Genomic DNA, 56,357 nt, shown 5'->3' on the forward strand with positions numbered 1-56,357 from the left:
GGATAGGTGTGGAGCAGCAGTCTCGCAGCGCATCTCGTTAAGAGTGTGGCGCCCGCCGCGTTCCAAAAAAAATGGCCGGCGAAAGCGCCGGCCAAACGTCCTTGAACCTGGTGACAAGTCAAGGTCGATATGATCTAGCGGCGACACGTCCCCGGACGCGTCGACCTGCCTTATTGGGCCGAATTAGAAGCGGTGTCGCACGCCAACCATCGCGCCAGTCTGGTTCTGACCCGGCAGCGTGTTAGCCGTGCCAGTCACGCCATAAGTTGCGTTTCCCTTGTTGTTCACATAGCCGATCAGCGCGTAGGCATCGGTACGCTTGGACAGCGCGTAGTCCGCGTTCAGCACGAACATCCAGGAGCTGTTGCTGTCGGTACGTGCGTTCGTATAGTAGGCAGCGCCCGTCAGAGTGAACGCAGGGGTAAGTTTGTAGAGCGCGCCGAGCCAGTAAAGATTGTCGTGGCGTGCACTGCCGGTCGTGACTTCATCGCGCAACCAGCGATAACCAGCAAACACCTTGGCATCGCCTACTGCATAAGACGCGCCAATGGCAGCGCGTTTGGCATCGAGTGCTGAGGTAGCAATGGTGCTGCCCTGGTACTGGTCATAGGCGACACCCACCGAAAGCGGACCATTTGCGTAAGCTACGCCTGCGCCATAGTTCTTGCCGACCTTGAAGCTGCCAGGGACTTCACCGCCGAGTCCGGAATTGCTGTCGCGCCCGAAGCTATAGAAACCCGTCGCAGTCAACCCGCCGAACTTACCCGTGTATTTGACAGCATTGTCGGCGCGGCCATTGAATTGGTTGTCCACCGAATTCAGCGAGTAGTTTGGTCCAACGGCCATCGGATCGTAAGCCGCGAACAGGTCGTACAGTGCGTTTTGCTGACGCCCCAGCGTGACGGCGCCGAAATCGCCCTGCAAGCCAACGTAGGCTTGGCGACCAAACAACCGACTACCCTGCGCAGATTTGCCGGTGTCGATGTCAAAGCCGCTTTCCAATACGAAAATGCCCTTCAGGTTATTCCCCAGATCTTCAGCGCCACGGATGCCCCAGCGCGACCCAGATAGTCCACCAGAGGTGAGCGCGGTGACCGAGCCGTTGCCGTTGGCGCCGCCGTTCACGTGGCTTTGATAGCTGACGCCCGCGTCAACAATGCCGTAAAGCGTGACATTCGACGACTGCGCAAATGCGGCGGCAGGGACGGTGCCGGCCGCGATTGTCACTGCGAGGAGAGTTTTTTTCACTGTTAGCCTTAATTGCTGTTTGACCGAAGGAATCTGCGATGGGGCCTGTCGTGACCCGCCTAATGAACGCGACCCCGAACGCTGACGCGAGATAATGCGTCAGTTATGTGACAGCAATAAGTAAACAATCCAGGCAAATAGCTCTTAAATATTTCTTTTTGAGAAACAATTGATCCGAGTATTGCGCCACTCGAAAGACAGGCTGCAGTGCGCTTGCCAGCATCAAGCCCTGTGCTCATCAACTTGATGGCCAGGTCATGCCATCCGCAGATTCCTGCATACCGCGTGGCCTGTTCGTCAGGCGCCCACCGCGCTGTCCCTGAGCTTAAAGACTGCAACCGCGCGGCGCAGTGAATCGGCCTGCTCGGCCATGGCATGCGCTGCAGCCGACGCCTCTTCCACCAATGCCGCATTCTGCTGGGTGACTTCTTCAATCTGGCCCACGGCAACGTTCACTTGATCGATACCGGTGCTTTGCTCGGCCGATGCAGCGGAAATCTCACCAACGATCTGCGTCACGCGATGCACCGAGGTGACGATGTCGTCGATGATGGTGCCGGCTTCGTGCACCAAACGCGCCCCCGCTTCCACACGCTCCGTGGATTGACTGATCAAGCCCTTGATTTCCTTGGCTGCCGAGGCGCTACGCTGCGCGAGCGTGCGCACCTCGCCTGCCACGACGGCAAAGCCCCGACCCTGCTCGCCGGCACGGGCCGCTTCAACCGCAGCGTTGAGGGCCAGGATATTGGTCTGGAAGGCAATGCTGTCGATGACACCAATGATCTCGCCCACCTTCGCAGAGCTTTCTGAGATGCCTTGCATGGTCTGCACAACTTCGTTCATGACCTTGCCGCCGCGTACTGCGGTGTCGGAAGCGTGACCCGCGAGCGACGAGGCCTGCACGGCGCTTTCCGAATTGCGTCGGACGGTTGAGGTCAGCTCCCCAATGTTCGCGGCGGTCTCTTCCAGCGACGCCGCCTGTTCTTCCGTACGCGACGAAAGATTCAAGTTGCCCGCAGCAATCTGTGAACTGGCAGCGGCAACGCCTTCGGCATTCCGACGCACTTCGCTCACCACGTTGGCAAGGTTGGTTTGCATCTGCTTGAGGGCGTGGAGCAATTGACCGATCTCGTCAGAGCCGCGTGAGTCAAACGGCTTGGCTAGATCGCCATGCGAAACCGCGCTGGCCACATCCGCCGCGCGGGCAAGTGGCTTCGTAATGGTGCGGCTGAATATGAAAGCGCCGGCCAGCCCCAGCCCGAATGCCACGAGCATCAGTGCGGAGCTGACGACCAATGCGGTGTGCGCGGCTTCAGCCGTTTTGGCTGATACGGCGATGCTTTCCTTCGCGATCTCTTGAGCTGCTTCATCCAGCAGGCGTGCTGGCTCGCGATCGACTCCGGCTACGACCTTGTCGCCAACGGTAGGGTCGAACGAGGCGGCGACGAACATATCGTGGCCCTTTCGGTAGCCGACGCCCATGGCGACATGCGCTGCGGCAAATTGCTTGATCAGGTCTCGACTCTTGCCAGGTGGAAGCGAATCCTGCAGCGCCTTTGCCTGATCAGAAACAGCCTGCTCACCTTTCAGGAAGGCCGCCCAATATTTGTCCAGCTTGACTGGGTCTTCACCACGCAGAAGCGTGTCCTTCCACTCCTGCACTTGCGTTTTGAAGGTAACGAGCATTTTCGTCACCGCCCGCTCATCGGCGACGCGGGCCTGCACGGTGGTGTTGTATTCAACGATGGAGTGGTTGAGCGAAGCGATTCCGTAGATTGCTCCGGAGAACATCAGCAGCAGCGCAATACCAAAGGCGAGGGGCAGTTTGATCGACAGTTTCATGATGACGGGTAAGACGAGTTCGGCGAGACCTGGTCCTCGCCTGGACGTCTTCTTATCGGCCAATCTGCGTGCCACTTAAGGTGAATTCTTGCAGTGCACTATTGCAGCGAAAATATGTGCGCCCTCTACCACCTCGCCGCGGTTGAAGCGCGACGCGCTAACGCCGAGTCCTCTATATTCACGGTTGATAGGTGTCAAGGCCAATGTCGAAGACTCGTCTACAGTGGCCTGATAGTCTGGTGGCCAACGTCCCCGGCTTGGCTCCTACCTCTCAATGGAGTGATGAGACTGCATGTGTGTGTCAGCAAGCCGCGCATCGATTCAATTGGGAGATTGGGCTGGTCGCTGCGAACGGTGCTCTGATCTCAACGGGCAATTCTGATGGTCAACTCCGCCGCATCATCTCCTTTGCACGCCGAGGCACCGGCCCTGTCGATGCTCTCTCGGCTGGCCACGCCTGAGATCGCAATCGTCGAGCACTGGGCACCAGAGTATCTACGGAGCAACGACCCTGAGATCGGTCATCGGCTCAGAGTCGCCATTCGTAGACTGCGGGCGCTTTTGTCGGCCTATCGGGACCTGCTTCCGAAGGCGCTGGCCGATGACTGGCGATGCAGGCTAGCGGATGTTGCGGCTCAAATTGGGCCGCCGAGGAACTGGGACATCATCGTCAACGTGCTGTTGCGCGCTGCCGTTCCGCCGAGCCAGCCTTCTGCCTTGATCTTGCTGGAGGCGTTGGAAGACATCAGGCAGCGCGCGCGCGCTGAGAGCCGCGTTGCATTCGAGGGCTTCGGGCCTGAGAGGCTGATGGCTGACTTTAGCGAAGCGATCGGCAAGGCAACGCAGGCGCAGCCAGAGACCAGCGAGACGCTCGGAAAGTTTGCGCATGCCAGTATTGCAGCGGCGTCCAGGCGGGTGAATCGAGCGCTTCGTCGCGCGTCGAATGGTGGCTTGCAGGAATTGCATCAGACGCGTATCCAAATCAAGCGACTGCGTTACCTGCTTGAGTTCTTCTCGCCCGTGTTGGGAAAGAAGGACATCAAACGAATTCGCCGACTGGAACAGCTTCAAGACGCTTTAGGAGAGCTGAACGACGTGGTTGTCGGGGCAACCTACATCTCCCAAGTCCCCGTCAGACCGGAGTATGCGACAGCCCACGAACTGTTTGTGCAATGGCTTAGAAAGGAGAAGAAGGCCCGACGTCGTGCTGCTATTGCCGCATTAGGGTGTCTTCCTTGCGAGCGCTGAGGTTCTACTTGGAGCGCCGGTCGGGGAGGTGCAGTCACTTATCCACAGAAGCAGTGGGCAAGATCCGGTCCGAGCTTTGTCAGGAGGTGTCGGGCCTCAGCCTGCTCGGTGTGTTCAAGTTTTTTGCCCGTCGGAAACTATATATACTGTTTCAGTACACATCAGAAAAGGGGACACCAGATGGAACTCGAAATGGCAAAGCAAGCGGCAGTGGCTGAGAACGCATCGTCCAGTGCGACAGCAAAGACTGGCCGAACCAAATCTGAAGCGAGCGCAGGCGCGCGAGCAACCAAACAAAGCTCGGCCAAGCCGGCGGCATTGCCAACCGGGCAAGAGAAGAACCAGAAGAAGACAAAGCGTGCTGCCAGTGTGGCTACCCCAGCGGGAGAGATGGCACCGGAGAAGCCGAAGAAAACCAAGGTTGTGCGGGACAGTTTCACGATGCCGGAAGCAGACTATCGAATGCTCGCCGAGATCAAGGAGAGGTGTCTCGCAGGTGGTAAGAAGGTCAAGAAGAGCGAACTCTTGCGCGCTGGAGTCAACCTATTGGCCGCGATGCCGGCGAATCGTCTGCTCGCCGTCGTAGCGAAACTAGAGTCTGTGAAGACGGGTCGACCAGCAAAGGATTGATGGTGCGGTATTCGCGCTGACGACGATCTGCCAATCAGCGCTTGTATGGACCGGCATACGCGAACTGGCCCCTTGCCCCCTGCAGGCGCGAACCTACAGCAGACCCCTGAACACCGGATCGGCAAAAAAAGCGCAGCCATCTTGGCTGCGCACGAGGAGGAGAAAAGGCCCGACCTATCTTTTTTCAACTAAGTCACATGAAAGCAATGACAAAAATGTCATTCATGTGATGTAAGTCTTCGACAATTGCCTTGCAGCCGTCGCCTGCCGACAATATCAAGACAGCGATGAATACCTTGGGGGCGCTGCAACGCAGCAGTGGGCAATTCAGCAGTTCAGCGGCTGCTCAATACAGGTGCTGGCCGTGCTCGGCTGGGGCTCCGGTTTCAGATACGCATACACATACACAGGGTTTATCTGCGCACCATGGGACGATGCCATGTCCTATCCGCAGATGCAGCGGCTCCATCGTGTGTCCGCCGATGTTGATTCGGCCGTTGCAGCGATCGCCGCAGGCATGCGCGAGGGTCGTGCGATTGCCGAGCGGTGCTTCCCGGCGTTCCTTGAGGGGGGGCAGACGGAGCCGCAGACGCCCCCCATCTGACAGCTTGGCGCATGCCCTCAGCCACCGAGGGCATCTCGCCGCAGCCTTTTTGGCCGGCCCGATGTCGATCGAGACGGCGTCGCGGGAAAGATCAGCGCGCGGCGCTGTACACGTCGCTGCCAAAGCCCTGCAGGCCGTTCATGCCGGCATAGCCAAGATGCGATAACCCGAAAACGTCCTCGATGCTCTTGAGCAGGGCATAGTGGTTGTAGGGCGTATTGCTGACCGTGCCCGGCTTGACGAAGGGGGAGAGCACCACCGCGCCGACGCGGCCACCGCCAGGGCCGGTCAGGCCCGGCGCGACCGAGTTTGGCCCGGTCGGCTCACCGCAGCAGGCCGAGGTGTCATTCGTATCCGCTTCGTCGAACGTGATGATCAGCAGGCCATCGGACTGGAACGCCGGTGAGTTGATGATCTGCGGCACCCAGGCCTGCAGGAACCGGTTGACCGCCGGCAGTCCGCCTGCGCTCTTGCCGTCCGCGCAGGTGGGCTCGTCGTGACCATCGTTGCACAGGTTTGGCACGATGAAGGAGAACGCGGGCGTGGTTGCAACGCTGTTCAGATCGGTGGCCAGCGAATCGAGCCGCACCACATGACTGTCGCAATACGACTGGTTGTCGATCACGGAGTGGAAATACATGAACGGGTTGTGGCGCGTCGCGTATCCGTCCGTCGCGATGGCGGACTGCGTGCCGTCCTTGCCATTGAGGGCGGGGTGGGAGCAGGTCGATCTGCCGTCGCGCGTCAGATCGTTGCCCATGTCTTCCATATAGCCGCGCCAAGCCAACCCTTTGGCATCCAGTTGGCTGGCGATCGTGCCGATGGCGGCAGGGTAGACACAGCCGGTTCCAGTCACCTGCCCGTTGGCATCGGGGCTCATGGTGCCCAACCAGTCGGTGTAGTACTGGCAGTCGGCTTGGGTCTGCGCATTGGGTGCCTGACCGCTGATCATGGTCAGGTAGTTATCGTTGCTGTTGTGGCCGGTACCGTAGTACTGAGTCAGCAACGCGCCTTGGCTCGTCAGCGTGTTTGCGAGGTAAGGCGCCTGGCTGCCAGAGCCGAAAGTCTGGGTATAGCCCTTGTTCTCCAGCACGATGACGAACACATGGCCGATCCGGCTTGCGGTTGGCGTCACCGGGGCCTGCGCGGGTGGCGAGACCGGAGCCGGCGACACTGCTGCCGAAGGCCCACCTGTCGAGTTGGCTGCATCGCTCGCGCCGCCGCAGCCCGTCAGCAGGCAGGCGAGGAAGGTTGCGAGGATGCCGCTGGTCAGCCAGTTCAATTGGGAAAGTCGCATGATGGCCATGGTTCAAGGAAGAGGAAAGCCCAACGAGGTGGCGATCGTGCGAAGGGAACTGATGCCAGGAACGCCGCTGATGCCGGGGACGCTGCCGGTGATGGAGCCGGAGCACACGCCCCCGAACGGACCTTGCGGGACAGAGTAAGCCGGCGCCGACAGGTTTGGCTGAGCGACGAAGTCGAGCGCGTAGGCGATCGAATTGGTGTCCGGCAGCCCGCCACGCGCGCCAAGGGCATTCAGCCCGAAGCGCCAGGTTAGCAACTGATGAATTGAACTCGGGTCGAGCGGCCAATGACTGACGTGCCGACGCTTGACCCGGGGCCCGATCAGCACCATCGGCACACGGAAGCCGAGGTAGCCGTCGTTGCCCAACTGTGTCTCTGCGGCAGACACCGGGCGCTTGAACGGCGGTACGTGGTCGAAGAAGCCGCCCCACTCGTCGTAGGTGATGATCAGCAGCGTTTTTTGCCAACCTGGACCATTACGCACGGCATCATAGATTTGATTGAGAAAGACCTGTCCGTTGCGGATATCCGAGTTCGGGTGATCGTCGGCCGATACGCCTTGCGGGTTCTCCCCGGTAAAGCGCGGATCGACGTATGAGAACGCAGGTAGGGTGCCGGCTGCGGCGTCCGTCAAAAACGTCGTGAACGGTTTGGAGTTCTTGAGATACTTGGCGCCAAACAGCGCCGTGAACGGCACGTCGCTGAAGTAATAGTTGGCCGACACGCCCTTCTCGGCAAAGCGATCGAAGATCGTCGGGAGCGAACAGGTTGCATTGGAGTTGTGCAGCCGGTCGGTCTCGCCACACATCAAGTAAAACCGGTTCGGATATGTCTCCGCCAAAACGCCGCAGTGGTAGCTGTCGCATACTGTCCAATCGCGGGCGGCGGATCCGAAGAAAGACAAATCCTCGGCCTGGTAGTAGCCGATGGGAAACAGATCGCCAGGCGTCTTGTTTGTGTCGGCCGTGAGCAACCATCCGTCCATCTTCCCGCCATTGAGCTGGGTGCGCGCTCCCTCGTAGCTGTGATCCGGATCGGCAAAGCCGCAGCCCTGGAAACCATACTTGGGATCAGTCGCAAGGCGGAACGAATTCTGCGGATTGCCAAAGGCATCGATGAACTGGAGTCCAGCCTGCTTTCCGTTAGCGCCGGGCAGCCAGCCCAGATAGTGGTCGAACGATCGGTTTTCCATCACCACCAGCACGACGTGGTCGATACCCGACTGCGCAGGAGCGGGCAGGACCGGTGGAACCAACTGTGCTGGCACGGGCGCGCTGCCCGTCGACGAGGCGCCACCTGAATCCCCCACGAGGCTGCCGTCGCCGCCCCCGCCACATGCAGACAAGCCGGCACTGGCGAGCGTTGCCGCCGCCGCACCAAGCAATCGGCGGCGCGTCTGGAAACGCACCGTTGAAATCTTCTGAGTCACGCAACATCTCCTGCTTGTTTATCGCCCTGAGGGCATCCCTAGAACGCGCGGACAGTAGCAGTGGTGCTCGGACCATCATGTGACAGGATCGCGAAGTAGAGTCGTGGCTCTTATTCAAACGGTCTGGATGCGGCGTGCGGTGCACACGTCGTCAAGACTGCTTCGAGATTAGTGCGGGTATGCAACGCCTGGCGGACGGGCGCGGGACAAAAATCTGGCAACGGCAGCGGAATCGCATTTGGAGGCGACCGAGTTGTCAGCTCACCCGCCATCACAGAGGAAACGCTAGTCGATGAACACAGTCCGGTTCTTGCCAGAGGTCTTCGCGCGAAACATCGCACTATCTGCGCGACGCATGATGGCGGGGATGTCGAGTGGGGCGTCTCGCGTGTCGGCTGAAAACAGGTAGACGCCGATGCTGGCCGACACAGAAACCGGATGCCCATCAACGGTTTGAATCGCATTCAGTACCGATTGGACTTCATCTGCAATGGCTTGCGCGTCTGTCTTGCTATAAAGGTTGCGCGCCAGAATCACGAACTCGTCGCCTCCCAAGCGGGAGAGCGTATCGCCCCGGCGCATCCGAGCTTGCAAGGCATGGGCAAAGCGTTGCAGCAGCAAGTCTCCTACTCCGTGCCCATATGCATCGTTGACTTGTTTGAACCCGTCCAATTCAATGAGCAACAGAGCCGTTCGGTACGCTTCCCCGTCTTGAGCAGAAAGGACGCGTGCGACGGCCTTCTCAAGGCTCTTGCGATTGCTCAGACCCGTCAAAGGGTCGGTAGAGGCTCGCTTCTCGAGCCTGTTGACCAGCACTGACAATTAGATCGAGGTTGCGGTAACCCCAACCGCCAGAAGTCCGGCCGTTTCGACTCGTTTTACTTCGACACAGATAACTTGGGACGCCATCCGCATTGCACCCGAACTTGCTGTGTCGCTCATGGCTGGTCTCCCGTGATAGCGCTGTTGCGTGGATGATCCTGACGCCCACGGGGGACGGTCAGGTATTTGAGACTGAGGAAAGCATAACAAATCACCGTAGCGGTCAGGCCAAGCAGGATGTAACTTGCTCTGGGCAATAGCAGGGCAAGCCCGGTCAACACAAACACGACCAGGGTGTTGACGACCAATTGGCGCCGCAACTCAGGACGCTCCATGAAATAGGCGTACTGCTTGCCAATGAAAAAGCAGACCGTGCCGATGACCAACAGTATCCGGAAATCGGATACCTGCATGTCGTCCAGGATCGCATGCCGGATCAGGCTCGCCAGGATCGACAGGCCGATGAAAACAAAAAGATGGGAATACGCGACCGAATGACCGGTCGCGAGCTTCTGTCTGGACAACAGGTGAAAACTGTCAAAGTAGACCCACCAGATGCTGGATATCGTCACGAAGCCGGTGGCGGCGGTCATCAGCCTCACCACAGTCCAGTTAATATTGGCCAGTCCCGCCGACAGGCTGATAACGGACTCTCCCAGTAAGATGAGCGTGAGCAGGCCCACACGCTCGATCAGGTGTTCGGTATGCACTGGGATACCCTGGAGATGTCGGGGCAAAAAAAAAGAGGAACGCAACCAGATCGAACAGTATTCCAAGGTAAAACACGACGTATCGCTGTGGCGCCGGGAACAGGATCGAAGCGAGGCTGATTGTGGCGCCAGCGAGGGTCACCCACCCAACTGCCGTTGTGAGATGCACGCTTTCCTTATGCCGTTGCTTCGATACGAAATACATCATGGCGATGATGTATTTCGAACAAGCGTAGCAGACGATGATGGCCTCAAAGCTGGTCAGGAATCGTTGGTCGATCAAGCCTGAGATGATAATCATCAGGAACATGATGAACAGGGTAGCGAGCCGATGCTTCCGGTCATCCGCGTCGAACCGGTTGGCATACATCGTGTGGCTGACCCAAATCCACCACAAGGGTATGAAAGCGAGGACGTATTGCCAGAACTGGGGTGGGTCAAGATGACCCTCGTGCGTGTGGTTCAGGATATTCGTTACGTCACCGATCGCCACCACAAAAATCAGGTCGAAGAACAACTCGAGCCAGGTGGCACGGCGATTGAGTTCGAAATATTTTGTGTTCTGCATTTTGGGCCTAACAAGTAATGCTAGCGCACCAATCTTCAGTGGTTGTTGAGGTACTGCCGCAGATACTCGACGGTGCGGCTTTCCTTCGCGCGCACGATCTCCACTGGTGTGCCGCTCGCCACGATCTTGCCGCCGGCGTCGCCGGCGCCCGGGCCGACGTCGATAACCCAGTCGCTCTGCGCGGCCACCCGCATGTCGTGTTCGACCACCACGACGGTATTGCCGGCATCCACGAGTCCCTGGAGTTGCACCATGAGCCGGTCCACGTCGGCGGGATGCAGGCCGGTGGTCGGCTCGTCGAGGATATACAGCGTGTCGGAGCGCTGCGCGCGTTGCAGTTCGGTGGCGAGTTTGATGCGCTGGGCTTCGCCGCCGGACAGTTCGGTGGCCGGCTGGCCGAGCCGCAGATAGCCCAGGCCGATGTCGCGCAGCACGTTCAACGCGCGCATCACGCTGGCTTCGTCGGCGAAGAAGTCGCAGGCGGCGTCGACGGTCAGGCGGAGCACCTCGGCGATGTTTTTATCGCGCCACGTGACTTCCAGCGTCTGCGCGTTGTAGCGCGTGCCGTGACATGTCGAGCAGGGCGCGTAGACGCTCGGTAGAAATAGCAGTTCGACGCTGACAAAGCCTTCGCCTTCACAAGTCGGGCAACGGCCTTGCGCCACGTTGAACGAAAAGCGGCCCGCGCTGTAGCGGCGCTTGCGGGCGAGCGGCGTGTCGGCGAACAGCTTGCGCACATGGTCGAACAGGCCCGTGTAAGTGGCAAGGTTGGAACGCGGCGTGCGGCCGATCGGTTTCTGATCGACGCGCACGAGTCGCCGCACGGTGTCCATCCCTTCGGTGATGCGGCCTCCGGTCGGCACGGCGGTGGCGGCGAACAACGGGTCCTGCTCGTCGTTGTCCGGGTTTTCGAAGGCGCGTCCAAGGTGGCTAGCGACCAGCTCGGGCAGTGCCTGGCTCACGAGGCTCGATTTGCCCGAGCCCGACACGCCTGTGACGGCAGTCAGACAGCCGAGCGGAAACGCGGCATCGAGCCCGAGCAGATTGTTGCGCGTGATGCCGGCGAGCCGCAGCCAGCCGGTAGGTTTACGCGGCATACGTTCGACTGGCGCCGGCGGCGCGAACAGATGCCGGCGCGTTTGCGACGCCTCCACCTTCGCGAGTCCGGCGGGCGGCCCGCTATAGACCACATAGCCGCCGGCCTCACCCGCTGCGGGGCCGACGTCGACCAGCCAGTCGGCGCGCCGCATCATCTGCAGATCGTGTTCGACGACAAACAGCGAATTGCCCGCCGCCTTCAATCCCTGCAGCGCGCTGAAGAGTGCTTCGCTATCGGCGGGATGCAGACCGGCTGATGGCTCATCGAGCACGTACACGACGCCGAACAACTGCGACGATAACTGCGTGGCGAGTCGCAGGCGCTGCGTTTCGCCGGATGACAGCGTGGGCGTGCTGCGCTCCAACGCGAGATAGCCCAGGCCCAGATCGACCAGCGTCGTCAGGCGCTCTAGAAGTTCGGCTGCGATACGCTGGGCAGCGACGCGCTTCTCCTCGGACAGGTTGGGCGTGCGCCTCACGTCGGGCGAGGCTTTGTGCGCGGAACCGCCTGCGGCGACCCGCTTTTCGACGGCATCGCGCATGGCGCTCCTGCTGAGCACGCTGCCTTTGGCGGCGTCTTTGACCGAATGGGCGGCATCCGGCTCGGGCCATTTTCCGCGCGCGATCGGTTCGAGCATCTCGGCAAGTCTGGCGAGCGGCAACTGAGCAAAATCGCCGATATCGAGCCCGGCGAACTTCACCGACAGCGCTTCCTTCTTGAGCCGCTTGCCATGGCAGGTCGGACAGACGCTGCCGACCATGAATTGCGACACGCGTTTTTTCATCAGCGCGCTTTGCGTGTTCGCGAACGTGTGCAGCACATAGCGGCGCGCACCGGAGAATGTCCCTTGATAGCTCGGTTCGTCCTTGCGCTTTAGCGCGGCGCGGGTTTCTTTCGGCGTGAGGCCGGCGTAGACGGGCACGGTCGGCTGTTCGTCGGTGAAGAGAATCCAGTCGCGGACTTTCTTCGGCAAATCGCGCCACGGTTTATCGACGTCGTAGCCGAGCGTCACCAGAATGTCGCGCAGATTTTGTCCGTGCCAGGCCGGCGGCCATGCAGCGACTGCGCGCTCTCGAATGGTCAGCGAGTCGTCCGGCACCATGGATTTTTCCGTAACCTCGTACACGCGGCCGAGTCCATGGCAAGTCGGGCAGGCGCCTTGCACCGTGTTTGGCGAGAAATCCTCGGCGAACAGCATGGGTTGCTTTGGCGGATAGTCGCCAGTGCGCGAATAGAGCATGCGCACGAGACTCGACAGCGTGGTCACGCTGCCAACCGACGAGCGCGCGCTCGGCGTGCCTCGCTGTTGCTGCAACGCGACCGCGGGCGGCAGGCCTTCGATCGCGTCCACTTCGGGCACGCCGACCTGTTCGATCAGGCGCCGGGCATACGGCGCGACCGATTCGAAATAGCGCCGCTGCGCTTCGGCGTACAACGTGCCAAATGCCAGCGACGATTTTCCCGATCCCGACACGCCGGTGAAGACGACTAGCGCATCACGCGGAATCTGCACGTCGATGTTTTTCAGATTGTGTTCGCGAGCGCCGCGCACGCACACGAAGCCGGTGAAAGCGGGTGCGTCGGATTGCGCCGGCGTCAAGCGACCCTTGTTGCGGATGGCGTCCATATCGATGACTAACGAATAAGCATGGCTCGGCGAATCGAGCGAAAACTAATGAAGGCGCTCGGCACAGGCTATTCGGGCTCGAAGGTTGTTGAGCAACGAGGGCGGGGATGGCCGCTGCGGCCGGCATTGTCGGGGCATCCTCACTGCTTCAATTAAACCCGAAGCGCCAGCATGACAGCGGCACATTTCCCCAGACAGCCGAGACTGTAAAGAGCCATCCCTAAAGATTCAAACATGATGTGCGAGACCAGCATGAGGATGCCTGCAACGAATTCCGCACCGTGTCATATCGAAGAGCATGTGTTCTTCAAGGGAAGATTGCATGACGCGGCTCCTCCATTCTTTTTAGACAATCAGGGGGACCAGCCAGGGCTGACGCGGACAGCAACAGAAAGCCCCATGACATGATCAAACGATCGTCGTTCGCGCTTCTACCAGCCAGCGACGCCGATTTTCTGAAAAGACTCCCTGTGCGATCAAAGCAAGGTGCTTGGTGCGCGCCGGTTCAGGTTCGGCTCGGGCGCATGTATCACGTCCTTCGATTGGTTTCGGGTTTCGGATCTGCTGGCCCACTCTCCTTTTGCATGACTCACTCCTTCAACTCCGGCGACGTATCAAGCCATGCTCAGCCTCGAGAGCAGCGCTTTTGCCGCTGCTTCCGACGAGGCGGGATTCTGTCCAGTAATCAGGCTTGCCGCGACGACCACATAGGATTGCCAATCCGGCCCCTTCGAATACTTGCCTCCATTCTTCTTCAACATGTCCTCGACGAGGAATGGCACCACTTCCGTAAGACCGACGGCCGCTTCTTCTGAATTGGCAAAGCCGGTTACGGGTTTATCGCGCACGAGCGGAGAGCCATCGGGCGCCTTTGCATGACGGAGCACACCGGGTGCATGGCAAACGGCGGCGACTGGCTTTCCTGCCGCATACATGGTTTCGATCAATGAGATCGACTGCGGATCTTCTGCCAGATCCCAGAGCGGTCCGTGTCCGCCGGGATAGAACAAGGCATCATAGTCCGCGGCCGAGACAGTTGAGAGCTTCGCTGTATTTGCCAGGGCCGCTTGCACTTCGTTATCGTTCTTGAAACGCCGGGTTGCTTCGGTTTGCGAATCCGGATCGTCGCTCTTGGGGTCGAGAGGCGGCTGGCCGCCTTTTGGCGAAGCGAGCGTCATCTCGACGCCTGCGTCCTTGAATACGAAATAAGGCGCGGCAAACTCTTCGAGCCAGAATCCGGTTTTCCGGCCCGTATCGCCGAGCTGGTCGTGTGAAGTCAGTACCACCAGAATCTTCATGACAACCTCGCGAGTCCGTTCAATTCACGTTGCAACGAGCCGAAGAGCGGTGTCGTCGACCCAAGTCATTCTGGCAGTATAGGCGGCTGTCAGGAGCGCTGAGGGTGTTGCCGGTTTTTGTGCTGTGTTCTTCCCCGCCCCTTGACCACGTCGGCATCGAACGGTCGGAGGTCGCCGGAACATGTCGATTCCAGTTCCGCCAGTATCGAATTCGCGCCAGTGCCAGCGTGCCCCACGGCGGACGTTGGACTGGGACCAGATTCGCGCGGAACTGACCGCGATGGGTAATTCGTTGACGCCGGTGAGTGTGGCAGAGGCGGCGCGGCGCCTCGATGTCGACGTGCGCCAGCTATATCAGAACGCCAACACGGAGGCTCGCATCCTGGCCGAGCGCTGGCGGCGACAGTTGCGGCGCCGCGGAGAACAGAGCCTGGACAATGCGCGAGAGGCTATTGATGTCGCATGTCAGGACATCGTTAGCCAAGGTAAAGCAATCAATCTTCGAGAGGTGAGGGAGCGTGTCCCTCAAGAGGTGCTCGGCAGCGTCAGGGGAGTCATCAGCTTGCTCCAGGACGCCAAAGGACGCATCGAAGCAGACTGAGCGCCTCCAAACCAAAGAAGAAGCCGGCCACGCGGCCGGCTTTTTTACGTCCATCATTCCCGCTGCGAGCGGGAAAAACTATTTAACTGAGCGCCGATTTTCGATACATGTGGCCCAGCGGGTAAACAACCATAACCTGTCCAGACAGCCACTTTATGCTTAACGGCACAAGTTTTGTTGTTCCTCAATAAATCATGAGATGGTGGGACGTACAGGATTTGAACCTGCCTGCCTGCGTCGGTAAACCGTCGCCGCTCGACCCATGAGCTACCGTCCCGCTTTCACTATATCGGCCCTTCCTGAGGAAACCCGAGTCGGGACATCCCCCTAGCCGGATCGGCCAGTGAATCCCGCTGGCCGAGGCATCCGGATGCTCTAGCCCGGAATGATTCTGCGCTGGCGCAAGTCGTCGAAGATGCGCATGAACATCGCTTCCGTCTCCACATATTCGTGAAAGCCGAAGCGGCGCGCCTTGGAGCCGTCGCCGAACATGTCGTAGTCCCACGAGAAGACGAAATCGGCAAAGCGCCACGAAGACACATCGCGGTAGGGCGTGTTCGCCAAACCATGCCTGGCGATCATGCTCTGCCATAGAGGCTCCTTGTCGGCCATGACGGTGTCAAGCGACAAGGCCAGCGGCGGGGCGACTTCCAGGTCAAAGTACCGCGCGATCTTCGGCCACATTTCGCTCCAGCGGAACAGGTCGCCGTTGTTGATGTTGAAGGCCTGGTTGGCGCAGCGTGGGTCGGAGGCGGCCCACACGGTGGCGCGGGCGAGCAGGCCGGCGTCAGTCATTTCCAGCAGATGGTCATATGCGCCGGGTTTCCCGGGAAAGCGCAGCGGCAGGCCCAGTTCTTTCGAGATCGACGCATACATGGCAATGGCCACAGCCAGGTTCATCGGGGTGCCGAGCGCAAAGCCGCCCACCACTGATGGGCGGATTGCCGACCATGTCCATGCCTTGCCCAACTGGCGCGCTTCCAGCAAGGTCTGCTGATCGAACATGAATTCGGGCGGCATGAAGTGCGCATCGGTTTCGCGCGCGGGCGTTTTGAACGGCCCGAGGTGACCGCCATAAACCTTGTAGCCCTGCATCACGCTGATGTGCGCGAGGTTGGGCGACGCGGCTTCGATGGCGTCGACCACGTTGGTCAGCATGGCGAGGTTGGGCGGCACCAGCTCGGCCCAGGTCGCACGGTCCTGATAGGCGGCGTAGAAAAGGTGGGTGACGCTGCCGAGTGCGCCGAGCTTGATGCGCGTGTCGGCCGCGTCGAGCAGGTCGACGGCGATGTGCTGGATGCGCTTTGTCGATGCTCCACCGCGACGCGACAGGCCCACGATGCGCCAGTCGCCCAATGTGGCGAGGTACTCGATCAGGTTGCGGCCGATCACGCCCTGCGCGCCCACGACGAGCGCGACTTTGTCCTGTGCAGTCATGTTGGAGTTGGGTTGAAGTACGAATCAGCAATGACCACCAGTATGAGAACGCTCGGATCTGTGCGATAGACTGCCTGCAAGAACAATATCTATGAATTGAAATCACAATGTCGCGGCTCGATGTCAATCGCTTTGGTGAGATGGAGGTCTTTGTTCAGGTCGTGGAGGAGGGCGGCTTCTCCGCCGCGGCGCGCGCGTGCCGGATGACACCGTCGGCAGTGAGCAAGCTGGTGGCGCGGCTGGAGGCTCGTCTGGCCGCGCGGCTGGTGAACCGATCCACGCGGCGCTTTCAACTCACGCCCGAGGGCACGGCGTTCTATGAGCGCAGCGTGACGGTGCTGGCCGATCTGGACGAGGCGGAGCGCGCGGCTTCCGCCGGTGCACAGCCCGCAGGGCGGTTGCGCATCAATTCAAATGTGCCAGTCGGCACGCACTTGCTGCTGCCGATCGTGCCGGCGTTTCTGGCGTGCCATCCGGAGGTGTCGCTCGACATTGCGCTTACGGATCGCGTGGTCGATCTGCTGGAAGATCGCACCGACGTTGCCCTGCGCAGCGGGCCGCTGAAAAGTTCGCGGCTGGTGGCGCGCAAGCTCGGGCAGACGCGCTTGATGGTGGTGGCGTCGCCGGCCTATCTGGCGCGCGCCGGCACGCCGCGCACGCCGGCTGATTTAGCGCGCCACAACTGCCTGACCTTCAGCTACGTACGTGCCGAAAACGCCTGGCCCTTTGCCAAGCGCGGTCGCCGCACCGAGTTCACGCCGCAGGGCAACACGCAGATCAGCGATGGCGAGGCGCTGCGGGCTGTGGCGGTGGCCGGCCTGGGGTTGGCGCGCCTGGCCGAGTTCCAGGTGCGCGCCGATCTTGAGGCAGGCCGCCTCGTCCCCGTCTTGGAGGACTACAACCCCGGCGAGACCGAAGACATCCATGCCGTCTATGTCGGCCAGGGAGCGCATCTGCCCGCGCGCGTGCGGGCGTTTCTCGATTTTCTGGTCGCGCACGTGAAGATTGCCTAGGCTTGCGATCCCCCTCCCTGGAAGGGCGTGGGCCTCACATTTTCAAAACGCCTTCAAGTTGCCAAACGCCGTGCCGTTTACCGCCACATAACGTGTGCATGAACGGGGGAAGACGCGATGTCACAGCATTCGCAGCACGAAGTCGATGAACGGACCAATCTGACGAACAACAACCGCTTTGAGCTGCTGCTGTTCCGCCTGGGCGAATCTGCGCGCTCCAATCAGCGTGAAATGTTCGGCATTAACGTGTTCAAGGTGCGGGAGATCATGGTCATGCCGCCTGTGACGCATGTGGCGGACGCCGGCGCCCATATCCTGGGTGCGGTCAATGTGCGCGGCCAGATCATTCCCGTGATCGACCTCGCCAGCGTGATCGGCACCAAGAACGGTAACGCCAACATCCTGCTGATTACCGAATACGCGCGCACCACCCAAGGTTTTGCGGTGGAAGAAGTGGACGAAATCGTGCGCCTGGAATGGAGCCAGATCTTCCCGGCCGAGGCGAGCGTGGGCAGCAGCAATATCACCAGCCTGGCGCGTCTGGATGGCAACGCCGACAACTCGCGTCTGGCGCAGGTGATCGACGTCGAACAGATTCTGGTGGATGTGTTCCCGACCCGTCGCACCGATCTGGCGCCCGACAATGACGAGCGCCCGATCAAGCTGCCGCCGGGTGCAAAGCTGCTGGTGGCGGATGACTCGGGCCTCGCGCGCTCGCTGATCGCCAACGGCCTGGAGGCGATGGGCACGCCGTACGTCATGACCAAGAGCGGCCAGGAAGCATGGGATACGCTGCAGAACATCGCACGCGATGCCGCCCGCGAAGGCAAGACCGTACGCGACAAGATTGCGCTGGTGCTGACCGATCTGGAAATGCCCGAGATGGACGGATTCACGCTCACCCGCAAGATCAAGACCGAGCCGGCGTTCCAGTCGATTCCGGTGGTGATTCACTCGTCGCTGTCGGGCTCGGCCAATGAAGACCACGTGCGCCGCGTCGGCGCCAACGGCTACGTGGCCAAGTTCGAAGCCAACGAGCTCGCGCAGGCTATTGCTTCTGCGCTGGGTTAAGCCCTGAGCCAGGCATGGGGCCGGGCGACGTGCAATGCGTCGCCGGGCTCTGTATTACTTGCGGCTGTGGTGGTCCCCGCCAAGCGGGTCGACGACGATCATGGTGCGATCGAGCACGCCGTTGTCGTCAAACAGGGCGTTGAAGTGCGCCTGCTGAGTCCCGGCGACGTACATCCGATATGACCACGCCTCCCGCTTCATCAGCGGGTAGTACTGTGTCGGCTCTTTCGGCGTTCCGAAGCGCTCGAGCACATCGCGTTTGGTCCACACACCCGGGCGCGCCTCGTAGATTTCCTTTTCCGTCAGCATTTGCCGATAGTTGGTGAGCTTGCCGTTGGCGTCAAAATCGGCGGCATACACCTCGTGCCCGAGCGGCTGCCTGGAGTAAATCCAGCGGTGCGTGCCATCCGCAAGCTGATAGGTCTCGGTGGGTGCGCCAAAGGTTTCTCGCACAGCACTTTCCGGCTGGCCGATCATCTTTTGCGCTGTCTGCACAGGGTTGAGCGAGGCACACGCGCAAAGGGCAAGTGCCGTCAGGCTGATCCATCTGCTGAGTCGTTTTGGCATGGCGTTCTCCGGGGGGATGCTGGGATTGACCTTACGGATGGTAAACCGCGCGGCCGCCCGAAATATTCCATCGATCCAAACTGGCGCCTGTGCCGCACAACATTGGTGCGATCAACGGGGTTTCTGGGCGGAGGCAGCGATGACGCGGTGCACGAAACGCAGCTTGTCGATCACGGGGGATGCCAGCGTGAACGGGTAGCCATCGGGCTGACCCAAGCTGCGGTTGAGGCTGTTGAGCACGTAGGTGAGCGGAAACCAGCGGCTCATCAGGTTGTTGAAGCTGGCTTCTTCCACTGGGGTCTGGTCGGTCAGTTCGGGCTCTTGTGGATGGTCGGGCAGCAATGCCAGGCCGTATGACACGGCGGTGTCCAGCGCGTCGACCATGTGCAGGTAGTGCGCCCAGGTTTCGGCCCAGTCTTCCCATGGGTGCATGGTGGCGTAGGCGCTGATGTAGTGCTGTGCCCAGTCCGCCGGCGGGCCATTGTCGTAATAGGTCTTGAGGGCGTCGGCATAGCTCGCGCGGTCATCGCCAAAGCGCTCGCGGAACGCGGCTTCCCACATCGGCTTGCCGGCAATCAGGCGGTCGAAGAAGTAATGCCCGGATTCGTGGCGGAAGTGGCCAAGCAGCGTGCGATAGGGCTCGCGCAGCTCGGTACGGGCTTTTTCGCGCGCGGCATCGTCGGCTTCGGCAATGTTGAGCGTGATGCGGCCGTGGTTGTGGCCGGTCATGACGGGCGCACTGTCTTCCTTGCTTGCGAGAAACGCGAACTTCAACCCCGTCTCGGGGTTCTCCTGCCGCGATTCCAGTGGCAGGCCCAGCTTCATGAGCGTATAGAGCAGTCGGCGCTTGGCCACCTCCATCTTGTACCAATAGAACCGGTTTTCCGGCACGTTAAGGTCGGGGATCGTTTCGGTGAACTGGCAGGCGCGACACAGCGTGTCGGGCGAATCGGCCGGGATCATCCAGTTGCAGACGTTTTCGACCGCGTAGTTGTGGCATTGGCGGTAGCGCTGGCCTTGTGCCTCGGGGTGAAGGCTGCGCCAGCGCTTGTCCGCGGCCTTTGCTGTCTCCAGCGTCTCCCCCGTCTCCGCTGTCTCAGTGGGCTCGTCGGCAGGTTCAAACGCGCTGATCTCGCCCACGTCAGGCAGGTAGCCGAGCAGGGCGTTGCAGCGCTCGCACAAGACGTTTTCAAAGAAGACGAGTTGCTGGCAACGGTTGCAGTGGAACGTTTTCATGGCGGTCCAAGAGCAGGGCAAGGGCTGGCTTTCGGGGTGCTTCCCGACCAGGATGGTGGCGTGGCTGCGGACAGCTTTCCAGCAAGCGTTGTACCCCATTGGCATGTCATACGCACGGCCGTGCGCTGTACCGGCTCGGCCATCAATGCCCGTATCCCGGCGCACAGCGAATCCGCCTCATGGGTCCATCGCACCGCGCTGTGCGTGGAAGCGCGATCAACAGATGCTGGGGACGCCCACGACCAGCGCTTAGGGGTGGCCCACCAGCTCCTGTGCGGGTTGCCGCCGCCGTTGCGCGCCCGGGTGGGCGTCCGGCAGACGGTCGGTACCAAACAGCTTGCGACGCAAGGTGCCCGGCGCATACCCGGTCTTGTAGACACCGCGGTTCTGCAACTCCGGCACCACCAGGTCGATGAAGTCGGCATAGCTTTCCGGCGTGACCGTGCGCGCCAGGTTGAAGCCGTCGATGTCGGTCACATCCATCCACTGCTGCAGCGCGTCGGCGACCTGCTGCGGGTCACCGACGATCGTGGCGTATCGGCCACCCAAGGCAAGTTGGTCGAGCAAGCGCCGCACCGTGAACTGCGTATCGCCGCCGGTGGCGCGGCGGATGGATGACTCGATCGCATTCGTCTTCACCGCACGCAGCGGATCGTCCAACGCATAGGTCGAATAGTCGACGCCGGAGCCTGCCGAGAAATGCGCCAGACCGGCTTCGGCGCTGGCATAGCGTTGGTATTCGGCAAGCTTCTCACGCGCAATTTTTTCCGTCTTGTCGACCACCACGGTGATGCCCATGAAGACTTTGACGTCATCCGCGCGGCGCCCGGCCTGCACGGCAGCCTGACGCAACTGCGCCACCTGATCGCGCGTGGCCGATTGGCTCTGGCCCGACAGGAACACGCACTCCGCATGCTGCCCGGCAAAGGTCTGCCCACGCGCGGACGAGCCCGCCTGGAACAGCACCGGCGTGCGCTGGGGAGACGGCTCGCTCAAGTGGTAGCCCTCCACGTCGTAATAGCGGCCGTGGTGCCGGATGCGGTGCACTTTGTCGGGCTGCGCAAACACGCGTGCGGCGCGATCACGCAGCACCGCATCGTCTTCCCAACTGCCTTCCCACAGCTGGTAGACCACATCCAGAAACTCATCGGCGCGGTCGTAACGCTCGTCGTGTGCAATCTGCTCGCGCAGGCCCATGGCGCGTGCGGCGCTGTCCAGATAACCCGTGACGATGTTCCAGCCGACGCGGCCGTCTGTCAGGTGATCGAGCGTGGAGAAGCGCCGCGCAAACAGGTACGGCGCCTCATAGGTCAGGTTGACGGTCAGGCCAAAGCCGAGATGCTCTGTCACGCCCGCCATGGCCGACACCAGCATCAGCGGATCATTCACCGGCAGTTGGATCGACTCGCGCAGCGTCAGGTCGGCAGACTGCTGATAGACGTCGTACACGCCCACGATATCGGCGATGAACAGACCGTCGAACAAGCCCCGTTCCAGCAGCTTGGCGAGGTCGGTCCAATAGCTGAGCTTGCGGTAGTCGGCCGACGTATCGCGCGGATGGGTCCACAGGCCGTGGTTGATGTGGCCCACGCAGTTCATGTTGAACGCGTTGAGCAGGATCGATTTCTTGGACATCGCGATCAGGTGCCGAGGCTGGTGAGGGCCGGCAGGGTGTCGGCAGAGCGTTGCAGCAATACGCCCAGAATCTCGCGCCGCCATGCGTCGTACAGCGGCACGTAGTTGCGCGTGTCGATGCCGGCTGCGCGTTCGTTCAACGCCCACGATTCGCGCAGGTAATCACCGAGCAGCACCTGCAGCTTGTCGTCGGCTTCGAGCACTTGACCCACGAGCTGCTCGCGCTCGCCGTCCGATGCCGCATCGAGCTTTCGGTGCCACCACTCGGTGATGAGGATGCGGTGCACCTCCTCGTCCGGCATGATGCGGTTCTCGGCAAAGTCGCGGTTGGCAAGATCGAGCACGCGCGACGTGCGTCGATTGACTTGCAGCCGCGCGAGGATGTGATGCTCGTAGTGGAATTCCCACGCGAGAAACGCGGCCTGACTGGTCAGTGGGTAATCGCCCAGAACATCCCAGTGGTGGCGCACATCGCGGACGATGCGCTCGATCTGATCGCGCCCCGACAGCACGCGAATGCGCTCGCGCGAAGCCACTGCGTGGAACCCGTCATCGCCGATCTGGCGCGACAGTGCGAGCTGGAAGTCGGGCTCATTGCGAAACAGCCGGTCCAACCCAGCGCTGGCCAGTTGCACGATGAAAAGGTCGTGCGCCGCGTTCCACACTGCGTAGTCAATCACGCCTTCCAGTTCTTCCGCTGTCTGTGCGTCGCGCGGCGGTTCCGTGCGTGCGGGTGGCAGGTGCGGCGCATGCACGGCGGCAACGCGGTCGAACAGGTCTTTTTCCAGCGCGGCACCGTAGCGCGTGTGTGCTGAGGCGATGGTTTCGAGATGGGCTTGGGTCATGCTGACATCCTCGTCGCGGAGGGTCGCTCCGGTTGATGGGGCATGCACCTGCGGGGTGGCCGGGTGCAGCGAGGCTGTCATCGTTGCATTGAAGCGTGTGCAGGCAAACGAAGCGTTGTGCATGTCGTCAGACGCTGCACGCCCATGGCGCGCTCTAGAGGCCGTTCTCCACCATTTCGACCACGCGCAGGGCGATGGCGCCGGTTTGCTCCGGCGGGCGGCTGCGCAAGGGCCCGTCGATGATGAGCAGTGCGAGCCCATGCACGGCAGACCAGGCGAGGTATTCGGCACCGGGGCGGCGCTCGGCGGGTAGCACGCCAGCGGCAGTCATGCGATCCAGCGCAAGGCCCAGCAGCTGAAACGGGTTGCGTCCGCTATCGCCCGCCTTGGCGGGGTCGGCGTCGTTTTCCACCTCATCGGGTACGGCGAAGGCGGTGCGGAACAAACCGGTCTCCATTTGCGCAAAACGGAGGTAACCCACACCGATGGCGCGCAGTGAAGCGCGTGCTTGCGCGTCCGCCGGCCAGGTTGGGTCGATGGTTTCGAGTTCGGCCTCCATGGCGCGGGCCAGCGCCGCGAGTGACGCTGCGCGTACCGCTTGCAGCAAATCGAGCCGCCCCGCGAAGTGACGATATGCGGCATTTGGCGCGACACCTGCGCGGCGGGTGGCCTCGCGCAACACGATGGCCTCCGGCCCGCCGGCACGTGCCAGTTCAATGCCGGCGTCAAGCAGCGCGCGCCGCAGGTCGCCATGGCGATACGTTGCGCGCACGGGCGGGCGGGGTGGTTCCTGGGTCATGCGATGAAACTCCGCAAAAGCGATGTGGACACTGTTCATTATGTCTGCTATCGTTTGTGGACAGTGTTCACAAATCAACACTAGGCGCTGTTACGCAGGATGCCAAGCGCTTTCAGGAGGTCCATATGACAAACGCAAGCGAGGCCGTGGACGATGCATCCCAGCTGCGCAGCCTGATTGAGGCTTGGGCAGAAGCCGTTCGCGCCAAGGACATCGATGCCGTAATGCGTCACTACGCGCCGGACGTCGTCGTGTTTGACGTCATGCCGCCGTTGTTTGTGAAAGGCGCAGAGGCGTATCGCCGTAACTGGCAGGGTTGGTTCAATGCGCTGGATGGCCAGGCGGATTTCCAGTTCGTCGAATTGCACCTCGAGGTGAGTGGCGACCTGGCCTATTGCTTCAGCGTGAACCGCCTGCGTGCGCGGTATCGAGACGGTGCAAAGCACGATGCGCAAACGCGCGCCACCGTGTGCTTTCGCAAGATCGATGGGCGCTGGCTGGTGGTTCATGAACACGCCTCGGTTCCCATGCCGGTGCCGGAAACCGCTTGCAGTTGAGACCAACGAAAGAGCCCAACGAAAGGCGAACAAACCCTTTCCCCAACCGCGTGTTCAAGGTAGCCCGGTGCGCGGCTTTGCAGTCCCCCAAGTCCACCTCAAGGAGTTGTGATGCAAGTTCAACCGTATCTGTTCTTCGAAGGTCGTTGTGAAGAGGCGCTGGAGTTCTACAAGAAGACGCTCAGCGCCAAGGTCGATGTGGTGATGCACTACAAGGATGCGCCCAAGGACGCGCAGCCCACTGCCGAGCAATGTGGCGGCATGGCGCCCCCGCTCGACAAGGTGATGCACGCCGCCTTCCGCGTGGGCGAAACCCAGATCCTGGCATCTGACGGCATGGCCGGCGGCAAGACGGATTTCAAGGGTTTCGGGTTGTCGGTGAGCGTGGCCGACAACGCCGCTGCCGAGCGTACCTTCAAGGCGCTCGGCGACGGCGGCCACGTCACGATGCCGATGTCCGAAACGTTTTTCGCCCACGCGTTCGGCATGGTGACCGATCGTTTTGGCATCACGTGGATGGTGATCGCCCCCAAGCCGATGTAATGGCCGTGCGTATGAAAACGGCCGCCGCACGGTGGCCGTTCTACGCAAACTCGTAGACGGCCTGCCTTGGCGCAGGGCCGTGGCCCGGTGCTAGACTGCGCGATCACCGGGGCCTTACCAATATCAACGAAACCACCCCCCGGGTGATGATCGGCTGTTCTCGCCGCGACCCTTTGCATGGCCTGCGCAAAGGCGTCTATTCACCTGCTGCCCCATCTGTTGGAGCGTTCTTCATGCTGAAGATCATTGCGATCGTCATCGTTGTCGCGATTGTTGCTGTGCTGGGTTTTGCGGCCACGCGTCCGGACACCTTCCGTGTGCAACGCGAGATCGACATCAAGGCGCCGCCTGAAAAGGTGTTTGCCTTGATCGACGATTTCCACCGCTGGACGGCGTGGTCTCCGTGGGAGAAGCGTGACCCGGCGATGAAGCGCACCTATGGCGGGCCTGTCAGTGGCAAAGGCGCGAACTATGCGTGGGATGGCTCGCGGGAAGTTGGGGCAGGGCGCATGGAGATCGTCGATTCAACGTCGCCCAGCCGCATCCAGATTCAGCTGGATTTCCTGAAGCCGTTCGAAGCGCACAACACGGCGGAATTCACGCTCAAGCCTGCCGGCGATGTGACGCACGTCACCTGGGCAATGTATGGCCCGAGCCCATTCATCTCCAAGGTGATGGGCCTGTTCTTCAGCATGGACGCCATGATCGGCAAGGACTTTGAAGCCGGACTCGCCAATCTCAAATCGGCTGCACAATCCTGAGCGCCATTCAGGCGCGCCAGCCCATCATAGGAGTGATTCCATGACGCATGGCATTGACGAACGCAAGCGCTGGCTTGCCCTCATCGTGCTCTGCCTGGGCGTACTGATGATCGTGCTGGACACGACCATCGTGAACGTTGCGCTGCCGTCCATCCAGGCAGACCTGGGCTTTACCGAAACCTCCCTCGTATGGGTGGTCAACGCCTACATGCTCACCTTTGGCGGCTGTTTGTTGCTGGGCGGGCGATTGGGTGATCTGTTCGGGCATCGAAGGCTGTTCCTGCTGGGGTTGACGCTGTTCACGCTGGCGTCCGCCGCATGCGGGCTGGCGAATTCGCAAGGGCTGCTGATTACGGCGCGCGCCGTGCAGGGGCTGGGCGGCGCGGTGGTGTCGGCGGTGTCGCTGTCGCTGATCATGAATCTGTTCACTTCGCCAGCCGACCGCGCCAAGGCAATGGGCATCTACGGCTTTGTCTGTGCGGGCGGCGGCAGCATCGGCGTATTGCTTGGTGGCCTGCTGACGAGCACGCTGAGCTGGCACTGGATCTTTCTGGTCAACCTGCCGATTGGCGTGGCGGTGTATGTCGCCTGCGTGGCGTTGCTGCCGGTGGGCAAGCCGTTGGCCGATCGCACGAAACTGGATGTGGCGGGCGCGATTGCCGTGACCGCGTCGCTGATGCTGGCGGTGTACGCGGTCGTGCATGGCAACGAAGCCGGCTGGACGTCCACGCAAACGCTGACGCAACTGGGCATTGCCATCGCGTTGATGATCGCGTTCCTGGTCATCGAATCGCGCGTGTCGCATCCGCTGATGCCGCTGCATATGTTCGCGCTGCGCAACGTGGCCACGGCCAACGTGGTGGGCGTGCTGTGGGCGGCGGCGATGTTCGCGTGGTTTTTCATCTCGGCGCTGTACATGCAGCGTGTGCTCGACTACAGCGCCATGCAGGTCGGGCTGGCCTTCCTGCCGGCCAACATCATCATGGCGGTGTTCTCGCTGGGTTTGTCAGCCAAGCTGGTGATGCGCTTTGGCATTCGCGCGCCCCTGTCGGTGGGTTTGCTGGTGGCAGGCATTGGGCTGGTGCTGTTTGCGCGCGCGCCTGCGGGCGGCAGCTTTGTACTCGACGTGCTGCCGGGCATGTTGTTGCTCGGCTTGGGCGCCGGTGTGGCGTTCAACCCGGTGCTGCTGGCCGCCATGAGCGATGTGGCGCCTGATGAATCCGGCCTGGCGTCCGGCGTGGTCAACACGTCGTTCATGATGGGCGGTGCGTTGGGCCTGGCCATCCTGGCAAGTCTGGCGGCAGCGCGCACCGAAGGTCTGGCTGCGGCCGGGGCCGATGCCACGACAGCACTCAATGGCGGCTATCACCTCGCGTTCCTGCTGGGGGCAGTTGCCGCCGTGCTTGGTTCGGTGCTGGCGGGCGTGTTCGTGCGCACGCGCGCGCACGGACCGGCGCAGGGCGAAGCATCGTCGGCAGCGCCAATCTGAGCCACCGAGAAAGGACCCGAGGAAGAGAGCACACCGCATGTCTCACACGAGGCATGCGGTGAAACCCGTTATTGACCGACCGGTCGGACGGTTTATAATCGATCCATCCAAAACACGGTGCGCATGACGTGCCGTGCACATGCCGCGCAAGCGGCCGGAGGATCGCATGTACACCCAAAGCCTCGACCAACCCGGCGGTTTGCCAACGGAGCAGGAATTGGCCGCCGCCTCTCAAGGCGAAGCCGATTTGCAGGCGCGCTTCGATGCACGCATCGGGGCCGACCAAAAAATCGAGCCGCAAGACTGGATGCCGGGGCCGTACCGCAAGACGCTGCTGCGGCAAATTTCGCAGCACGCGCACTCCGAGGTGGTCGGCATGCTGCCGGAAGGCAATTGGATCAGCCGGGCGCCGTCGCTCAAGCGCAAGGCCATCCTCCTGGCCAAGGTGCAGGACGAAGCGGGCCACGGCCTTTATCTCTATTCCGCCGCAGAAACGCTCGGCAGTTCGCGCGACGAGATGATCGACGCGCTGCACGAAGGCCGGGCGAAGTATTCGTCGATCTTCAATTACCCGACGCTCTCCTGGGCAGACGTGGGCGTGATCGGCTGGCTGGTCGACGGCGCGGCCATCATGAACCAGGTGCCGCTGTGCCGCTGTTCGTATGGCCCGTATGCGCGCGCCATGATCCGCATCTGCAAGGAAGAGTCGTTTCACCAACGCCAGGGCTATGAATCGTTGCTGACGATGATGGGCGGCACGCAGGCGCAGCGCGACATGGTGCAGGAAGCCGTGAACCGCTGGTGGTTTCCGGTGCTGATGATGTTCGGGCCGCCCGATAGCGCATCGCCCAACAGCGCGCAGACCATGGCCTGGGGCATCAAGCGCATCTCGAACGACGATTTGCGGCAGCGTTTTGTCGATGCCACCGTCGAGCAGGCGCGCGTGCTCGGCGTGACGCTGCCCGACCCCGGCCTCATATGGAACGAAGCGCGCGGCCATTACGATTTCTCACCGCTCGACTGGTCCGAATTCAAGCGCGTGCTCGATGGTCACGGCCCGTGCAACCGCGAGCGCCTTGCCACCCGCAAGCGCGCACACGAAGAGGGCGAATGGGTGCGCGAGGCTGCGCTTGCTTACGCACGCAAGCAGGCCCAACGCGCCGCCGTCAGCCAACAAGCTGCCTGAACCGGAAGGAACCCACCATGCATCAACACGAATGGCCGCTGTGGGAAGTGTTCATCCGCAGCAAGCAGGGCCTGGAGCACAAGCATTGCGGCAGCCTGCACGCCGTGGACGCCAAGCAGGCGCTGCAGATGGCGCGCGATGTCTACACGCGCCGGCAGGAAGGCGTCTCTATCTGGGTGGTGCCGTCGGCGGCCATCACTGCCAGCGAACCCGACGACAAGCCGATGCTCTTCGACCCGATGGCCGACAAGATCTATCGGCACCCGACGTTCTATCGGCTGCCCGATGAAGTCAACCACATGTGAGCCGCGGCGATGACTTCCGACGCGCATCTGCAATACATCCTTCGTCTGGCCGACAACGCACTCATCCTTGGCCAGCGCAACGCGGAATGGACCGGCCATGGCCCTGTGCTGGAAGAAGACATTGCGTTGTCCAATCTCAGTCTTGACCTGATCGGGCAGGCGCGGCTGCTCTACACGCACGCGGGGCAGATCGAAGGCGCGCTCACCGGCACACCGCACACGGAAGACGACTACGCCTACTGGCGCGCCGAGCCGGCTTTCCGCAATTACACGCTCCTCGAGCTGCCCCATGCCGGGCCGCTGGTCGCGACATCGGCGACGACGCGCGACTACGCTGTCACCATCGTCCGCCACTTCCTGTACGCCGCGTTGATGGTGCCACTATGGGAAGCGTTGACGCGTTCGACCGACACCGAGCTGGCCGCCATTGCCGCCAAATCGGTGAAGGAGATGCGTTACCACCTCGCCCATACGCGCGACTGGCTCGTGCGCTTCGGTGATGGCACGGACGAATCGCATGCGCGTGCCCAGGCCGCGCTCGATTGGCTGATGCCGTACACGAACGAGTTCTTTGCCACGGACGGCGTTGAAATAGCCGCAGCCGAGGCTGGCTTCGGCGTGCGTCCAGCCGACCTGCGCGACGCATGGGAAGCCACCGTGCGCGACGCGCTGGACGAGGCCACGCTGCGCTGGCCCGAGCCGGGTCCGTATGTCAGCACCGGCAAGCACGGCGCGCACTCCGAACACATGGGCTATCTGCTGGCCGAGATGCAGGGATTGGCGCGCCAGTATCCGGGGGCATCGTGGTAAGCGAGCGGTTGGAGCGGGCGCGCATGGCGCTGGAGGCCGTCACCGACCCGGAGATTCCCGTGGTGACGATTGCCGAACTAGGCATCCTGCGCGATGTGCAGCTCGACGAAGACGGCACCTTGGTGGCAACGATCACGCCCACCTATTCGGGCTGCCCAGCCATGGAGCAGATTTCCGATGACGTGAGCCATGCTTTGCAAGCGGCAGACGTGGGTGCGTATCGCGTGCGTTCGGTGCTGTCGCCGGCATGGACGACGGACTGGATTACCGCTGAAGGGCGCCGCAAGCTGCGCGACTTTGGCATTGCCCCGCCGGCGCACGTGGCGGACGAGGGCGGGGCTCGCCCGATTCGTCTCACGCGTCCAGCGCAGGCCGAGCAGATTGCCTGCCCGCAATGCGGATCACACGATACGGTGCTCATTTCCGCCTTCGGTTCAACAGCTTGCAAGGCGTTGTACCGCTGTCGCGCGTGCCGCGAGCCGTTCGATTATTTCAAGCCCTACTGACCCCGACCCCGCCAACCACTCCCCTGGGCGCGAACGCCATGACTCCGCAATTCCATCCTTTGCGCGTTGCTGAAGTGCGCGGCGAAACGGCCGATACGATTTCCGTGCGCTTCGACGTGCCGAATGAACTGCGGGAGGCATACCGCTTTACACAAGGTCAGTTCCTGACACTGCGCGTGCCGCCGGGCCAATTGCCCGGACATGAAGAACTACGGCGTTCGTATTCGATCTGCTGCGCGGTGCAGGACTACGACGCGCACGGCGAGTTGCGCGTGGCGGTCAAGCGCGTCGATGCGGGCGTCTTCTCCAACCACCTGCACGATCGCATCCGCGTGGGCCAGACGCTTGATGTGCTGCCGCCGGATGGGCGCTTCTTCGTGCCGCTCGCAGCCGAAAGCGCACGCCACTATGTGGCCTTTGCAGCTGGCAGCGGCATCACGCCGATCCTGTCGCTCATCAAGACGACGCTGGCTGCGGAGCCGCAGAGCCGCTTCACGCTGGTCTACGGCAATCGCAGTGTCGACAGCATCATCTTTGGTGAGGCACTCGAAGACCTGAAGGACCGCTACCTCGATCGCTTTGCGCTGTATCACGTGCTGTCGCGCCAGGCGCAGGACATCGCGCTGTTCAACGGGCGGCTCGACGGCGCGAAAGCGCGCGCTTTTCTGGACACGCTGATCCCGCCCGGCGATATCGATGCCGCTTTCATCTGTGGCCCGTCGACGATGATTGATGCGGTCGAGGCCGCGCTGCTCGAGCGCGGGGTGCCGCGCGACCGTGTGCATGCCGAGCGCTTTGGTGTGCCCGTGGGCGATGCGGCGGCAGCGGCCAGGCCGCGCACGCATGCCGCAGTGGCGGGCCATGTGGCGCTCACGGTGGTGCTAGACGGCAAATCGCACGAAGTGCCCATGGCGGGTGACGCCAAGGTGCTCGACAGCGCGCTGAGTGCGGGACTCGATCTGCCCTATGCGTGCAAGGGCGGCGTGTGCTGTACCTGCCGCGCCAAGGTGCTGGAGGGCCGGGTGGAGATGGACAAGAACTTCACGCTGGAAGACTGGGAGATCCAGCAGGGGTTTGTGCTGACCTGCCAGGCGCGGCCGCTGACGCAGCGCGTGGTGGTCAGCTACGACGAGCGTTGAACGTCAGCCCTTTTTGCCGTCAGGGCCGCCCAGCCCACCGAGCCCGCCCAGCCCGTTCTCCAGCATGTCGATCACCATTTCCGCATAGCCCTCATAGGAAAGCGGGCCGTCGGGTTTGAGCCAGGTGAACGTCCAGTTCATCATGCCGAACAGCATCATCGTGATGGGCGTGCGGTTGGCCTCGTCCACCTTGCCCGGATAAGCCGCCCCGAGCTGTCGGCCCACCGCGGCCACCACGTCACGCTCGCGCGCGAGCACGATGTCGCGCTGCTCCGGCGCCAGGTATTTCACGTCATTGAGCAGGGCCACATGCCGCGTACGCGACGTGGCGTATTCGGCCAGGAACGTGCGGATCAGCAGATGCAGCGTGGCGCGCGCCGAAAGCTTGGCGTGGCGCGCGTCGCTCTGGGCGCGTTCAACCAGATCGGCCAGTCGGCGCGTGTAGCGGTCGAGCAGGTCAAACAGGATGGCTTCCTTGCCTTCGTAATAGTGATACAGGCGCGATTTGGAGCCGCCGCACGCAGCGGCAAGCTGGTTCATCGACACGCTCGGGTAGCTGTCGGCCGCAAAAGCTTCGGCGGCGGTGTCGAGCACGCTTTCGCGGCGCAACTCGAATTCGTCTTCGTTCTTGACGCGGGACATGGCAGGCGGCACATCGATTGGATGGCCGCCATGTTAACCGGCTGGGTTGCCGCATGTCGATGCTGCGTTGATGCTGTATCAACGCGTCAGACCGTTTCGTGCACGCCCAGGAAATCCAGAACGGCTTCAAGAAACGCATCCGGCAACTCCACGTTGGCGAGGTGCACGGTGTCAAGCAGGCGCAATTGCGCGCCCGGAATGGCAGCGGCAATTTCCTCGCCATGGCGGGCAGACGTCACGGTGTCGTGCTGGCCGGCAATGACGAGCGTCGGATGCGTGATCAGCGTGATCGTGCGGCGCAGGTCGGCATCGCGTACGGCCGCCCAGCCGCCGATGATGCCTTCACGGGGCGTTGCCAGCAGGGTGCGGCGGAATGGCTCGACAGCAGCGTCGCGTGCCTCCAGCATGCGTGCCGGAAACCAGTTGCGCAGGAACGTTTCGGCCGTCGCCTGCATGTCGGGCGCCTGAAGAAGTTCGGCAATGGCCTGGTCGAAATACTCCGGCGGGCCGATGTGCGCGGCAGTGTTGGAGAGGACCAGCCGGTCGATGCGCTCCGGCACATGGATCGCCAGCCACTGCGCCACGATGCCGCCGAGCGACAGCCCCAGCATATGCACGCGCCGGATGCCGAGCGCATCGAGCAACTCCACCACGTCACGACCGAGCCGATCGATCGAATAGGCGCCGGCTGGCGCATCCGAAGCGCCGTGGCCGCGCGCGTCGTAGCGCAGCACGTGAAAGTGTTCGGCCAGGCGCGGCACGGTCACGTCCCACATGTGCAGGTCGGTGCCGATGGAATTGGACAGCAGCAGGACGGGCTTGCCGGCGGTGCCATCAAAGCGATAGGCGATGCACGTGCCGTCGCCGGTGGTGATGAAAGAGAGAGCGTTGCGATGGGTCATGATGGGCTACTGAGGAAGACGTTTGATACCGTGGCGGTGTTGTCATCCTAGAAGCCCAAGCGGTTGGTGGATACTATGAAGTTTGGACGAACTTTGTAGGTTTTGCCGACAATGCAGAACTTTACGCTTCATGAGCTGCAGTGCTTCGATGCGGTGGTGACCGCCGGTAGTTTTCAGGCGGCCGCTGAGCGATTGCATCGCTCGCACCCCTCTGTCTTTGCGGCGGTTGCCAAGCTGGAGAGCCAACTCGGTTTAAACCTGCTGGACCGCAGCGGCTATCGCGTACGCTTGACGGAGGCGGGGCGGTCCTTCCACCGCAAGGTGCAGTCAGTGCTGCGCGAGAGCGATGAACTGCGAACCCACGCAAAGCAGCTGGCCATGGGCGAGGAGGCCGAATTGCGCGTGGTGCTGGGCGACTTGTGCCCGCTGCAGCCCGTGCTGGCATTGCTCAGTCAGTTCTTCGGCCAATGCGCGCAGACGCGCCTGCAATTGCAGTTCGAAGCCGTTACCGGGCCGTGGGAACGCTTACTGGAAGACGACACCGACCTCATCGTCCACCGCGTGCCGAAAGGGGACGTGCGCATGGAGTGGATCGACCTTGGCAAGATCGCCATGGTGCCGGTGGTGGCGCCCGGCTTTCTGCCGTTCTCCATCACATCGTCGATCACGCCGCAGCAGATGCAGCGCTTCATGCAGTGCGTCATCAACGACTCGGCACGCAACCCGCCCGAGCAATCCCACTACGTCATCGACGGGGCGCCGCAGTGTGCTGTGCCCGACCAGTTGATGAAGAAAGAGCTGATTCTCCACGGCATGGCGTGGGGGCATCTGCCGCGTTTCCTGATCGATGCGGAATTGCGCGAAGGGACATTGCTGTCGATTGCGGGGCGGCATTTTCCCGGCATGGTGCAGGAACTGGCGGTCGCCCGCCGGCGAGATCGGCCGCACGGGCCTATCGCCAATCGGCTGTGGGACTTTCTCGGCGACCATGCTCCCGTGCTCGAGCCGGCGTTGGGTCGCATGCCGCGTCAAACGGGTGCGGCCAGCCGAAAGCGGACATAACCCGCTGAGACGCAGGCCGGCCGTCCCGGCTTGAGGCGGACGATCAAGCGGCCTGCTTGGTCGCGTTCATGTAGTTGCGGTTGTAGTTGAGCACGCGTCCCGTGGCGAGGTCATAGCCGACACGCCCTGTCAGCGTTTCCAGCGCGCGACCATACAGGTGGAAGTGGCGGGTGGGAGCGTTGCCCACTACGTGGATGCTGTGGATGTCGTCATCCAAGAAGGTGATGGGCGTGCCGGGCTGCACCACGACTTCGCGCGACAGGGCAAGTGTGGCGCGCTCCGGGTCGCGGCCATCGTCGGTGCGTGTGTAGACGCGGTTCAACTCTTGGCCTTCGAGTGCAACGATGACCGCCCACGTCGTGTGGTTGTGGGGCGGCGTCGTCTTGCCCGGGTTGATGGAGTTCAGGTACAGCGCGAAGGTCTGATCCGGTTCTGCATGCAGCAGGTAACGGCTGGAGGCATCGGCATCGCCGGCTGCGGGCGGTGGGAAGGCATCGAGCGGGAACAGCGCTTCTTGCGCGGCCAGTTCCTGCAGACGATCGGCAATGCGTGCAAGCGATGCATGCGTAATGCCGTCTTGCGCGGCAATGGCGCGGATGGCGACGAGGGTTTGGTGGACCGCGCGGTCGCGTTGTTGGGCGAGACTCATGGCAGCTCAAAGCGGATCAGTGAAGCACTCAGTGTAGGGCGGCGGCAGCGCACGACCAACGCAGCATCCTGCATATGGTTAGACGCATCGGTTCGTTCTCGGGTGCGGGGTGGCGTGCCTAACATGGGCGCCTTCAGAAACGCGCGAGGCCTGCATGACACGCTCTTCCATCGACGCCCGTTCCAATGCGCCGGATGCCTCGGATTCTCTTGCAACACGCATCATTCACGCTGGCAGCCCCCCGTTCGTGCAGGGCACCGCGCCCGTCAACGTGCCGGTGGAGCGCACCAGCACCGTTCGCCATGCCAGCACCGCCGCGCAGCACGACGTGTACGCGCGCCGCAAGGCCGGCGAAAACATCGCCAGTTACGGCCGCCACGGCTCTCAAACACACCGCGCGCTCGAAGACGCATTGTCGGCACTGGAGGGCGGCGTGCGCGCGTTTCTTGTGCCGTCCGGCTTGTCGGCGATTTCGCTGACGTTCCTGGCGCTGTTGTCGCCCGGCGACCACGTGGTGGTGACAGACAGCGTGTATGCGCCCGTGCGGCGGCTCGACAAAGGGCTGCTGCAACGTCTGGGCATCGAACTGACGTATGTGGACCCGCGCGACGGGCAACTCGAAGCGGCCATCCGGCCGCACACGCGGTTGATCTATACGGAATCGCCGGGGTCGCTGCTCTATGAAATCTACGACTTGCGTGCTATCGCCCGAATAGCGCAACGGCACGGCATCGCGCTGGCCACAGACAACACCTGGGCGTCTGGCATTCTCTTCCGTCCGCTCGATGCAGGTGCGGACATTTCAATCCTGGCCGCCACCAAGTACGTGGCCGGGCATTCCGATGTGATGTTGGGTGCCGTCATTGCCCGCACCGATGCCGTGGCCGCGCGTATTGCAGCCGCACATGATGTGCTCGGCCTCACGATCGGCGCCGATGATGCTTACCTGGCGCTGCGGGGCGTGCGCACGTTGCCGCTCCGCATGGCCCAGCACCAGCGTAACGCCACGCGCGTGGCGCAGTGGCTGCAGGCGCAGCCGGGCGTTGGGCGGGTGTTCTATCCGGCATTGCCGGGTGACCCGGGCCACGCGCTGTGGCGCCGGGATTTCTCGGGCGCCAACGGACTCGTTTCATTCGTGCTGGAAGGCGCGGATCAGTACGCCGCGGAACGGGTCGCCGATGCCTTGCGCCTGTTCGCGATTGGCGCGTCGTGGGGCGGGTACGAAAGCCTTGTCACCGTGGTGGCGCCCGAAAGATTGGCTGACCACGCACAATGGGATCAGGCTGGCGCCGTGCTGCGCCTGCATGTCGGCCTGGAAGACGCCGATGACCTGATCACCGATCTGGAGCAGGCCCTGCAGCACGCGCCCGCCGCGGCACTGCACGCCATTGGAGGCTGACCGTCAGATGGCAAACGTCGTGCTGGCGAAGGCGGCGTGCCATGGTGCGTGGACAGTCGGCCGCGCACCCGCATGACCCGATAGCGCGCGCGACAGGAATGCACGTGTGCGCTCGCTCGTCGGGGAGGAAAAAACATGTTCTGCCGGGCCGCGCTCCACCACGACGCCGTGCTCGGTGAACACCACCTCGTCGCTGATGGCGCGCGCGAAGGCCATTTCGTGCGTGACCAGGACGCAGGTCAGGCCGTCGTCGACCAATTCGCCGATGACGTTGAGGACTTCGCCAACCGTTTCCGGATCAAGGGCGGATGTCACTTCATCGAACAGGATCAGTTCCGGTTTCATGGCCAGCGCGCGGGCAATGGCTACGCGCTGTTGCTGGCCGCCCGAGAGCTGTCCGGGGTATGCGCGCGCCTTGTCTGCCAGGCCCACTTTCTTGAGCAGCGCATGTGCGGTGGCTTCAGCCTCTGAACGCGCTTTGCCGAGCACGCGCACGGGCGCGGCGACGAGGTTGTCGAGCACGCTCAGGTGCGGAAACAGGTTGTATTGCTGGAACACAAAGCCGATGCGCTTGCGGAGGGCAATGGTGTCTTCTTCGGTGTTGAGCTGGTCGACGCGGATGCCGTCCACGGTGATGCTGCCGCGCTGCGGCCGAAGCAAGCCGCTGATGCAGCGCAGGAGCGTCGACTTGCCCGAGCCCGACGGCCCGATGATGGACACGGCTTGCCCGCGCTGCACGTCGAGGTCGATGCCCGACAACACCGGCGTGATGCCGAAACTCAGATGCACGTCGCGTAGCGAGACGAGCGGCGGGGCAACCGGCGTGGGTGTGTCGAGAGGAAGAAGTTCAGGCAGCGACATGCGCGCGCTCCATGCGCCGGGTCAGGCGCGAAATCGGGTAGCAGTAGAGGAAGAACAAGGCGAGCACGGTGAAGTAGGTCAGCACCGTAAACGGCGTGCGGTTGACCGTGTTGCTGGCGATCTGGGCGGTGTCGAGCAGATCGTGCACGCCCACCAGAGACGCCAGGGCCGTGCCCATGGTGATGACGGCATACAGGTTCATCCACGAAGGCAGCATGCGCTGCACGCACTGCGGCAGCACGATGCGCCAAAGGATGTCTCGCCGCGTAAATGCCAACGACGCAGCGGCTTCCCACTGCGTCTGCGGGATCGACTGCACCGCGCCACGGAAGATTTCCGCCACATGAGCACTTGCCGGCAATGCCAGCGCGAACGTCACCTTGAGCCAATCCGGAAACGGGATCACGTGGCCGCGCACGACAATTTCGAAGGGCACCGCATACGCAATGCCGTAGACCAGCACAAGCCAAGGCGCATTGCGGAACGCGATGACATAAACGCCGGCGAGATGTCTTAGCCCACGCACCGGCGACAAGTGCAGCGCGCCAATCGCCAGCCCGACGAGAGTGCCCAGCCCGACGGCCAGCAAGCTGATGCCGACGTTGATGCCCAGCCCCCGAAGCAATGCGGGTGACCAATGCAAAAGCGTGGCGAAAAGGGTGTCAGGCATGCGCGGCGCCCCCCAGTGTGGTGTGGCCGGTGGCACCGTACCCCGGCATCCGCAGCCGGCCTTCGATCCACACGCCCAGCGCATGCACTGCATAGGTCACCACGCCGTAGAACAACAGCAACAACACCATGCATTCGAGCACGTTGTCGCGCTGTGTCCAGATCATCAGCGCGCTGTACGTGATGTCGCCCACCGCAATGGCGGATGCCAGCGACAATGCCTTGACCAGCTCGACGGTGTTGTTCATCAGCGAGGGCCATGCCGCGCGAAGTGCGAGCGGCAGTTGCACGCGCCACAGGCGCTCGCGTGCGCTGAAGCCGAGCGAAGTTGCGGCTTCAAGCATGGCGGGCGGCACGGCTTCAATGCCGGCACGCAGGGCTTCTGCATGAAACGCCGCCTTGTGCAGGGAGAGCAATGTCACCGCCCAGAAGAACGGTGTGAGCGGGTTGGTCAGCTGCCACTGCGACAGCGTTTGCGTGATGAGCGTGTTGACGACGAGGAACGCGCAGCACAACTGCACGAGCGTGGGCGTGTTGCGCGTCAGTTCGATAAAGCCCTGAGCGAGCCATCTCACGCGCTTGTGCGGCGACACCAGCAGCCGTGCAAGCCCGACACCAAAGACCAGGCTCAACACCACGGTGCTCAGCATCACCAGCAGCGAAACCTTCGCGCCTTGCAGCAGCGCATGGCGCTCATACGCCTCGGCCAGAAAGCCGTAGTCGAGGCCGGCGTGGCGCACCAGCGCAATCGCCCGCGTGAGCAGATCGTCAGTCAACTGCAGCCTCTCGATCAGCCGCGCGTGGCCTTCAGCTTGTCATGCCATTCGACCAGCGCGGGCGAAGGCGGCAGGATGGCGTTCTTCTTTTCCGTTTCGATCAGCCAGCCGGTGCGGTGCCAGCCCTGCACGATACGGTCGAGTGCGGCCACGGTGTCGTTCTCGCCTTTGCGCGCCCAGATGACAGTGGGCGAAGGGATGAGGTCGGGGCCGACGATGCGGTAGTCCTTCCATTCGGGGTTGCTGCGCGGCAGCGGCTGCAACAGCGTGGCGTCGTGCACGGCGGCGGCGCAGTTGTTGCCGCGCAGGGCCAGCAAGGATTCGGCCGGGCTCTTGAAGCCCTTGGGAGTCGCGCCGATGTCAGCTGCCAGCGGCTTGGCATAGCTGCTGCCTTGCGACAGGCAGACGTCCTTGCCTTTCAAGTCGCTCCATTGGTGCACCGGGCTGTCCTTCGCGACCAGCGCGACGCCGCCCACGCGATAGTAGGGCGTCGGCACATGTGCGAGCAGCTCCGCGCGTTCGGGGTTCAGTTCCATCGCCGCAACCAGGACGTCAACACGCCCCTGCTGCAGAAACTGCACGCGGTTGGAAGGTTGTACCTGCACCGTCTCCACTTCTACGCCAAGGCCGCGCCCGAGTGCCTGTGCAAGGTCGACGTTGAAGCCCGTGCCGCGCTGTGTAACGGGGTCGATGGAGCCGAAAGGTCCACCCGAGAGCACCACGCCAACCACAATCTTCTTGCGCTGCTGGATCCTGTCGAGCGTGGCATCGGCATGGGCCACCGTTGCTGTGAGCGCGGCGGCCGCGGCCAACGCGATGGAGGCGAAGGCAGATCGGCGGGACGAGGAAGAAGGGATGGACATGGCGGGCGACAGATTGTTTCTGAGGCAGCCATTGTCTGAGACCCCCGTCGCGCAGCGAACGAATAAAAACCGGAAACGTTATGCGCCGCTCAAGGCTTTTGTGGGCTCAGGCGGATGCGCCAGGCGTGCCGGCGGCTGCGCATCCACTCGACGGAACGGCGGCCTAGGGCGATTGACGGCAATTCGACATAACGATGCACCAGCACGGCCAGCGCCAGCGTAAGCGCCAGGTTGACGGCAAACACCATCAGCTGGGCGCCGATCCATTCCGGTGCGAGCCTGCCCACCACGCGATGCGTGGCTTCGATCACGCCCGGGTGCGCGAGATAGAGTGCATACGACAGCTCACCCAGCCACACCGCGACGCGGGGCACGCGCAGCTCGCCGCAGTGCTCCATGGCCACCATGCCGAACAGCAACGCGCCTGCGGGCAGCCCACGCGCCAGCAGATTGAACTTCGGGACCGGGCCGACGACCGACATCACGAACGTCGCCACGCCAATTGCCATCAGGACACGCGCAACGGCCGGTGTCAGGCGATGCCGATGTGCCGCATACAGCCATGCCAACCCTGCGCCCAGCAGAAACTCCAGCACCAGCGGATTGGCTGCCATGGCCTGCAGTGGTGTGGCCCAGTGGTACAAGGCTTCCGGGTTGCCCTGCACGACGCCGCTGTGCCAGAACGGAACGATGATCGTCGTGGTGAACAGCGCCAGTGCCACCAGACCGAGCGCGCGCCGGCCAAAGAGCGCCAGCCCAACCGCACACAGCGCGTAGAAGAATACTTCGTAGTTGAGCGACCAGCCGACATACAGTGGCGGGTATCCAAAGTACGGCGCATCGACATTGGCCTGCGGCACAAACGCGAGCGAGGTGAGCAGTACGCCGGCCGACACCGGGTTGAACCACGTGGAATACAGCACCGACATCAGCCAGTAGGGCGGCGCAAGCCGGAACGCCCGCTTGACGAGAAATTCGTCGGCCGGCTCAGGCCCCTTGGGGCCGAGAATGGCAACCCAGGCAATGATGAAGCCGCTGATGACGAAGAACACGTCCACACCGACATGGCCGCGCTTGATCACATGCGACGTCAGCCACGCAAGCGCAGGGATGTCGGCGTGGGCCAGAGCGAGTCCGGAGTGGAACACCACCACATACAGTGCGGCGAAGCCCCGCAGCGCCTGGATGCTGAGTAGAGAAGACGAAGAACGGTTCACGCAGGATGGCTATCGATAACGCAAAAAGCAACTTACACGGGCGAGCAAGCTACGTGCCCATCACGTCTTCGTGTGCCGGTGTCCCGGGCTTCGGGGCAAAAGGTGACGTGCGCGGCGCGCCGACCTCGCCCAGGCGAATCAGCCGGGCCCGCACCACATTGCGGCTTACGCCTAGCACGCGTGCGGCGTCGCTTTGACTGTAGTGGCAGTACCGGAAAACCTCCCGGAACAGGGCATCTTCCACCAGTTGATAGACATTCCCCACGCTATCGTTACAGAGGTGCTGGATCGCTTGGCATAGCAGGTCAGCTTCGTCTGTGCTGTACGGCACAGAAGGTTGCGTGGTCGACGCGGTCGCGCAAGCAATGGGTGGGTCGGTGTCGGTGTGAGCTTGGGCACAGGCAGAGCGGCTCGACAGCCGCAGGTCGGGCGCATCGATGGTGTTTCCATCGCACAGCAGGAGTGTCCGATGAATGACGTTTTCAAGTTCGCGCACGTTGCCGTGCCAGGGGCTTTGTGTCAGCAGGCGTTCGGCTGCCGGTGTGAGCGTCGCGCGCGCGTGGCCGAGTCGCTTGCTGTAGGTGTTGATGAAGTAGCGCGCCAGCGGAACGATGTCGCCCGGACGCTCCTTCAGCGTGAGGACGTTCAGATTGACGACATTCAGCCGGTAGTAGAGATCCTTGCGAAAGCGCTTCTCCTGGACCAGCGTTTCCAGGTCGACGGTGGTGGCCGCGACGATCCGGAGATCGACCGGAATGGGCGTGCGCCCGCCCAGGCGCACGATTTCGCGCTCCTGCAGCACGCGCAGCAGCTTGTTCTGCACAGGCAAGGGCAGGTCGTTGACCTCGTCAAGGAAGATGGTGCCGCCGTTGGCCTGTTCGAACCATCCGACCTGTGTGCCGAATGCGCCGGCGAACGCGCCGTTTTCGTGGCCGAAGAGTTCTGCATCGACCAATGTGTCGGAGAAGGCGCCGCAGCTCACCACCACGAAAGGCCCTCCCTGCCGCGCGCTGCGGTTGTGCAGGTAGCGGGCAATCAGCTCTTTGCCCGTGCCGGTTTCACCAGAGATCAGCACGGCCGCGTCGCTGGGCGCCACCTGTTCGACTTCATCGAGCAGGGCGCGGGAGCGCGGGTCTTCGAAGATCCATTCTGGCGTGCTGGCCGCCGGCTCCTGGCCAGGCGGCGGAGGCCATACAGGGAACGTCGCCATGATTTTCCATTCAGCGCGTGGGGTCAGGAATAGAAGGAAGGTTCGGGCAGCGTGCCATTCAGCGCCCAGTCGCCCAGCTCGTGCAGCTTGTAATCGACGGGGTCGTGCAGCGTCTGCGTGCGCAGGTTCCGCCAGAAGCGATCCAGCGCGAGCGCGCCATGCGTGGCGCGTGCGCCGGTGGTCTCGAACATCCGGCTGGTCAGATCGAGCCCGACCCGCGTGGCCGCGACCTTGGCAGTGGCGACTGCGACACCAACATGACCGCGCGCGTGCGCGGTCAGCGCGGGGCCGTGCGCCCACGCTTCATCAAACCGTGTGGCCGCCTGCCGGGCCAGCAGGCGTACGCTTTCCAGGCCGACAAAGAACTCACCGTAGTGGGCCAGCGTGTAGGGATCTTCGCTTGCACGCTTTGCTGCAGACCGATGCCACGGTCGGGCCTCATGCAGCGTGTAGTGCCGGGCCTGCTCGAAGGCACCTTCTGCCAAGCCCAGGAACAGATGCACGAACACAAGCTGCGCCAGCAACGGGCGCAAAGACGAAAAAGGCGTGGTGAGCGGACCCGGATCGCGGAGCAGTTCGTTCTCTTCCACTCGGACTTTTTCGAACAGGGCGCTGCCGCTGTCCGTCTGGCGTTGCCCGAAAGCATTCCAATCGTGGTTGAGCGTGATGCCGGCGCGCGCAGTCGGCACCGCTGCAACCAGCAGCCTGCGACTGTGTTCATTGATGCCCGAGGCAATCAGCATTTGCGAATCCAAGGCGCCCGAGCAGAAGCTCTTCTTGCCTGAGAACTCGTACCAGCCGTCGAACCGGCGCACGATGGTGCGATCGTCCAGCGGGTTCAACGCGTTGCCCCAGAACCAGTGCTTGCGCGCGGTCTGCTCGTACCACGGCTCCCACTGGTCCGGCCGTGCAAACAGTCGCACGGTGGCCAAGAGCAGATGGTGGAAGCCATAAACGTGGGCGATGGAGCTATCCACCTGCGCGAACTCGCGCACGGTATCCAACGTCTCGGCCCAACTGGCACCGTGCCCGCCATAGCGCTTGGGAATCGCCAGGGAGAGCAGGCCGCTGCGCCGCAACGCGTCGCGTTCGGCCAAGGGCGTGCCACCCACGGCATCGCGTTCCACCGCCGTTCGGGCGAACTGGGCAGCCAGTGCCTTGGCGGATTGCGGGGCCGGCGCAGCAAGGGTTTCGGTTTCAGGAAAGATTGCCGTTTCTGTTGTCATGAACAATCGGGAAAGACGAATGGACCGCTCGCGCCAAGGCTGGTGCTTGGTGCGCAACATCGCGGCCAAAGTAGAAATGCTGGATGTCCTCACGCTGGCCCAACGCCTCAGCCGTGTCATTGAGCACGGTGACGCCCGCCTCCAGCACCGTGGCGCGATCGGCGTATTGCAGGGCCACCGTGGAGTTCTGTTCGGCCACGAGGATCGACAGCCCGTCTTCACGATTGAGCTGCCGCAGCCTCGCAAAGATGTCCTGCACGACCAGGGGCGCGAGGCCCATCGACGGCTCGTCCAGCACCAGCAGGCGCGGGCGTGACATCAGCGCGCGCCCAATGGCGGCCATCTGCTGCTCACCGCCCGACGTGAGGCCGGCGGCGACCCTGCGCCGTGCTTTCAGGCGCGGGAAGATTGCGTACACGCGTTCCAGGTCGGCAGCAGTCTCTGCACGCGATGCGCTGCGGCCCAGCGCACCCGTGACGAGGTTCGATTCGATGGACAGGTTCGGAAAGCAGCGCCGGCCCTCCAGCACCTGAACGAGCCCAAGGCGCACGAGCTGCGCAGGCGTGGTGCGGGCGACGTCATGCCCGTCGAAGACGATCGTGCCGGCAGTCACCTGGCCGCGTTCGGGCACCAGCAGGTTCGAGATCGCCTTGAGCGTGCTGGATTTGCCCGCACCGTTCGCGCCCAGCAGCGCGTGCACCTCACCGCGTTGGACGGTGAGGTTCACGTTGTGCAAGGCGACGATGGCATTCTGGTACGTCGCTTCCACACCGTTGACGCGCAGCAGCACAGCGGAGTCACCCATCGCCATTGCCCTCAAGCTGCTTTCGCGATGGGCTGCGTCGCCGCGGCACCCGGCCCTGCACCGATCTGCCACACGTACGGTGGCTCGGTGCCGTTGATGTGCCAGTCGCCGACGATGCGCGCCTTGTAGATCAGCGGATTGTGCGAAGCGACCGTGCGCGCGTTGCGCCAGTGACGGTCCAGCGCCTTGCTCGACGCCGTGGCCGACGCGCTGAGCGCATTGAACAACTGCGTGGATGCGCGCAACACCAGATCGGAGATCGCCACCTGCCCTTGCGCGGATTCGAGTTCCGCCTCGATGTTGGCCTGGCGCTCCTGCGCAGCGTCGCCGGCCCAGCGGGCATCGTAGGCGCGCTGGGCGGCAAACGTGGCGCGAATGGCCGTGGCCTCCGCTGCGTAGGCCAATGCTGATACCTCACCAACCACCTGCTGCACCTGGACGTCTTGCGCCACCGCCGAGGCATTGCCGGTGCTGAAGATGCGTTTTCGCTCGCGCACCTGCTGCGCAACTTCGCGAGTGATGGCGCGCGCAATGCCGGCCAGCGTGGCGAGGTGGAACAGCTGGTAGAACGCCGTCTGGTACTTGAAGCGGCTGCTGAACGGGAAGATGTTCTCGTCTTCCACGGCGGCGTTCTCATACACCGACGTGCCGCTGCCGGTGGTGCGCTGGCCGAAGCCGTTCCAGTCGTCGTGGTGCGTCACGCCCGGCTGATGTGAGCTGACGGCGGCGATCACGTCGGTGCCGTCTTCCAGGCGCGCATACAGGTCCACCCAATCGGCAAAGATGCTTCCGGTGCTGTAGTACTTGCGCCCGTTGGCAACCCAGCGGCCGTCCCGTTTGGAGATGCGCGTGATGACATCGCCAATGGCCACGTCGCCGACTTCCGTCCACGCGTTGCCGACCAGGTCGCCGGCCACGAAGCGCCGCAGCCAGACTTCGTTGCCCGCATCGCGCGGTGCGTTCAGGCGATCTTCCACGAAGGCAAAATGCCCGCGCAGCGCCTGCACGATGTTTGAATCGGCGTCGGCCAGCTCAATCAGCAGCTGGAACAGTTGGGGCAGCGTGGCGCCGTCGCCGCCATATTCGGCCGGCACGCGCACCGCGCCGAAGCCCGCCTGCTTCAGCCATTGGATGGCGTCGACGCCGAGCTGGCGGTTGTGCTCGCGCTGCAGGGCGGTTTCGCGAATGCGCTGGAAGACGGGGCGGTACTTCTGCGCAAGGGTTTCGTAGGGGGCGCCGAACAAGGTCTCGGCGTGCGGCTGCGTCATGGCGAACCTCCAGGTGGTCGAGCAGGGTGGAGAGACAGCGGAACTCAATCGTTGATGCTTGTGCGCACCTTGATGTTTTTCTCTTTGGCGTACGCCAGCGACGATTTCTCGATAATCGGCCGGAGCAGTTTCCAGTCCGGCGCGATCCAGTCGGAGATCACGTTCCACTTCGTGCCATCCCACTGCTGGAAGGCGACGCGGCCGTCTCCTTCATGGTTGTCCCACGTGACGTTGATGGAGTGGAACAGGCCCTTGGCGCCCAGCGCGGCGGCACGGGCTTCGTCAATCTTCAGGTTCTCCAGGCCCCAGCGGACTTCGTCGCCCGTCAGCGTGCGCTTGCCGAACTTGGCCTGCGCGATGCGGATGGCTTCCACGTTCAGGATGCCGTTGAGCACGCCGAGGTTGTGGTACACGCTGCCGATGCGCTTCTTGTCTTGCAGATTGCCCTTGCCGTGGTCATACAGCGTCTTGGTGATCTGCTGGATCACCGGATACTGGGCACCCGCCGCAACCGTCGTGATAGCGACGTAGCCCTTGGCTGCATCGCCGGCCGGAATCACGTCTTCTTCGGAGTTGGACCAGACGTTACCGATGATGTGGTCGGCTGGAAAGCCCGTCTTCTGTGCCGTCTTGAGTGCCACCGGGTTCATCACGCCCCAGCCGCGCAGCACGACGTAATCGGGTTTGGCGCGGCGGATGGCCAGCCATTGCGACTGCTGCTCATTGCCCGGGTGCGGCACTTCGATCTGCTGCACCGAGAAGCCGTATTTCTTCGCCAGCAGTTCATAGATGGGGATCGTCTCCTTGCCGTACGGCGAGCCGTGATAGAGCACGACGATCTTCTTGCCCTTGAGCTTGTCGACACCGCCTTCCTTGCTGCCGATGTAGTTGACGATGCCCGAAGTTTCGCTATACGGGTTGAGCAGCAGCGGGAAGATGTACTTGAACACGCGGCCATCCGTCGTGTCGGTGCGGCCGTGGTTGATGGTCAGCAAGGGCACCTTGTCGGCCGTCACCCGGTCGAGCAGCGCATAGGCAATCCCTACCGACAGCGGGTTCCATGTGGCGATGCCGGGGTGGGTCTTCAGGCGTTCGTACACCTCAACGCCGCGCTCCACCTCGTACTGCGTTTCGCCTTCTTCCCAGGTCAGCTTGACGCCGCCCACGCCGCCGTCGCGCGTGTTGACGAGGTTCAGGTAGTCGATGAAGCCGCCAAAGAACCCCGTGCCGCCGGCCGCATATGGGCCGACGCGGTAGCTTTGCAGCGGAAAGAACTGCTCATCCGCATGGGCGGCTTGTACGCCCAGACCGGTCAGGCCAGAAAGGGCCAGCGCGCCGGTCAGCAACGCCATCTTGATGGTGCGGGGGAGGGACATGGTGCAGATGCTCCTGATATCGATACGACGTAGGTTGCGTGGAGAAAGGAAAGAGGACGGAATCAGCGCCGGGAAGCTGGACGCACGACATTGCTTATCCGGCGCAGCACCCGCTGCCACAGAGCGGCAAGGCCCTGCGGCTGGGCAATCAGAAAGGCCACGATGAGTGCACCGATCACAATGCGCTGGCTCAGGTCCAGCACGCCGGAGTCGAACCGGCCGCCGAACACGAATGCGCCAAAGCGGGACAGCAGCAGCGGGAAGACCACCACCAGCGCCGCACCCAGGAACGCGCCCCGGATGGTCGCCAGGCCGCCGATGATGACGATGAAGAGGATCTGGAACGATCGATCGAGGTTGAAGCCTGCGGGCTCTACCGTGCGCAGATAGACGAAACCCCACAGCACCCCTGCCACGCCAATGACGAACGATGAGATGGCGAACGCCAGCAGCTTGGTTCGCAGTACCGGTACGCCGGTGACGCGGGCCGCCATTTCGTTGTCGCGCACCGCAATGAAATGGTGGCCAGTGGGCGTTTGTACGAGTCGCCAGACCAGTGCCGTGAGGATCGCCACGACCGTGAGCGCGAACACGTAGCGCAGCGCTGGCGTGTCGAACGCGAAGCCCGCCACCACGATGGGCGGCGCGTCGATCACGCCAGATGCGTTGTTGTTGCTGAACCAGCCGTACTTGGTCAGTGCCCACTGCACGAAAAATTGCGCGGCGAGGGTCGATACGGCCAGGTAGAAGCCGCGCAGGCGCAAGCTCGGCAACCCGAACGCCACGCCGATGGCGGTGGCGGCCAGCCCGGCGAGCACGATGCTCACCGGCAGCGGCAGGCCCTCAACGCGCAGGTTGAAGTTGTACGCGGCGAACGCGCCCACTGCCATGAAGGCGGCCGAGCCCACTGACAACTGGCCTGCGTAGCCGGTCAACAGGTTCAGGCCCACCGCTGCAAGCGACAGCGCGAGGAACGGAATGAGGATGGCGTCCAGCCAGTAGTCCGATGCCACCAGCGGCACCACGAAGTAGGCCAGCAGCAGCGTCACGGCGGGCGTTGCCCACGCTGGCCAGGACAGGTGCGTCCGCGCGGCGGAAGGGCGCACAGGGCGCTCGGAAGTGGAGTCCAATGCAGTCGACATGAGTCAAGCTCTCTCGACGGGGCGCAGGCCGAAGAGGCCGCCCGGTTTGACTAGCAGGAAGGCCAGCGCGGCCACGTAGGCGATCCAACTCTCGATGCCGCCACCGACAAATGGCCCCAGGTACACCTCGGCCAGCTTCTCCAGCGCGCCGATGATCAAACCGCCGACCACCGCGCCCAGGATCGAATCGAAGCCGCCCAGCACCAGTACCGGCAGCGCCTTGAGCACCACCAGCGATAGAGAGAACTGCACCCCCAGGCGCGCACCCCACAGCAGCCCTGCCACCAGGGCGATCACGCCGGCCGCGGCCCAGACCGTTGCCCAGATCCGCGGTAGCCGCAAGCCCACGGCAATCGCTGCGAACGTGTCGTCCGCCACGGCACGAAACGCCAGACCAATGCGCGTGTAGCGGAAGAAGACGGACAGCGCCGTCACCATGACGGCTGCAATGGCGGCGGCAAACAAGTCAAAGCTCGAGACGAGGATGCCACCGATCTGCAACGGCGCATCGGAGATGCCCAGGTTCAGCTCGTGCACCTGCGTGCCCCACACCAGTTGCGCCACGCCCTCGATCACATACGACAAGCCGAGCGTCGCCATGAACAGCGTGATGGGCGGCTGGTTGACCAGTGGCCGGAGCACCGCGCGCTCGATCCCGAGCCCCAGCAGCACCATCAACGTGAAGGTGAGCAGCAACGCGAGCGGGAACGGCACGCCGCGCTCGAGCAGGCTGACAAATGTGAGCGCGGCAAACAGCAGCTGCGCGCCCTGCGCGAAATTCAGCACGCCCGAGGTCTTGTAGATCAGCACAAAGCCAATCGCCACCAGCGAATACATCACGCCAGACAGCAGGCCGCCCACCAGCACCTCGGCAAAGAACGCCAGATCGAAGTCGCCCATCATTGCGTCTCCGCCGCGTTTGCCGTTGCGTGTGCCACGCCCAGGTAAGCATCGATGACGGCCGGGTCGTCGCGCACGGCCTGCGGCGTGCCGTCGGCGATCTTGCGGCCGTAGTCGAGCACCGCCACGCGATCGGACAGGCCCAGCACGAGACCGATGTCGTGTTCGATCAGCACGATGGTGGTGCCCCACTGGTCGCGCGCGGCGCGGATCAGGTCGGCCATCTGGACCTTCTCCGTCACGGTCATACCGGCGAGCGGCTCATCAAGCAGCAATAGGCGTGGCCGCGCGACGAGGGCACGCGCCAGTTCAACGCGCTTCTGCAGCCCATAGGGCAGCGTGCCCGCAAGTTGGTCCTGCACTTCTGTCAGGCCGACGAAGTGGATCACCTGTTCGGCACGCTCGCGCGCGTCGGCCAGCTCGCGGCGCGCGCGACCCAGCCCGATCAACTGCTCGACGAACACGGAACGGGTGTGCTGTACGCGGCCCAGTGCAATGTTGTCGCGCACGCTCAGGCCCTTGAACAACGCCAGGTTCTGGAACGTGCGGGCAATGCCAAGACCGGCCAATCGTGCTGGCGACACCTTGCGCATGGCGCGGCCATTGAGCCAGATGCCGCCGCGGTCCGGCTGGTACAGGCCGCTGATGATGTTGACCAGCGAGCTTTTACCTGCGCCGTTGGGGCCGATGATGGCGCGGATCTCCCCCGGCGCCACCGTGAGGTCGATGCCGCTGAGCGCCTGAATGCCGCCGAACGACAGGTCGATGTCGGTCAACCGCAGCACGGGTGCCGCAGCTTCGACGGCCTCGCCGGCAATGCTGCGTGCAGGCGATGGAGCATCGGCGCTGCGCGAATCGGCGTAGCGTGCAAGCGGCGGTAGCGGGGCAGCAAGTTCAGCAGACGTGTGAGACATGGTGGTCTCCGCAAAGCGACGGGCAACAGAACTCCCCCGCGCCCGTTCGACTGAGCGGGCGCGTATGGGAAACGCGGGTATCAGATCAGGCGGTCAGGCGGCGGACGTGGCGGCCTCGGCCTCGCGCGTGTCGGCGTTTGTGGCAGCGCTTGTGGCGGCGCGTTGGGCTTCCAGCTCGCGCACCAGCGGCAGCACCTTCCGTCCGAAGTATTCGACTTCTTCGATGAAATGCAGGAAGCCCGCCAGGATGAGATCCACGCCGATTGACTTCAGATGCACGATGCGCTCCGCAATCTGCTGCGGCGTGCCGATCAGGTTGGTCCGGAAACCGTCGTTGTATTGGACGAGATCTTCAAACGTGGATTTCGCCCAGTTGCCTTCGCCTTCGGGCGATGCCTTGCCGGCTTGCTTCACCGCATCGCCAAAAGCATGCACGGCTTCCACGTGCGCATGCTTGATGATGTCGTCCAGCACCGCCTTGGCTTCCTCTTCGGTATCGCGCGCGATGATGAAGGCGTTCACGCCAATGCGGACCGTGTGGCCGTTTTCGCGGGCCTTCGCCTGGATATCGTCGATCTGCGCCTTGATCCCTTCGGGCGTGTTGCCGTTGGTGAAGTACCAGTCCGACACGCTGGCCGCGTTGTCGCGTGCGGCACGCGAGCTGCCGCCCTGAAAGATCTCCGGGTGCGGTTTCTGCAGCGGCTTGGGGCTCAGCGTGTAGTCGTTGATGCGGTAGAAGTCGCCCTTGAAGGTGAACTTGTCCTGCGTCCAGATGCCTTTGAGCACGCGGATGAATTCGTTGGAGCGGCGATAGCGCTCGTCGTGTTCGAGCCAAGGCTCCCCGAGTGCCTGGAACTCGCCCTTGAACCAGCCGCTGACGACGTTGATGGCGATGCGGCCGTTGGAGATGTGGTCGATCGTGGCCAACTGCTTGGCCACCACCGCCGGATGCCAGGGGCCCGGCAGGATGGCGGCCAGCACCTTCAGCTTGGTAGTGGCGTGCAGGATCGCCTGGCTGAACGATACCGATTCATGCTGGTGCTCAGCGCCGTAGCCGGCGGTAAATCGGATCTGGCTGAGCGCATAGTCAAAGCCGGCTTTCTCGGCCGTCTGTGCCAGCTTCTGGTTGTACTCCAGGCTCCAGTCAGTGCGTTGCGGGATGGTGCTGACGACCAGGCCGCCGCTGACGTTCGGCACCCAGTAGGCAAACTTGATATTGGCGCTGGAAGAGGATTGGCTCATCGCGATGGTCCTTTGTCCTGTGTGGGATGGGAACGAACGAAGTGGGTGCTTCAAGCAGCTTGCGCCACGGGAGCGGTGCGAAGATCGTCGGCCGAAGACGCGCTCAATAGCGGCAATGCGCGCGCGACGGCCAGGGCGATCCGGTCGCGCAGTGCCTGACTGGTGATCTCATAGCCGCTGAAATCCTGCTCGGATGCATACACGCCCAGCGGCAATGTGCGCGCCTGGAAGAAGCTGAAAAGCGGGCGCAGCTGATGGTCAATCACCAGCGCGTGACGGTCGCTGCCACCCGTCGCAGCCAACAGGACCGGCACGTCGATGAGCGCTTCGTGGTGGACGAGGTCAAAAAGGTGCTTGAACAGACCGGTGTATGAGCCGCGATACACGGGGCTCCCGACAACGAGCACATCGGCCGACTCAATGGCGGCAAGTTCCGCCTGCACCCGGCCCGGCAGCTGGTCTCGATACGACGTGCCACCAATGGCTGGAGCCATCTCTTCGAGCGTGATCAGGTGGACATCGACGGGAAGGACCTCGGCGAGGGCGGCCAGCAGTTGCTCGACCAACACGAGTGTCCGCGAGGGGCGCTGCACGCTACCCGAGACGGCCACGACCTTGAACTTGCGACTCATTTGTGAGTACCTCTGCGCTTGCGCGATCGACGGAACGATATGAATGCATGAGCGCGGCCGGCTTTAAGCCATGTCCTGCGCTTGCAAATCATTCTGCGTCGCACCATGCGTAGCGGCATACGTAGAAATCGGAGCATCTATATTTCAATGCTCGCGTTTCACGCTAAGTCTCTGAGCTGTAAAGAGAATTGAATTCAGTCTTTGATGTTGGCGTGTTGTTGCCATTCCGCAATTGCGCATCGTCATATCGAAAGACGAATTCCGGATGCTTTCGAGCGCGCAATTTGCTGGAGCGTTGCTTCCAAAGCATCACGATCGACGTGCAGGTCGAAGTGATGATCTGATGATCGACAGCGTCACCCGCGAGCAGTGCACCCGGCTGCGCGCTCGAGGAGCAGGACGCTCGTATTCCACGCGAGCCGACTCCAAGCGGTTGAGGCGCGCAAGAAAATCGGCGCGCACGCTGGGCAACAAGTGGTAGCTGCGCAGTGCCGGTTCGGCCGGCAGCGTATCGACGATCTCCAGCCCCGCTTGCGGGCCATACGCCATGGCCACCGCCACGGCACGGTTCAGATCGACGACGGGCGAGGGCGTCGGGCTCCTTTTTGGAAGCCTTTGTGTGACTTCAAGTCGCCATTGCCTCGCCACGCGCGCATTCCGGTGCTTCGGCCGGCTCGCGGGACATCTCGCTCGTGCGATACGACTCACCCCATTCGCGCAGGCTGATCAGCACCGGCGCGAGCGACTCGCCAAGCGGAGTGAGCGCATATTCGACCTTGGGCGGCACCTGCGGATACACGTGCCGCGCGATGACGCCATCCGCCTCGAGTTCGCGCAATTGCAACGTCAGCATGCGCTGCGTGGCGTTCGGAATCAGGCGCGTCAGTTCCATGAAGCGCTTCTTTCCGGGCAACAGGTGGAACAGGATCACGGGCTTCCAGACGCCGCCGATCACGGAAAGCGTGACTTCGACGGCGCAACCGCTCTTGCCGTCCAGACGTTTCAGACGCATGGTTTTATACCTACAAAATTGATAGTACCTGTGAAAAATGTACGTTCTTGCGAAGCAGGAGGTACGCCGTGACAATGCCTGCAATGCGGTATCGCTGCAAGTTTTGCAGCGCTGCCCTTTCGCAACCTTCTCATTAAGGATGTCGTGCTCATGAAAGCCATTACCCTGCGCCAGCCTGCGGGCCTCGACAAACTTCATCTCGTCGACCTGCCCGACCCTGGCCAGCCGGGCGCCGGAGAAATCCGCGTGCGCGTGCATGCCAGCTCGCTGAACTTTCACGACCTGGGCGTTGTGACTGGCCGCATGCCGAGCGCCGACGGCCGTATCCCGATGTCCGACGGCGCCGGGGTGGTGGAGGCGATTGGCGAGGGCGTGGACGAGTTTTCCGTGGGGGATTCGGTTGTCTCGACGTTCTTCCCGACCTGGCTGGATGGCGGCCCGACACTCTCCGATTTTGCGACCGTACCCGGCGACGGCGTTGACGGCTATGCGCGCGAATACGTCGTTCGCCCGGCGCATTGGTTCACGCATGCGCCACGCGGCTACAGCCACGCCGAGGCGGCGACGCTGACGACGGCCGGGCTCACCGCATGGCGGGCGCTGGTGGTCGACGCGCGCCTGAAGGCGGGCGACACCGTGCTCGTGCTCGGCACGGGCGGCGTGTCGATCTTTGCGCTGCAATTTGCCAAGAGCATGGGCGCCACCGTGATCGCAACCTCGTCCTCCGACGAAAAACTCGCGCGGGCGCAGGCATTGGGCGCCGATTTCACGATCAACTACCGGCGTGATACCGACTGGGCGGCCAAGGTGCTGGAGTACACGAATGGCCGGGGCGTCGACAACGTGATCGAAGTGGGCGGGCCCGACACGCTCGCTCAATCCATCCAGGCATGCCGCACCGGCGGACATATCGCCCTGATCGGCGTACTCACCGGAATTGCCGGGCCGGTGCCGACCGTCGAGCTGATGCGACGGCACCAGACGCTGCAGGGCTTGATTGTCGGCAGCCGGCGCCACCAGCGCGACATGGTCCGCGCGATCGATGCAACTGGCATCAAGCCGGTGATCGATCGGACGTTCGCGCTGGAAGACATTGCCGATGCGTTTGCGCATCAGGCGGCGGGCAAGCATTTCGGCAAGCTCTGCCTGTCGATTTGAATTGCCTGGGCGGCGCGAAACACCATCGGGTGGGGCGCCGCCGCCCCGTATCTGCCGGCCGATGCACCGGCGTGGGCGCCGCGCTTAAACGGTGAAGTATTCGGGCCGCAGCCGGCGCGTGATTTCCAGCACCGGCAGTACGTGGTCCAGATGCTCGCGCATGGCGCGCACAGCCCGCTTCGGGTCGTTGGACGCGAGAGCGTCGATCACAGCGCGGTGCTCGGCCAGCACCTCGGTCATGCGACCCTCCAAGGGGAGGGTCAGCAGCCGGTAACGGTCGATCTGCGTTTTGACTTCCAGGATGATCTGCCAGACGCCGGGATAGCCCGACAGCTCGGCCAGCGTGGCGTGAAACGCTTCGTCGGTGCGGAAGAAACCGCGCCGGTTGCTCTCGCGCACGCATTGCGCCTGCCGCTCCAGCACGACGTTGAGCTTGTGGATGCCTTCGGGCGTCATGCGCTCTGCGGCCTTCTCGATGATGGCGACTTCCAGCGCGCCGCGCACCAGCATGGCTTCTTCCAGCGTGTTGAGCGGAATGCGCGAGACGAATGTCCCGACGCGCGCCTGCACGTCGATCAAGCCTTCTTCTGCCAAGCGCTGGACGGCCTCGTGCACGGGCGTGCGGCTGGTCCCGAATTCTTCTGCGAGGTCCTTCTCGACAATGCGCGTTCCGGGCAGCAACTCCATCTCGACGATCCGCTCGCGCAGACTGAGATACACGCGTCGAGAGGCGGTCATGGTGGCCTCGTCCTCAGGTGACGAGGGGAAAGGGCGCGAAGTCATACAGCTCGCAACGAGTTCAATTGGGAGAGGATGGGATTGCAACGGCGGTGCCTGGGATTGTCGATGCAGTCACAGGCCAAGGGCAGCGCGGGCATCATGATAGCGGCAAAGTCCGCGCGCTTGAACTGAGGCGAACCCGGCACAGCGTCGAAGCCGACACCGTGCCGGGCGCGTCAATCGGTCAGAACCGGTGAATCATGCCGACAGCCACCGCCAGCTGCGACCCCGTTGCCGAAGGTGCGCCGTTCTGGCCGTCGCCGATCGACGCCGTGGCATCGATGATGCTGCCGGTGGGCGAGATCGTCTTACCCTTTGCCTTCTGATACGCCTCCAGAACGTACAGGCCCGTGCGCTTCGAGAGGCTGTAGTACTGCGACAGGTTGAACTGGTGATACGTCGCTGCATCGGCAATGCCGTTGGCCTTGGTGGCGCGCGTATACGAATAGCCCGCAGCCAGGTCCAGCGTCGGCGTGGCCTTGTAGTGCAGCACTGCGCCGCCGGTATTGAAGATCGCCTGGCTGGCGAACTTGGAGTTCACGCCCGGGATGTACTGCACGTTGGTGTACGACACCGACACGTCCCATGCCGGCGAGAAGGTGTAAGAACCCAACACGGCAAAGCGCTGTTGCGCAGCCGCCAACTGGTAGCCCGCATTGATGGCGGACACGGCAGGTTCGCTGCCGCCGTTGGACAGCGATGAGTTCGCGCCCCATGCACCGCCGCCCACCGTCGAGTTGTTCACGCGCATGAAACCCGCGCCCACGCCGACCGGGCCATTGGCGTAGCGCGCAGCAAAGCTCCAGGTTGAGCCGTTGCCCGCGCTGCCCGGCGTTTCGCCCAGGCCGTACGAGCCGCTGAAGGTCACGCCGCCCAGCGTGGGCGAGGTGTAAACCACCGAGTTGTTGACGCGGTAGTTGGTGTCGAGGGAGTCGATATCGCCGGGGTGCGCGCCGTAGAAGCCGGTCAGCCAGGTGATCGGGCTGTAGGGGGCGAGGATCGAAAAATACGCCGTGTACTGACGGCCCAGCGTGACGGTGCCCAGGTCGCGGTTGGCCAGCCCCACGAAGGCCTGGCGGTTGAACATCAGCCCCGAGACCGATTGCGAGCCCGTGTCGCCGTTAAAGCCTTCTTCGAGCACGAACTGCGCGCTGTTGCCGCCGCCCAGCTCTTCGTTGCCCTTGAAGCCGAAGCGGCTGCCCGACCAGATGCCGCTGTTCTGCTTGACGACCGAGTGGCCGTTCGACGTCGAGCCGACCGAGGTCTGGTTGCTCTGATACCCGATCGACACGTCGATGTTGCCGTACAGCGTGACGCTGCTCTGTGCGTACGCCGATCCGGCCACGCCCCCCGTGAGCGCGATCGCTGCTGCGATTGCTAATTGGCGCTTCATGACGACTCCTTCCTTGATGTCGCAGCCGTGGCTGCATGTTGGTTATTCGTTGGGACGGCCTCAGAACACCGGGTGTCCGTTGATCACGCTCGGCAGCCAGGTCGAGAAGAACGGCATGTAGGTCACCACGTTGATGGCGGTGAAGATGGCGAGGTAGTAGGGCCACGCGATCTTGGTGGTCTCGCCGATCGAGACCTCGCCGATGGCGCAGCCGACAAACTGCACCGAGCCGATGGGCGGATGCACCAGCCCCAGCGAGCAGTTGAGCAGGAGCATGATCCCGAACTGCACGGGGCCGACGCCGCAATGCATGGCCATGGGCAGGAACAGGGGCGTGGTGATCAGGATGTGCGCCGCCATGTCGACGAACGTGCCCAGGAACACCTGCAGGATGTTGATGTAGAGCAGCATCAGCCACGGTGCGGCGCTGGTCTGCGTGAGCATCTGCTCGATGGCGTCCGGGATCTCGAGGTAGGCCATCTGAAAGCGCAGCATGTTCGATACGGCAATCAGCAACAGCACCACGCCCGTGGTCTTGGCGGCATGGGCCAGGGCGCGGCGGAACTTGGTCCACGTCATGGAGCGATAGACCAGCACCGTGAGGCATAGCGAATAGGCAACCGCGATGGCGGCGGCTTCAGTGGCGGTGGCAATGCCCATGGCCACGCACACCAGGATCAGCGCGATCACCATCAGGCCCGGTACCGCACCCACAAAGGCGCGTGCGACGGCAAGCCAGCCGGGGAAGGGCGGCAGCTCGGTCGAGCCGTCGGCCCGGCGCGGGAAACCGTAGCGCTTGGCTTGCCAGTAGGCGGCGATCAACACGAAGCCCATGACCCACAGTACCGGCAGCAGCCCGGAGAACAGCAGGTCACCAATCGACACGCCGCTCACCTGCTGCCCGTTGAGCGAGCCCACGATGCCCTGCGCCGCAAAGGCGTAGATGATCATGTTGGTGGAGGTCGGCATGAGCGCGCCGGCCAGCGAGGCATGCGTGGTCACGTTCACGGCGTAGGCTGCGCTGTAACCTTCGCGCTTCATCAGCGGAATCACCACGCCGCCCATGGCGGACGTGTCTGCGGTGGGCGAGCCCGAGACGCCGCCGAACAGCGTGCAGGCCACCACGTTTGCCATGCCCAGGCCACCGCGGAAGTGCCCCACCAGCGATTGCGCGAAGCGCAGGATGCGGTCTGCAATGCCGCCGTGCAGCATCAGCTCGCCCGACAGGATGAAGAACGGCACGGCCAGGAACGAGAATGCGTTCATGCCGGAGATCATCGACTGCATGGCGGTGGCCGCCGGCAGGCCTTCGTGCAGATACGTCAGCAC

Annotated in this window: 54 protein-coding genes and 1 pseudogene (1 of these 55 running past the window's edge); 18 read left to right on the top strand and 37 right to left on the bottom strand. The window is 62.9% G+C overall.

The genetic code is table 11. From position 1 onward, the window contains the following. Positions 1–183: 183 nt before the first annotated feature. Positions 184–1,248, bottom strand: coding sequence for a porin (locus AAHM38_RS11745; RefSeq protein WP_103518830.1), 1,065 nt, complete (start codon positions 1,246–1,248; stop codon positions 184–186). A 297-nt stretch (positions 1,249–1,545) separates the two neighbouring features. Next, positions 1,546–3,090 carry a methyl-accepting chemotaxis protein gene (locus tag AAHM38_RS11750; protein WP_116576219.1) on the bottom strand — a complete coding sequence of 515 codons (1,545 nt, stop codon included), beginning with the start codon at positions 3,088–3,090 and terminating at the stop codon, positions 1,546–1,548. Positions 3,091–3,471: 381 nt separating this feature from the next. On the opposite strand from AAHM38_RS11750, the gene AAHM38_RS11755 reads away from it, so the two are divergent. The 3 genes from AAHM38_RS11755 to AAHM38_RS11765 all read left to right on the top strand — a co-directional run bounded on the left by AAHM38_RS11755 (position 3,472) and on the right by AAHM38_RS11765 (position 5,572). Next, entirely contained in the window at positions 3,472–4,338 is an 867-nt protein-coding gene (locus AAHM38_RS11755) for a CHAD domain-containing protein (protein ID WP_116576220.1), read from the top strand. Positions 4,339–4,518: 180 nt separating this feature from the next. Continuing rightward, complete coding sequence (locus tag AAHM38_RS11760) at positions 4,519–4,968, top strand: hypothetical protein (RefSeq protein WP_009239880.1); 450 nt, start codon at positions 4,519–4,521, stop codon at positions 4,966–4,968. Between the two features lie 439 nt (positions 4,969–5,407). Next, on the top strand, positions 5,408–5,572 hold the full coding sequence (locus AAHM38_RS11765) for a hypothetical protein (RefSeq protein WP_257019858.1): 165 nt from the start codon (positions 5,408–5,410) through the stop codon (positions 5,570–5,572). Between the two features lie 91 nt (positions 5,573–5,663). Here the strand turns inward: AAHM38_RS11765 and AAHM38_RS11770 are convergent, their stop codons facing one another. The 6 genes and pseudogenes from AAHM38_RS11770 to AAHM38_RS11800 all read right to left on the bottom strand — a co-directional run bounded on the left by AAHM38_RS11770 (position 5,664) and on the right by AAHM38_RS11800 (position 14,430). Next, positions 5,664–6,878, bottom strand: coding sequence for an alkaline phosphatase family protein (locus AAHM38_RS11770; RefSeq protein ID WP_009239878.1), 1,215 nt, complete (start codon positions 6,876–6,878; stop codon positions 5,664–5,666). A gap of 3 nt (positions 6,879–6,881) precedes the next feature. After that, a complete protein-coding gene (locus AAHM38_RS11775) occupies positions 6,882–8,306 on the bottom strand; it encodes an alkaline phosphatase family protein (protein ID WP_009239877.1) in 1,425 nt (474 codons plus the stop codon). A gap of 285 nt (positions 8,307–8,591) precedes the next feature. Beyond that, complete coding sequence (locus tag AAHM38_RS11780; RefSeq protein WP_310735601.1) at positions 8,592–9,122, bottom strand: diguanylate cyclase domain-containing protein; 531 nt, start codon at positions 9,120–9,122, stop codon at positions 8,592–8,594. Positions 9,123–9,244: 122 nt separating this feature from the next. Next, positions 9,245–10,406: pseudogene (locus tag AAHM38_RS25680) on the bottom strand (low temperature requirement protein A). 35 nt (positions 10,407–10,441) lie between these two features. Continuing rightward, a complete protein-coding gene (locus tag AAHM38_RS11795; protein WP_116576223.1) occupies positions 10,442–13,132 on the bottom strand; it encodes an excinuclease ABC subunit UvrA in 2,691 nt (896 codons plus the stop codon). Positions 13,133–13,746: 614 nt separating this feature from the next. After that, positions 13,747–14,430 carry a type 1 glutamine amidotransferase domain-containing protein gene (locus AAHM38_RS11800; protein ID WP_004631575.1) on the bottom strand — a complete coding sequence of 228 codons (684 nt, stop codon included), beginning with the start codon at positions 14,428–14,430 and terminating at the stop codon, positions 13,747–13,749. A gap of 181 nt (positions 14,431–14,611) precedes the next feature. Between AAHM38_RS11800 and AAHM38_RS11805 the strand changes: the two genes are divergently transcribed. Beyond that, positions 14,612–15,031 (top strand): hypothetical protein, encoded by a 420-nt coding sequence (locus AAHM38_RS11805; RefSeq protein ID WP_257019859.1) that lies wholly within the window; start codon positions 14,612–14,614, stop codon positions 15,029–15,031. A gap of 375 nt (positions 15,032–15,406) precedes the next feature. On the opposite strand, the gene AAHM38_RS11810 is transcribed toward AAHM38_RS11805, so the two are convergent. Then, on the bottom strand, positions 15,407–16,468 hold the full coding sequence (locus AAHM38_RS11810; protein ID WP_116576224.1) for an SDR family oxidoreductase: 1,062 nt from the start codon (positions 16,466–16,468) through the stop codon (positions 15,407–15,409). Positions 16,469–16,575: 107 nt separating this feature from the next. On the opposite strand from AAHM38_RS11810, the gene AAHM38_RS11815 reads away from it, so the two are divergent. Then, positions 16,576–17,481 carry a LysR family transcriptional regulator gene (locus tag AAHM38_RS11815; RefSeq protein WP_116576225.1) on the top strand — a complete coding sequence of 302 codons (906 nt, stop codon included), beginning with the start codon at positions 16,576–16,578 and terminating at the stop codon, positions 17,479–17,481. Between the two features lie 117 nt (positions 17,482–17,598). Then, positions 17,599–18,552, top strand: a complete 954-nt coding sequence (locus AAHM38_RS11820) for a chemotaxis protein (RefSeq protein WP_004635059.1) — start codon at positions 17,599–17,601, stop codon at positions 18,550–18,552. Between the two features lie 54 nt (positions 18,553–18,606). Here AAHM38_RS11820 and AAHM38_RS11825 read toward each other — a convergent pair whose 3' ends face one another. The 5 genes from AAHM38_RS11825 to AAHM38_RS11845 form a co-directional block, all read right to left on the bottom strand. Continuing rightward, entirely contained in the window at positions 18,607–19,119 is a 513-nt protein-coding gene (locus AAHM38_RS11825) for a hypothetical protein (protein ID WP_116576226.1), read from the bottom strand. Between the two features lie 111 nt (positions 19,120–19,230). After that, the gene (locus AAHM38_RS11830) at positions 19,231–20,355 is read right to left on the bottom strand and encodes a zinc-binding metallopeptidase family protein (RefSeq protein ID WP_116576227.1); all 1,125 of its coding nucleotides are present in this window, start codon (positions 20,353–20,355) and stop codon (positions 19,231–19,233) included. Positions 20,356–20,604: 249 nt separating this feature from the next. After that, positions 20,605–21,990, bottom strand: coding sequence for an LLM class flavin-dependent oxidoreductase (locus AAHM38_RS11835; protein WP_116576228.1), 1,386 nt, complete (start codon positions 21,988–21,990; stop codon positions 20,605–20,607). 5 nt (positions 21,991–21,995) lie between these two features. Continuing rightward, entirely contained in the window at positions 21,996–22,835 is an 840-nt protein-coding gene (locus tag AAHM38_RS11840; protein ID WP_103519454.1) for a hypothetical protein, read from the bottom strand. A 154-nt stretch (positions 22,836–22,989) separates the two neighbouring features. Then, complete coding sequence (locus tag AAHM38_RS11845) at positions 22,990–23,634, bottom strand: TetR/AcrR family transcriptional regulator (RefSeq protein WP_103519455.1); 645 nt, start codon at positions 23,632–23,634, stop codon at positions 22,990–22,992. Between the two features lie 125 nt (positions 23,635–23,759). Here AAHM38_RS11845 and AAHM38_RS11850 point away from each other — a divergent pair, with 125 nt between their 5' ends. From AAHM38_RS11850 to paaE, 9 genes are all read left to right on the top strand, one after another. Then, on the top strand, positions 23,760–24,191 hold the full coding sequence (locus tag AAHM38_RS11850) for a YybH family protein (protein ID WP_065855520.1): 432 nt from the start codon (positions 23,760–23,762) through the stop codon (positions 24,189–24,191). A gap of 111 nt (positions 24,192–24,302) precedes the next feature. Then, on the top strand, positions 24,303–24,734 hold the full coding sequence (locus tag AAHM38_RS11855; RefSeq protein WP_009239862.1) for a VOC family protein: 432 nt from the start codon (positions 24,303–24,305) through the stop codon (positions 24,732–24,734). Between the two features lie 233 nt (positions 24,735–24,967). Beyond that, complete coding sequence (locus AAHM38_RS11860) at positions 24,968–25,495, top strand: SRPBCC family protein (RefSeq protein WP_116576229.1); 528 nt, start codon at positions 24,968–24,970, stop codon at positions 25,493–25,495. Between the two features lie 40 nt (positions 25,496–25,535). Beyond that, positions 25,536–26,984, top strand: coding sequence for a DHA2 family efflux MFS transporter permease subunit (locus AAHM38_RS11865; RefSeq protein ID WP_103518878.1), 1,449 nt, complete (start codon positions 25,536–25,538; stop codon positions 26,982–26,984). A 166-nt stretch (positions 26,985–27,150) separates the two neighbouring features. Beyond that, positions 27,151–28,170 (top strand): 1,2-phenylacetyl-CoA epoxidase subunit PaaA, encoded by a 1,020-nt coding sequence (paaA, locus tag AAHM38_RS11870; RefSeq protein ID WP_116576302.1) that lies wholly within the window; start codon positions 27,151–27,153, stop codon positions 28,168–28,170. Positions 28,171–28,187: 17 nt separating this feature from the next. Then, positions 28,188–28,475, top strand: a complete 288-nt coding sequence (gene paaB, locus AAHM38_RS11875; RefSeq protein ID WP_004635034.1) for a 1,2-phenylacetyl-CoA epoxidase subunit PaaB — start codon at positions 28,188–28,190, stop codon at positions 28,473–28,475. 9 nt (positions 28,476–28,484) lie between these two features. Continuing rightward, on the top strand, positions 28,485–29,285 hold the full coding sequence (gene paaC / locus AAHM38_RS11880) for a 1,2-phenylacetyl-CoA epoxidase subunit PaaC (RefSeq protein ID WP_116576230.1): 801 nt from the start codon (positions 28,485–28,487) through the stop codon (positions 29,283–29,285). Positions 29,286–29,308: 23 nt separating this feature from the next. Beyond that, the gene (paaD, locus tag AAHM38_RS11885; RefSeq protein WP_116576231.1) at positions 29,309–29,791 is read left to right on the top strand and encodes a 1,2-phenylacetyl-CoA epoxidase subunit PaaD; all 483 of its coding nucleotides are present in this window, start codon (positions 29,309–29,311) and stop codon (positions 29,789–29,791) included. A gap of 38 nt (positions 29,792–29,829) precedes the next feature. Further along, the gene (gene paaE / locus AAHM38_RS11890) at positions 29,830–30,930 is read left to right on the top strand and encodes a 1,2-phenylacetyl-CoA epoxidase subunit PaaE (protein WP_116576232.1); all 1,101 of its coding nucleotides are present in this window, start codon (positions 29,830–29,832) and stop codon (positions 30,928–30,930) included. Between the two features lie 3 nt (positions 30,931–30,933). Here the strand turns inward: paaE and AAHM38_RS11895 are convergent, their stop codons facing one another. Both AAHM38_RS11895 and pcaD read right to left on the bottom strand, forming a co-directional pair. Beyond that, on the bottom strand, positions 30,934–31,572 hold the full coding sequence (locus tag AAHM38_RS11895) for a TetR/AcrR family transcriptional regulator (RefSeq protein WP_116576233.1): 639 nt from the start codon (positions 31,570–31,572) through the stop codon (positions 30,934–30,936). An 86-nt stretch (positions 31,573–31,658) separates the two neighbouring features. Continuing rightward, positions 31,659–32,474 carry a 3-oxoadipate enol-lactonase gene (gene pcaD, locus AAHM38_RS11900; protein WP_116576234.1) on the bottom strand — a complete coding sequence of 272 codons (816 nt, stop codon included), beginning with the start codon at positions 32,472–32,474 and terminating at the stop codon, positions 31,659–31,661. 111 nt (positions 32,475–32,585) lie between these two features. On the opposite strand from pcaD, the gene AAHM38_RS11905 reads away from it, so the two are divergent. Continuing rightward, positions 32,586–33,536 carry a LysR family transcriptional regulator gene (locus AAHM38_RS11905; protein WP_116576235.1) on the top strand — a complete coding sequence of 317 codons (951 nt, stop codon included), beginning with the start codon at positions 32,586–32,588 and terminating at the stop codon, positions 33,534–33,536. A 43-nt stretch (positions 33,537–33,579) separates the two neighbouring features. On the opposite strand, the gene AAHM38_RS11910 is transcribed toward AAHM38_RS11905, so the two are convergent. Beyond that, positions 33,580–34,185, bottom strand: coding sequence for a cysteine dioxygenase family protein (locus AAHM38_RS11910; protein WP_039376217.1), 606 nt, complete (start codon positions 34,183–34,185; stop codon positions 33,580–33,582). A gap of 154 nt (positions 34,186–34,339) precedes the next feature. Between AAHM38_RS11910 and metC the strand changes: the two genes are divergently transcribed. Continuing rightward, positions 34,340–35,584 (top strand): cystathionine beta-lyase, encoded by a 1,245-nt coding sequence (gene metC / locus AAHM38_RS11915; RefSeq protein WP_116576236.1) that lies wholly within the window; start codon positions 34,340–34,342, stop codon positions 35,582–35,584. Positions 35,585–35,587: 3 nt separating this feature from the next. Here metC and AAHM38_RS11920 read toward each other — a convergent pair whose 3' ends face one another. The 17 genes from AAHM38_RS11920 to AAHM38_RS12000 form a co-directional block, all read right to left on the bottom strand. Further along, positions 35,588–36,445, bottom strand: coding sequence for an amino acid ABC transporter ATP-binding protein (locus tag AAHM38_RS11920; RefSeq protein ID WP_116576237.1), 858 nt, complete (start codon positions 36,443–36,445; stop codon positions 35,588–35,590). Then, the gene (locus AAHM38_RS11925) at positions 36,432–37,115 is read right to left on the bottom strand and encodes an amino acid ABC transporter permease (protein ID WP_009239849.1); all 684 of its coding nucleotides are present in this window, start codon (positions 37,113–37,115) and stop codon (positions 36,432–36,434) included. The genes AAHM38_RS11920 and AAHM38_RS11925 overlap by 14 nt, the downstream gene beginning before the upstream one ends. Next, positions 37,108–37,890 (bottom strand): amino acid ABC transporter permease, encoded by a 783-nt coding sequence (locus tag AAHM38_RS11930; protein WP_182552938.1) that lies wholly within the window; start codon positions 37,888–37,890, stop codon positions 37,108–37,110. Before AAHM38_RS11930 ends, AAHM38_RS11925 begins: the two co-directional genes overlap by 8 nt. A gap of 14 nt (positions 37,891–37,904) precedes the next feature. Beyond that, positions 37,905–38,753, bottom strand: coding sequence for a transporter substrate-binding domain-containing protein (locus tag AAHM38_RS11935; protein WP_116576239.1), 849 nt, complete (start codon positions 38,751–38,753; stop codon positions 37,905–37,907). An 89-nt stretch (positions 38,754–38,842) separates the two neighbouring features. Continuing rightward, positions 38,843–39,970, bottom strand: a complete 1,128-nt coding sequence (locus tag AAHM38_RS11940; protein ID WP_116576240.1) for an acyltransferase family protein — start codon at positions 39,968–39,970, stop codon at positions 38,843–38,845. A 49-nt stretch (positions 39,971–40,019) separates the two neighbouring features. Further along, positions 40,020–41,180, bottom strand: coding sequence for a sigma-54 interaction domain-containing protein (locus AAHM38_RS11945; RefSeq protein WP_116576241.1), 1,161 nt, complete (start codon positions 41,178–41,180; stop codon positions 40,020–40,022). Positions 41,181–41,203: 23 nt separating this feature from the next. Then, positions 41,204–42,406 (bottom strand): acyl-CoA dehydrogenase family protein, encoded by a 1,203-nt coding sequence (locus AAHM38_RS11950; RefSeq protein ID WP_116576242.1) that lies wholly within the window; start codon positions 42,404–42,406, stop codon positions 41,204–41,206. Next, a complete protein-coding gene (locus AAHM38_RS11955) occupies positions 42,378–43,211 on the bottom strand; it encodes an ABC transporter ATP-binding protein (protein ID WP_116576303.1) in 834 nt (277 codons plus the stop codon). Before AAHM38_RS11955 ends, AAHM38_RS11950 begins: the two co-directional genes overlap by 29 nt. Before the next feature lie 11 nt (positions 43,212–43,222). After that, positions 43,223–44,479: an acyl-CoA dehydrogenase family protein gene (locus tag AAHM38_RS11960; protein WP_009239842.1), complete on the bottom strand. Its 1,257-nt coding sequence runs from the start codon at positions 44,477–44,479 to the stop codon at positions 43,223–43,225. Positions 44,480–44,523: 44 nt separating this feature from the next. Beyond that, positions 44,524–45,855 carry an ABC transporter substrate-binding protein gene (locus AAHM38_RS11965; protein ID WP_116576243.1) on the bottom strand — a complete coding sequence of 444 codons (1,332 nt, stop codon included), beginning with the start codon at positions 45,853–45,855 and terminating at the stop codon, positions 44,524–44,526. Between the two features lie 62 nt (positions 45,856–45,917). Then, a complete protein-coding gene (locus tag AAHM38_RS11970) occupies positions 45,918–46,997 on the bottom strand; it encodes a branched-chain amino acid ABC transporter permease (RefSeq protein WP_116576244.1) in 1,080 nt (359 codons plus the stop codon). A 3-nt stretch (positions 46,998–47,000) separates the two neighbouring features. Beyond that, positions 47,001–47,882: a branched-chain amino acid ABC transporter permease gene (locus AAHM38_RS11975; protein WP_207775327.1), complete on the bottom strand. Its 882-nt coding sequence runs from the start codon at positions 47,880–47,882 to the stop codon at positions 47,001–47,003. 14 nt (positions 47,883–47,896) lie between these two features. Next, positions 47,897–48,811: an ABC transporter ATP-binding protein gene (locus tag AAHM38_RS11980; protein WP_116576246.1), complete on the bottom strand. Its 915-nt coding sequence runs from the start codon at positions 48,809–48,811 to the stop codon at positions 47,897–47,899. Between the two features lie 93 nt (positions 48,812–48,904). Then, positions 48,905–50,053: a dimethylsulfone monooxygenase SfnG gene (gene sfnG, locus AAHM38_RS11985; protein ID WP_116576247.1), complete on the bottom strand. Its 1,149-nt coding sequence runs from the start codon at positions 50,051–50,053 to the stop codon at positions 48,905–48,907. A 50-nt stretch (positions 50,054–50,103) separates the two neighbouring features. Continuing rightward, the gene (gene msuE, locus AAHM38_RS11990; protein WP_116576248.1) at positions 50,104–50,685 is read right to left on the bottom strand and encodes an FMN reductase; all 582 of its coding nucleotides are present in this window, start codon (positions 50,683–50,685) and stop codon (positions 50,104–50,106) included. A 309-nt stretch (positions 50,686–50,994) separates the two neighbouring features. Then, positions 50,995–51,234, bottom strand: coding sequence for a hypothetical protein (locus AAHM38_RS11995; RefSeq protein WP_371316227.1), 240 nt, complete (start codon positions 51,232–51,234; stop codon positions 50,995–50,997). Between the two features lie 76 nt (positions 51,235–51,310). Next, entirely contained in the window at positions 51,311–51,697 is a 387-nt protein-coding gene (locus AAHM38_RS12000; RefSeq protein ID WP_024541851.1) for a winged helix-turn-helix transcriptional regulator, read from the bottom strand. 150 nt (positions 51,698–51,847) lie between these two features. On the opposite strand from AAHM38_RS12000, the gene AAHM38_RS12005 reads away from it, so the two are divergent. Beyond that, positions 51,848–52,855 (top strand): zinc-dependent alcohol dehydrogenase family protein, encoded by a 1,008-nt coding sequence (locus tag AAHM38_RS12005; protein ID WP_116576249.1) that lies wholly within the window; start codon positions 51,848–51,850, stop codon positions 52,853–52,855. Between the two features lie 84 nt (positions 52,856–52,939). Here AAHM38_RS12005 and AAHM38_RS12010 read toward each other — a convergent pair whose 3' ends face one another. The 3 genes from AAHM38_RS12010 to AAHM38_RS12020 all read right to left on the bottom strand — a co-directional run. Next, complete coding sequence (locus AAHM38_RS12010) at positions 52,940–53,593, bottom strand: GntR family transcriptional regulator (RefSeq protein ID WP_009239832.1); 654 nt, start codon at positions 53,591–53,593, stop codon at positions 52,940–52,942. Between the two features lie 226 nt (positions 53,594–53,819). Then, a complete protein-coding gene (locus AAHM38_RS12015) occupies positions 53,820–55,028 on the bottom strand; it encodes a porin (RefSeq protein WP_009239831.1) in 1,209 nt (402 codons plus the stop codon). Between the two features lie 60 nt (positions 55,029–55,088). Beyond that, positions 55,089–56,357 carry the 3' portion of a TRAP transporter large permease gene (locus tag AAHM38_RS12020; protein ID WP_116576250.1) on the bottom strand. The gene runs 84 nt beyond the window's last position, so the window shows 1,269 of its 1,353 coding nt (coding positions 85–1,353); the start codon falls outside the window, past its right edge; it ends in the stop codon at positions 55,089–55,091.

The sequence above is a fragment of the Ralstonia sp. OTU4908 genome (assembly GCF_038440115.1).
GTDB lineage: Bacteria > Pseudomonadota > Gammaproteobacteria > Burkholderiales > Burkholderiaceae > Ralstonia > Ralstonia pickettii.

Coding starts and splice junctions, on each gene's coding strand:
- AAHM38_RS11910 (WP_039376217.1), bottom strand. CDS start 34,185: ATGAGTCTCGCCCAACAACGCGACCGCGCGGTCCACCAAACCCTCGTC.
- AAHM38_RS11840 (WP_103519454.1), bottom strand. CDS start 22,835: ATGACCCAAGCCCATCTCGAAACCATCGCCTCAGCACACACGCGCTAC.
- AAHM38_RS11805 (WP_257019859.1), top strand. CDS start 14,612: ATGTCGATTCCAGTTCCGCCAGTATCGAATTCGCGCCAGTGCCAGCGT.
- AAHM38_RS11755 (WP_116576220.1), top strand. CDS start 3,472: ATGGTCAACTCCGCCGCATCATCTCCTTTGCACGCCGAGGCACCGGCC.
- paaE (WP_116576232.1), top strand. CDS start 29,830: ATGACTCCGCAATTCCATCCTTTGCGCGTTGCTGAAGTGCGCGGCGAA.
- AAHM38_RS11845 (WP_103519455.1), bottom strand. CDS start 23,634: ATGACCCAGGAACCACCCCGCCCGCCCGTGCGCGCAACGTATCGCCAT.
- AAHM38_RS12000 (WP_024541851.1), bottom strand. CDS start 51,697: ATGCGTCTGAAACGTCTGGACGGCAAGAGCGGTTGCGCCGTCGAAGTC.
- AAHM38_RS11905 (WP_116576235.1), top strand. CDS start 32,586: ATGCAGAACTTTACGCTTCATGAGCTGCAGTGCTTCGATGCGGTGGTG.
- AAHM38_RS11960 (WP_009239842.1), bottom strand. CDS start 44,479: ATGACGCAGCCGCACGCCGAGACCTTGTTCGGCGCCCCCTACGAAACC.
- AAHM38_RS11855 (WP_009239862.1), top strand. CDS start 24,303: ATGCAAGTTCAACCGTATCTGTTCTTCGAAGGTCGTTGTGAAGAGGCG.
- AAHM38_RS11750 (WP_116576219.1), bottom strand. CDS start 3,090: ATGAAACTGTCGATCAAACTGCCCCTCGCCTTTGGTATTGCGCTGCTG.
- AAHM38_RS11770 (WP_009239878.1), bottom strand. CDS start 6,878: ATGGCCATCATGCGACTTTCCCAATTGAACTGGCTGACCAGCGGCATC.
- AAHM38_RS11925 (WP_009239849.1), bottom strand. CDS start 37,115: ATGCCTGACACCCTTTTCGCCACGCTTTTGCATTGGTCACCCGCATTG.
- paaA (WP_116576302.1), top strand. CDS start 27,151: ATGTACACCCAAAGCCTCGACCAACCCGGCGGTTTGCCAACGGAGCAG.
- AAHM38_RS11835 (WP_116576228.1), bottom strand. CDS start 21,990: ATGTCCAAGAAATCGATCCTGCTCAACGCGTTCAACATGAACTGCGTG.
- msuE (WP_116576248.1), bottom strand. CDS start 50,685: ATGAGTCGCAAGTTCAAGGTCGTGGCCGTCTCGGGTAGCGTGCAGCGC.
- paaB (WP_004635034.1), top strand. CDS start 28,188: ATGCATCAACACGAATGGCCGCTGTGGGAAGTGTTCATCCGCAGCAAG.
- AAHM38_RS11970 (WP_116576244.1), bottom strand. CDS start 46,997: ATGTCGACTGCATTGGACTCCACTTCCGAGCGCCCTGTGCGCCCTTCC.
- AAHM38_RS11815 (WP_116576225.1), top strand. CDS start 16,576: ATGTCGCGGCTCGATGTCAATCGCTTTGGTGAGATGGAGGTCTTTGTT.
- paaD (WP_116576231.1), top strand. CDS start 29,309: ATGGCGCTGGAGGCCGTCACCGACCCGGAGATTCCCGTGGTGACGATT.
- AAHM38_RS11995 (WP_371316227.1), bottom strand. CDS start 51,234: ATGGCGTATGGCCCGCAAGCGGGGCTGGAGATCGTCGATACGCTGCCG.
- AAHM38_RS11765 (WP_257019858.1), top strand. CDS start 5,408: ATGTCCTATCCGCAGATGCAGCGGCTCCATCGTGTGTCCGCCGATGTT.
- AAHM38_RS12015 (WP_009239831.1), bottom strand. CDS start 55,028: ATGAAGCGCCAATTAGCAATCGCAGCAGCGATCGCGCTCACGGGGGGC.
- AAHM38_RS11935 (WP_116576239.1), bottom strand. CDS start 38,753: ATGTCCATCCCTTCTTCCTCGTCCCGCCGATCTGCCTTCGCCTCCATC.
- AAHM38_RS12005 (WP_116576249.1), top strand. CDS start 51,848: ATGAAAGCCATTACCCTGCGCCAGCCTGCGGGCCTCGACAAACTTCAT.
- AAHM38_RS11895 (WP_116576233.1), bottom strand. CDS start 31,572: ATGTCCCGCGTCAAGAACGAAGACGAATTCGAGTTGCGCCGCGAAAGC.
- AAHM38_RS11860 (WP_116576229.1), top strand. CDS start 24,968: ATGCTGAAGATCATTGCGATCGTCATCGTTGTCGCGATTGTTGCTGTG.
- AAHM38_RS11830 (WP_116576227.1), bottom strand. CDS start 20,355: ATGAAAACGTTCCACTGCAACCGTTGCCAGCAACTCGTCTTCTTTGAA.
- AAHM38_RS11945 (WP_116576241.1), bottom strand. CDS start 41,180: ATGGCGACGTTCCCTGTATGGCCTCCGCCGCCTGGCCAGGAGCCGGCG.
- AAHM38_RS11980 (WP_116576246.1), bottom strand. CDS start 48,811: ATGTCTCACACGTCTGCTGAACTTGCTGCCCCGCTACCGCCGCTTGCA.
- pcaD (WP_116576234.1), bottom strand. CDS start 32,474: ATGACCCATCGCAACGCTCTCTCTTTCATCACCACCGGCGACGGCACG.
- AAHM38_RS11810 (WP_116576224.1), bottom strand. CDS start 16,468: ATGACTGCACAGGACAAAGTCGCGCTCGTCGTGGGCGCGCAGGGCGTG.
- AAHM38_RS11800 (WP_004631575.1), bottom strand. CDS start 14,430: ATGAAGATTCTGGTGGTACTGACTTCACACGACCAGCTCGGCGATACG.
- AAHM38_RS11820 (WP_004635059.1), top strand. CDS start 17,599: ATGTCACAGCATTCGCAGCACGAAGTCGATGAACGGACCAATCTGACG.
- AAHM38_RS11950 (WP_116576242.1), bottom strand. CDS start 42,406: ATGACAACAGAAACGGCAATCTTTCCTGAAACCGAAACCCTTGCTGCG.
- AAHM38_RS11760 (WP_009239880.1), top strand. CDS start 4,519: ATGGAACTCGAAATGGCAAAGCAAGCGGCAGTGGCTGAGAACGCATCG.
- paaC (WP_116576230.1), top strand. CDS start 28,485: ATGACTTCCGACGCGCATCTGCAATACATCCTTCGTCTGGCCGACAAC.
- metC (WP_116576236.1), top strand. CDS start 34,340: ATGACACGCTCTTCCATCGACGCCCGTTCCAATGCGCCGGATGCCTCG.
- AAHM38_RS11965 (WP_116576243.1), bottom strand. CDS start 45,855: ATGTCCCTCCCCCGCACCATCAAGATGGCGTTGCTGACCGGCGCGCTG.
- AAHM38_RS11920 (WP_116576237.1), bottom strand. CDS start 36,445: ATGTCGCTGCCTGAACTTCTTCCTCTCGACACACCCACGCCGGTTGCC.
- AAHM38_RS11825 (WP_116576226.1), bottom strand. CDS start 19,119: ATGCCAAAACGACTCAGCAGATGGATCAGCCTGACGGCACTTGCCCTT.
- AAHM38_RS12010 (WP_009239832.1), bottom strand. CDS start 53,593: ATGACCGCCTCTCGACGCGTGTATCTCAGTCTGCGCGAGCGGATCGTC.
- AAHM38_RS11865 (WP_103518878.1), top strand. CDS start 25,536: ATGACGCATGGCATTGACGAACGCAAGCGCTGGCTTGCCCTCATCGTG.
- AAHM38_RS11850 (WP_065855520.1), top strand. CDS start 23,760: ATGACAAACGCAAGCGAGGCCGTGGACGATGCATCCCAGCTGCGCAGC.
- AAHM38_RS11795 (WP_116576223.1), bottom strand. CDS start 13,132: ATGGACGCCATCCGCAACAAGGGTCGCTTGACGCCGGCGCAATCCGAC.
- AAHM38_RS11955 (WP_116576303.1), bottom strand. CDS start 43,211: ATGGGTGACTCCGCTGTGCTGCTGCGCGTCAACGGTGTGGAAGCGACG.
- sfnG (WP_116576247.1), bottom strand. CDS start 50,053: ATGAGCCAATCCTCTTCCAGCGCCAATATCAAGTTTGCCTACTGGGTG.